The 46,192-nt window shown below is 68.1% G+C and carries 41 protein-coding genes (1 of these 41 only partly in view); 28 read left to right on the top strand and 13 right to left on the bottom strand.

Annotated features, from left to right (window positions below; genetic code table 11):
* Window positions 1-82: the 3' portion of a class 1b ribonucleoside-diphosphate reductase subunit beta gene (nrdF, locus tag ACFWU2_RS14445; protein WP_169619674.1), read on the top strand. It extends 926 nt beyond the left edge of the window; the window shows 82 of its 1,008 coding nt (coding positions 927-1,008); its start codon lies beyond the left edge, outside the window; the stop codon is at window positions 80-82.
* Between the two features lie 81 nt (window positions 83-163).
* On the opposite strand, the gene ACFWU2_RS14450 is transcribed toward nrdF, so the two are convergent.
* Together ACFWU2_RS14450 and ACFWU2_RS14455 are read right to left on the bottom strand one after the other, a co-directional pair.
* Window positions 164-640, bottom strand: a complete 477-nt coding sequence (locus tag ACFWU2_RS14450) for an NUDIX domain-containing protein (protein WP_378607122.1) — start codon at window positions 638-640, stop codon at window positions 164-166.
* Between the two features lie 14 nt (window positions 641-654).
* Entirely contained in the window at window positions 655-1,719 is a 1,065-nt protein-coding gene (locus ACFWU2_RS14455) for an ABC transporter substrate-binding protein (RefSeq protein WP_378607125.1), read from the bottom strand.
* A 287-nt stretch (window positions 1,720-2,006) separates the two neighbouring features.
* Between ACFWU2_RS14455 and ctaD the strand changes: the two genes are divergently transcribed.
* The 3 genes from ctaD (at window position 2,007) to ACFWU2_RS14470 (ending at window position 5,916) form a co-directional block, all read left to right on the top strand.
* On the top strand, window positions 2,007-3,767 hold the full coding sequence (ctaD, locus tag ACFWU2_RS14460; RefSeq protein ID WP_378607128.1) for a cytochrome c oxidase subunit I: 1,761 nt from the start codon (window positions 2,007-2,009) through the stop codon (window positions 3,765-3,767).
* A gap of 144 nt (window positions 3,768-3,911) precedes the next feature.
* Window positions 3,912-5,159 (top strand): phosphoserine phosphatase SerB, encoded by a 1,248-nt coding sequence (gene serB / locus ACFWU2_RS14465; RefSeq protein ID WP_378607132.1) that lies wholly within the window; start codon window positions 3,912-3,914, stop codon window positions 5,157-5,159.
* A complete protein-coding gene (locus ACFWU2_RS14470; protein WP_378607135.1) occupies window positions 5,149-5,916 on the top strand; it encodes a peptidyl-tRNA hydrolase in 768 nt (255 codons plus the stop codon). The genes serB and ACFWU2_RS14470 overlap by 11 nt, the downstream gene beginning before the upstream one ends.
* 30 nt (window positions 5,917-5,946) lie before the next feature.
* On the opposite strand, the gene glgX is transcribed toward ACFWU2_RS14470, so the two are convergent.
* The gene (gene glgX / locus ACFWU2_RS14475) at window positions 5,947-8,148 is read right to left on the bottom strand and encodes a glycogen debranching protein GlgX (RefSeq protein ID WP_378607138.1); all 2,202 of its coding nucleotides are present in this window, start codon (window positions 8,146-8,148) and stop codon (window positions 5,947-5,949) included.
* Window positions 8,149-8,192: 44 nt separating this feature from the next.
* Between glgX and ACFWU2_RS14480 the strand changes: the two genes are divergently transcribed.
* Genes ACFWU2_RS14480 through ACFWU2_RS14500 form a run of 5 tightly spaced genes read left to right on the top strand, consistent with a single transcriptional unit; the run spans window position 8,193 to window position 12,882 of the window.
* Entirely contained in the window at window positions 8,193-9,017 is an 825-nt protein-coding gene (locus tag ACFWU2_RS14480) for an ABC transporter ATP-binding protein (protein ID WP_378607141.1), read from the top strand.
* A 54-nt stretch (window positions 9,018-9,071) separates the two neighbouring features.
* Window positions 9,072-9,905 (top strand): NUDIX hydrolase, encoded by an 834-nt coding sequence (locus tag ACFWU2_RS14485; protein WP_378607144.1) that lies wholly within the window; start codon window positions 9,072-9,074, stop codon window positions 9,903-9,905.
* A 9-nt stretch (window positions 9,906-9,914) separates the two neighbouring features.
* Window positions 9,915-10,694, top strand: a complete 780-nt coding sequence (locus ACFWU2_RS14490; protein ID WP_378607147.1) for an enoyl-CoA hydratase/isomerase family protein — start codon at window positions 9,915-9,917, stop codon at window positions 10,692-10,694.
* A 52-nt stretch (window positions 10,695-10,746) separates the two neighbouring features.
* Window positions 10,747-11,724, top strand: a complete 978-nt coding sequence (locus tag ACFWU2_RS14495; RefSeq protein ID WP_378607150.1) for a class I SAM-dependent methyltransferase — start codon at window positions 10,747-10,749, stop codon at window positions 11,722-11,724.
* Window positions 11,725-12,882: a class I SAM-dependent methyltransferase gene (locus tag ACFWU2_RS14500; protein WP_378607153.1), complete on the top strand. Its 1,158-nt coding sequence runs from the start codon at window positions 11,725-11,727 to the stop codon at window positions 12,880-12,882.
* Here ACFWU2_RS14500 and dapA read toward each other — a convergent pair.
* Window positions 12,879-13,772 (bottom strand): 4-hydroxy-tetrahydrodipicolinate synthase, encoded by an 894-nt coding sequence (gene dapA / locus ACFWU2_RS14505; RefSeq protein ID WP_378607156.1) that lies wholly within the window; start codon window positions 13,770-13,772, stop codon window positions 12,879-12,881. The two genes, ACFWU2_RS14500 and dapA, sit on opposite strands and share 4 nt — an antisense overlap.
* A 70-nt stretch (window positions 13,773-13,842) precedes the next feature.
* On the opposite strand from dapA, the gene ACFWU2_RS14510 reads away from it, so the two are divergent.
* Complete coding sequence (locus ACFWU2_RS14510; protein WP_378607159.1) at window positions 13,843-14,751, top strand: LysR family transcriptional regulator; 909 nt, start codon at window positions 13,843-13,845, stop codon at window positions 14,749-14,751.
* 70 nt (window positions 14,752-14,821) lie between these two features.
* Here ACFWU2_RS14510 and ACFWU2_RS14515 read toward each other — a convergent pair whose 3' ends face one another.
* The gene (locus ACFWU2_RS14515) at window positions 14,822-15,421 is read right to left on the bottom strand and encodes a TetR/AcrR family transcriptional regulator (protein WP_378607162.1); all 600 of its coding nucleotides are present in this window, start codon (window positions 15,419-15,421) and stop codon (window positions 14,822-14,824) included.
* Between the two features lie 63 nt (window positions 15,422-15,484).
* Between ACFWU2_RS14515 and ACFWU2_RS14520 the strand changes: the two genes are divergently transcribed.
* Window positions 15,485-16,390 (top strand): SDR family NAD(P)-dependent oxidoreductase, encoded by a 906-nt coding sequence (locus ACFWU2_RS14520; RefSeq protein WP_378607165.1) that lies wholly within the window; start codon window positions 15,485-15,487, stop codon window positions 16,388-16,390.
* Between the two features lie 32 nt (window positions 16,391-16,422).
* Here ACFWU2_RS14520 and ACFWU2_RS14525 read toward each other — a convergent pair whose 3' ends face one another.
* A complete protein-coding gene (locus ACFWU2_RS14525) occupies window positions 16,423-17,724 on the bottom strand; it encodes a PQQ-binding-like beta-propeller repeat protein (protein ID WP_378607168.1) in 1,302 nt (433 codons plus the stop codon).
* A 94-nt stretch (window positions 17,725-17,818) separates the two neighbouring features.
* Between ACFWU2_RS14525 and ACFWU2_RS14530 the strand changes: the two genes are divergently transcribed.
* The gene (locus ACFWU2_RS14530) at window positions 17,819-18,583 is read left to right on the top strand and encodes an acyltransferase (protein ID WP_378607171.1); all 765 of its coding nucleotides are present in this window, start codon (window positions 17,819-17,821) and stop codon (window positions 18,581-18,583) included.
* A gap of 39 nt (window positions 18,584-18,622) precedes the next feature.
* Window positions 18,623-20,110: an amidase gene (locus ACFWU2_RS14535; RefSeq protein ID WP_378607174.1), complete on the top strand. Its 1,488-nt coding sequence runs from the start codon at window positions 18,623-18,625 to the stop codon at window positions 20,108-20,110.
* Window position 20,111: 1 nt separating this feature from the next.
* On the opposite strand, the gene ACFWU2_RS14540 is transcribed toward ACFWU2_RS14535, so the two are convergent.
* Genes ACFWU2_RS14540 through ACFWU2_RS14550 form a run of 3 tightly spaced genes read right to left on the bottom strand, consistent with a single transcriptional unit; the run spans window position 20,112 to window position 23,685 of the window.
* Window positions 20,112-21,359: a glycosyltransferase family 4 protein gene (locus tag ACFWU2_RS14540; protein WP_378607177.1), complete on the bottom strand. Its 1,248-nt coding sequence runs from the start codon at window positions 21,357-21,359 to the stop codon at window positions 20,112-20,114.
* Window positions 21,359-22,879 carry a 1,4-alpha-glucan branching protein domain-containing protein gene (locus tag ACFWU2_RS14545; protein ID WP_378607302.1) on the bottom strand — a complete coding sequence of 507 codons (1,521 nt, stop codon included), beginning with the start codon at window positions 22,877-22,879 and terminating at the stop codon, window positions 21,359-21,361. Before ACFWU2_RS14545 ends, ACFWU2_RS14540 begins: the two co-directional genes overlap by 1 nt.
* A gap of 26 nt (window positions 22,880-22,905) precedes the next feature.
* Window positions 22,906-23,685, bottom strand: a complete 780-nt coding sequence (locus tag ACFWU2_RS14550) for a class I SAM-dependent methyltransferase (RefSeq protein WP_378607180.1) — start codon at window positions 23,683-23,685, stop codon at window positions 22,906-22,908.
* A gap of 229 nt (window positions 23,686-23,914) precedes the next feature.
* Between ACFWU2_RS14550 and ACFWU2_RS14555 the strand changes: the two genes are divergently transcribed.
* The 8 genes from ACFWU2_RS14555 (at window position 23,915) to ACFWU2_RS14590 (ending at window position 34,383) form a co-directional block, all read left to right on the top strand.
* Window positions 23,915-24,700, top strand: a complete 786-nt coding sequence (locus tag ACFWU2_RS14555) for an electron transfer flavoprotein subunit beta/FixA family protein (RefSeq protein WP_378607183.1) — start codon at window positions 23,915-23,917, stop codon at window positions 24,698-24,700.
* A gap of 48 nt (window positions 24,701-24,748) precedes the next feature.
* Window positions 24,749-25,705 carry an electron transfer flavoprotein subunit alpha/FixB family protein gene (locus ACFWU2_RS14560; RefSeq protein ID WP_378607186.1) on the top strand — a complete coding sequence of 319 codons (957 nt, stop codon included), beginning with the start codon at window positions 24,749-24,751 and terminating at the stop codon, window positions 25,703-25,705.
* Between the two features lie 189 nt (window positions 25,706-25,894).
* On the top strand, window positions 25,895-27,130 hold the full coding sequence (locus ACFWU2_RS14565) for a cysteine desulfurase family protein (RefSeq protein ID WP_378607189.1): 1,236 nt from the start codon (window positions 25,895-25,897) through the stop codon (window positions 27,128-27,130).
* Window positions 27,127-28,221 (top strand): tRNA 2-thiouridine(34) synthase MnmA, encoded by a 1,095-nt coding sequence (gene mnmA, locus ACFWU2_RS14570; protein WP_378607192.1) that lies wholly within the window; start codon window positions 27,127-27,129, stop codon window positions 28,219-28,221. Before ACFWU2_RS14565 ends, mnmA begins: the two co-directional genes overlap by 4 nt.
* The gene (locus ACFWU2_RS14575; protein WP_378607195.1) at window positions 28,218-29,246 is read left to right on the top strand and encodes a methionine synthase; all 1,029 of its coding nucleotides are present in this window, start codon (window positions 28,218-28,220) and stop codon (window positions 29,244-29,246) included. The genes mnmA and ACFWU2_RS14575 overlap by 4 nt, the downstream gene beginning before the upstream one ends.
* An 89-nt stretch (window positions 29,247-29,335) precedes the next feature.
* Window positions 29,336-31,423 carry an NAD-dependent DNA ligase LigA gene (gene ligA, locus ACFWU2_RS14580; RefSeq protein ID WP_378607198.1) on the top strand — a complete coding sequence of 696 codons (2,088 nt, stop codon included), beginning with the start codon at window positions 29,336-29,338 and terminating at the stop codon, window positions 31,421-31,423.
* Window positions 31,424-31,663: 240 nt separating this feature from the next.
* Entirely contained in the window at window positions 31,664-32,395 is a 732-nt protein-coding gene (locus tag ACFWU2_RS14585) for a hypothetical protein (protein ID WP_378607201.1), read from the top strand.
* A 2-nt stretch (window positions 32,396-32,397) separates the two neighbouring features.
* Complete coding sequence (locus ACFWU2_RS14590; protein WP_378607204.1) at window positions 32,398-34,383, top strand: YhgE/Pip family protein; 1,986 nt, start codon at window positions 32,398-32,400, stop codon at window positions 34,381-34,383.
* Window positions 34,384-34,408: 25 nt separating this feature from the next.
* Here the strand turns inward: ACFWU2_RS14590 and ACFWU2_RS14595 are convergent, their stop codons facing one another.
* Complete coding sequence (locus ACFWU2_RS14595) at window positions 34,409-35,059, bottom strand: amino acid-binding protein (protein ID WP_378607207.1); 651 nt, start codon at window positions 35,057-35,059, stop codon at window positions 34,409-34,411.
* Between the two features lie 312 nt (window positions 35,060-35,371).
* Between ACFWU2_RS14595 and gatC the strand changes: the two genes are divergently transcribed.
* Together gatC and gatA are read left to right on the top strand one after the other, a co-directional pair.
* A complete protein-coding gene (gene gatC, locus ACFWU2_RS14600) occupies window positions 35,372-35,671 on the top strand; it encodes an Asp-tRNA(Asn)/Glu-tRNA(Gln) amidotransferase subunit GatC (protein WP_169619649.1) in 300 nt (99 codons plus the stop codon).
* Window positions 35,668-37,143, top strand: a complete 1,476-nt coding sequence (gatA, locus tag ACFWU2_RS14605; protein WP_378607210.1) for an Asp-tRNA(Asn)/Glu-tRNA(Gln) amidotransferase subunit GatA — start codon at window positions 35,668-35,670, stop codon at window positions 37,141-37,143. The genes gatC and gatA overlap by 4 nt, the downstream gene beginning before the upstream one ends.
* A 75-nt stretch (window positions 37,144-37,218) precedes the next feature.
* Here gatA and ACFWU2_RS14610 read toward each other — a convergent pair whose 3' ends face one another.
* Together ACFWU2_RS14610 and ACFWU2_RS14615 are read right to left on the bottom strand one after the other, a co-directional pair.
* Window positions 37,219-38,604 (bottom strand): alpha/beta-hydrolase family protein, encoded by a 1,386-nt coding sequence (locus ACFWU2_RS14610; RefSeq protein WP_378607213.1) that lies wholly within the window; start codon window positions 38,602-38,604, stop codon window positions 37,219-37,221.
* On the bottom strand, window positions 38,601-39,224 hold the full coding sequence (locus ACFWU2_RS14615) for a hypothetical protein (RefSeq protein ID WP_378607216.1): 624 nt from the start codon (window positions 39,222-39,224) through the stop codon (window positions 38,601-38,603). Before ACFWU2_RS14615 ends, ACFWU2_RS14610 begins: the two co-directional genes overlap by 4 nt.
* 235 nt (window positions 39,225-39,459) lie before the next feature.
* On the opposite strand from ACFWU2_RS14615, the gene ACFWU2_RS14620 reads away from it, so the two are divergent.
* The 4 genes from ACFWU2_RS14620 (at window position 39,460) to gatB (ending at window position 43,976) form a co-directional block, all read left to right on the top strand.
* Complete coding sequence (locus tag ACFWU2_RS14620; RefSeq protein ID WP_378607305.1) at window positions 39,460-40,608, top strand: sensor histidine kinase; 1,149 nt, start codon at window positions 39,460-39,462, stop codon at window positions 40,606-40,608.
* Between the two features lie 11 nt (window positions 40,609-40,619).
* On the top strand, window positions 40,620-41,297 hold the full coding sequence (locus ACFWU2_RS14625; RefSeq protein WP_378607219.1) for a response regulator: 678 nt from the start codon (window positions 40,620-40,622) through the stop codon (window positions 41,295-41,297).
* A gap of 68 nt (window positions 41,298-41,365) precedes the next feature.
* On the top strand, window positions 41,366-42,397 hold the full coding sequence (locus tag ACFWU2_RS14630; protein WP_378607222.1) for a 6-phosphofructokinase: 1,032 nt from the start codon (window positions 41,366-41,368) through the stop codon (window positions 42,395-42,397).
* A 67-nt stretch (window positions 42,398-42,464) separates the two neighbouring features.
* Window positions 42,465-43,976 carry an Asp-tRNA(Asn)/Glu-tRNA(Gln) amidotransferase subunit GatB gene (gatB, locus tag ACFWU2_RS14635; RefSeq protein ID WP_378607225.1) on the top strand — a complete coding sequence of 504 codons (1,512 nt, stop codon included), beginning with the start codon at window positions 42,465-42,467 and terminating at the stop codon, window positions 43,974-43,976.
* Window positions 43,977-44,080: 104 nt separating this feature from the next.
* Here the strand turns inward: gatB and ACFWU2_RS14640 are convergent, their stop codons facing one another.
* The gene (locus tag ACFWU2_RS14640) at window positions 44,081-45,229 is read right to left on the bottom strand and encodes a PQQ-dependent sugar dehydrogenase (RefSeq protein ID WP_378607228.1); all 1,149 of its coding nucleotides are present in this window, start codon (window positions 45,227-45,229) and stop codon (window positions 44,081-44,083) included.
* 78 nt (window positions 45,230-45,307) lie between these two features.
* Between ACFWU2_RS14640 and ACFWU2_RS14645 the strand changes: the two genes are divergently transcribed.
* Complete coding sequence (locus ACFWU2_RS14645; RefSeq protein ID WP_378607231.1) at window positions 45,308-46,057, top strand: DoxX family membrane protein; 750 nt, start codon at window positions 45,308-45,310, stop codon at window positions 46,055-46,057.
* Window positions 46,058-46,192 lie beyond the last annotated feature (135 nt).

Below are 46,192 nucleotides of genomic sequence, written 5' to 3' on the forward strand. Positions count from 1 at the left end.
CCACGACTTCTTCTCGGGCTCGGGTAGCTCCTACGTCATCGGCAAGGCCGTCGTCACCGAGGACGACGACTGGGACTTCTGACCGGATCGGTCACCGTTCGTCCCGGCGGCCGGGTGTCACGCACACAGTGCGGCGACACCCGGCCGCCGGGCTTTCGTGGCGTCAGGGGCGGCGGAACCATGCTTCCGTGCGGCCCTCGAGAGCTTTGTGGAGCCGTAGCCGCGAGGTGTCGGTCAGCGGTTCGGGGAGAGCGTCGGGGGAAAACCACCCGACCTCGAGATTCTCGTCGTCGGCCACCCGCGCGCTTCCCCCCACGGCGCGCATGAGAAATGCCACATCGAGATACTGCGCTTCGTCACCGTTCGGATAGACGATCGGAGCGGTGACGTCGACGCTCGTGAGCCGCACGATCTCGGCGTCGATGCCCGTTTCCTCGTGCACTTCCCGGATCGCCGCTGCCGCGGGCTCTTCGCCGGGCTCGAGAATGCCCGAGACGACGGCCCATTTCCCGTTGTCCGCGCGGCGGGTGAGCAGCACCCGATGATCGTCGTCGACGACGATCGCGCTCACTCCGGGCAGCCACAACGGTGCTGTGCCGACCTGGGCGCGGAGACGGAGAACGAAGTCGGGGACCGGCATCGCGTCTTCCTCTTCTATCCGGAGTAACCGTTGAGACCCACGCCGAGGTCCTCGAGAATCGCGCGCGCTGCGACGGGGCCGGGTGTGGACCACACCTCGTCGGCTACGGAGAACAACCGGTTGTCGGTGACCGCGCCGAGGTCGAGCCACGGATCGGTGCGCATGATCTCGGTCCCGCGCTCGAGTCCCTCTCCGCCGTCGAATCGGACGAAGATCACATCGCCGTCCGCTGCCGCCGGATCGTCCGCGGCGAAAGCCTCGGTGGGGCGGTTGTCGACGACCCCGAACCGCTGTGCCGGCGGCCGCGCGGCGCCGAGATCTCCGACGACCTGTCCGGCGAACGACGCCGTGCCCTCTATCTCTCCACCTTCGGCGGTGAACCGCACGATCGACGCCTGAGTCTGGGACGACACCAGTTCGCGTCCGAGAGCAGCAGCCTCGGCGGCGTAGGTGTCGAGTACCGCCTGCGCGGCGGCGTTCCGTCCCAGGGCCTCGCCGACGCGGAGGAACTGCTGCCGCCAGAACACGGGATCGGAACCGACGAGCACGGTGGGAGCCACTGCGGACACGGACCGGTAGACGCTCTCGTCGGCCGCCGACCCCAGGATCAGATCGGGGCGGGCCTGCTCGATCGCCGCGATGTCGGGAGCGCCCTCCGGCCCGACGGTGGGCAACTCGGAGATGCCGGTGCCGAGATACTCCGGCCTCCCGTCGGCGTCGACGGTGGCGCCCACGACACGCTCCCACAAGCCGAGTGCGCACACAGCGTCGAGCGCTGCCTCGTCGAGGACGACGATGCGCTGCGCGTCGGCCGGAACTTCGGTGACCCCGGCGGTGTGGACCATCCGCCGTGTGCCGGTCGGCGGAACGCCCGCATCGAGAGGAGACGGAAGGGCGCACGCGGTGGTGGTGTCACGGTCGATGCCGACCACGGATGCGCCGGCGATGCGGGTGGTCGTGCGCACGATGGTCGAGGCGTCGTCGTCGGCGGGGGTGGAACAACTCGCCAGTACGGTCGACGTCGCGGCAGCGATCGCGAGGGACGCGACGACTGCGCGGGACCGGTGCACAGCTAACACTTCAGACCACTCCTGACGGACGGGCTCGAACCAGGGGACGGCTCAGGCTATCTCGTGTGCCGTACGCCGCCGACAGTGTCCCGCAAGCTCGTTGGGACCCGTTCGTGTGATCCGCAGCACAGGCTCTGTGGTAAGTCTCGGGCTCCATGCCAGGTAGCGTGGCGGCGAATACGACAGCGAGTAGGACCCGGCGGGCGACCGGTTTGCGGAGGGTCTACGATTCGATGAGCGCAAGCCAGAGAACGTTCGCCTCCAGCCCGAGGCCGAGCGCGCATTCAGGAGGATTAGTGACTGCCGTAGCGCCCCAGCCAGTCCCAGAGTTAGCGGTAGCGAGGCCATACCCGCCGCGGCAGGGACCCAAGGGTTCGTTCATCTACAAGATGATCACGACAACAGACCCCAAGATGCTTGGGCTCATGTACCTGGTCACCTCGTTCGCGTACTTCCTCATCGGTGGCCTGATGGCCCTGCTGATGCGTACAGAGCTCGCGGTTCCCGGTCTTCAGTTCTTGTCGAACGAACAGTTCAACCAGCTGTTTACCATGCACGGCACGATCATGCTGCTGATGTATGCGACCCCCGTGGTGTTCGCCTTCGCGAACTACATCCTGCCGTTGCAGATCGGCGCGCCCGACGTGGCGTTCCCGCGTCTGAACGCGTTCAGCTACTGGCTGTACCTGTTCGGCGCGACGATCGTCATGCTCGGCTTCGTCACCCCCGGTGGCGCCGCCGACTTCGGCTGGACCGCGTACACCCCGCTCACCAGTGAGCTGCATTCCCCGGGTGTCGGCGCGGACTTCTGGATCCTCGGTCTCGGTGTCATGGGCCTGGGCACCATCCTCGGCGCGGTCAACTTCATCACCACCGTGGTGTGCATGCGCGCTCCCGGCATGACGATGTTCCGGATGCCCATCTTCACGTGGAACATCCTGATCACCGCCCTGCTGATCCTGCTCGTGTTCCCGCTGCTGACCGCTGCGTTCTTCGGGCTGTTCGTCGACCGTCATCTCGGTGGCCACATCTACGACCCGGCCACCGGCGGTGTGCTCCTCTGGCAGCACCTGTTCTGGTTCTTCGGTCACCCCGAGGTGTACGTCATCGCGCTGCCGTTCTTCGGCATCGTCTCGGAGATCTTCCCGGTCTTCAGCCGCAAGCCGATCTTCGGTTACACCGGCCTGGTCTACGCGACGATCGCCATCGCGGCCCTGTCGATCGCGGTGTGGGCGCACCACATGTACGCCACCGGCGCCGTGCTGCTTCCGTACTTCTCGTTCATGACGTTCCTGATCGCCGTCCCGACAGGCGTGAAGTTCTTCAACTGGATCGGCACGCTGTGGAAGGGGCAACTGACCTTCGAGACACCGATGTTGTTCTCGGTCGGCTTCATCATCACGTTCCTCTTCGGTGGCCTGACCGGTGTCATCCTCGCGAGCCCGCCGCTCGACTTCCACCTGCACGACTCGTACTTCGTTGTGGCGCACTTCCACTACGTGCTCTTCGGCACCATCGTCTTCGCGACGTACGCCGGCATCTACTTCTGGTTCCCGAAGATGACGGGCCGCATGCTCGACGAGGGTCTCGGCAAGTGGCACTTCTGGCTGACCTTCGTGGGCTTCCACACCACCTTCCTGGTGCAGCACTGGCTCGGTAACGAGGGCATGCCGCGTCGCTACGCGGACTACCTGCCGTCGGACGGGTTCACCACGCTCAACACGATTTCGACCGTCGGTGCGTTCGTGCTCGGTGCTTCGACCCTGCCGTTCCTGTGGAACGTGTTCAAGAGCTACCGCTACGGCCAGATCGTCACGGTCGACGACCCGTGGGGCTTCGGTAACTCGCTCGAGTGGGCCACCTCCTGCCCGCCGCCGCGGCACAACTTCACCGAGTTGCCGCGCATCCGGTCGGAGCGTCCCGCGTTCGAGCTGCACTACCCGCACATGGTCGACAAGATGCGCGCCGAGGCGCACGTCGGACCGGGTAGCCACAAGCACAGCGTGAACGTGCTCGAAGGCGCCGACCGTACCCCCGGCGACCTCCCGCGCTCCTGATCGACCCGCTCTACGCACCGAAGCCCCGCCCGTCTCCACGGGCGGGGCTTCGGCCGTTCCGGGCCCGTACCCCGACGCGGAGTCGACCGCTCGGACTGCGACAATGGATGGGCACGTGCTGCGTCCGCACGTGCCTCGACGACAATGATCGGAGACGTTGTGGCGTCTGACAGCACGGTGCTCCTGACCGTGACCGGACCGGACCATCCCGGCGTGACCTCGGAGCTGTTCGCAGTGCTGACGAGGTACGACGTCGACCTGCTCGACGTGGAGCAGGTCGTGATCCGCGGGCAGTTGACGCTCGGCGTCCTCGTGGTCTGCCCCCGCGATGTCGAGGCGTTGCAGGACGAGGTCTCGTCGGCCATGGCCGCCATCGGCATGCGTGCCGAAGTACAGATCGGCGTGGCACCCGGCAGCGGTCACCCGGTGTCCACTCACGCTGTCGTCGTGCTGGGCAGCCCGTTGAGTGCGCGCGCGTTGCGGTCGGTGGGACGCACACTTGCCGAGCAGGGCGCCAACATCGATTCCATCCGCGGGATCGCCGACTATCCCGTCACCGGGCTGGAACTGATGGTCACCGCGCCGGACACCGATTCGGACGCCGACCGCCGTTTGCGCAAGGCCCTCGCGGAACTCGCCGCGGGTATCGACGTGGACATCGCGGTGGAACGCGCCGGTCTCGCCCGTCGCGCGAAGCGGCTGATCGTCTTCGACGTGGACTCGACTCTGGTGCAGGGCGAGGTCATCGAGATGCTCGCCGCGCATGCGGGCGTGGAGGACAAGGTCCGCGAAGTCACCGAAGCCGCGATGCGTGGCGAGATCGATTTCGCGCAGTCGCTCGAACAACGCGTCGCCACACTCGCCGGCCTGCCCGCCAGTGTCATCGACGAAGTCGCCGATCAGATCGAACTCACCCCCGGCGCGCGCACGACCATCCGGACGCTGCGTCGGCTCGGGTTCCGCTGCGGTGTCGTCTCGGGTGGTTTCCGCCAGGTCATCGAGGGCCTCGCTCACGACCTCGAACTCGACTTCGTGCGCGCGAACACTCTCGAGATCGTCGACGGAAGGCTCACGGGCCGCGTTGTCGGCGACATCGTCGACCGTGCCGCAAAGGCGCACGCGCTCCGTGAATTCGCCGCCGAGGCGGGTGTGCCCATCGAGCAGACCGTGGCCGTCGGCGACGGTGCCAACGACATCGACATGCTCGGTGCCGCCGGCCTGGGTATCGCGTTCAACGCGAAGCCCGCGCTGCGCGAGGTCGCCGACACCGCGTTGTCCTACCCGTATCTGGACGCCGTGCTCTTCGTCCTCGGTGTTACGCGGGACGAGGTAGAAGCCGCCGACCGGGTCGACGGAACGTTGCGACGGGTACCGCTCGATCGTGGTGCCTGAACCCCATCCGATCTTCACCGACCCCGGGTTCACGCAGCGGCACGCCGTGCTCGCCCGGGGTTACGGAGACCGGCCCGACCCGGCCGACCCGGCATCGGTGCTGGCGATGCCGATCGTTCTCCACATCCCGAAATCCGATCCGCCCGATCGGAGCGCGCTGCTCGAGGCCGCCGCAATCGCCACCGTCACCCTGTGCTTGGATCCGCGGGTCGGGCCGGGACCGGACGGAGAGCTCGGACCGTGGCAGGAGGCGTTCCTCGCGTGGAACGACGCCCGGATCCGCAAGGTCAGCCGTCGTGCCCGCGGTGCGCAGTGGCGCGCCGCGCAGGAGGTCGACGGAGTCACCGTCGACCACGCCGGTGCCCAGGCGCGGGCACTGGTCCCCGGTCCGGTAGGAGCACTCGACCCGAGGATCTCCCGGCTGCAGATCGGCGGCACCGATGTCCCGCCCGACAGTCCGCCCTCCCCGCCCGCCGGTGTGCCGGTGCTGTGGATCGACGGAACTCTGGGCATGACGGTGGGCAAGGCCGCCGCACAGGTCGGTCACGCCTCGATGCTGCTCGCCGGCGCACTGCCGCTCGAGTCCGCACGGGAGTGGGCGGCCGCGGGTTATCCCTGTGCCGTCCGCGACGCGACTCCCGCGCGATGGCACGAACTGCTCGCGCACGTCGAGAACGGATCTGCCGTCGCGGTGAAGGACGCCGGATTCACCGAAGTCGCGCCCGGTTCGGTCACCGTCGTCGCACTGGCCGGGTGACCGTCTCGACGACGGAGCCGCCGCACCGGGTCATCCCGGCAGGGACCCGTGGTGGTCGGAGCCGGAGTGCGTTGTGTCCGTGGGTGTTTCGTCTTGCATCGAGGTGCGGAACACCAGCACGGTCGGACCGGTCAGCGTAAACGCGGTACCCACCGGGCGGGGGGCATCGTCGACGGGTGCGCCGTCGACCGTGCTGGAGTCGAAGACACACATGATGTCGCCGCGATACCACTCCGGCCCACCCAGAGTCAGGGTCGCGGCGCCCCCCGCGTGCAGGACGAACAGACCGCTGCTGTCGGGTAGCCGTATCCCCGCGCGGGTGGTGGTGCCCAGCCCCGATCCGTCGACCCAGCCTTGGAGGGTGCGGCGGCTCTCGTCGTGCCAGCCCGCGTAGTCGAGTTCGGTGCCGTCGATCCCGAACCACACGAGGTCGGGGTGGCCGCCGGTCCTCGCCCGCCCGTCGAAGAACCGTCGCCGGCGAAGCACAGGCACCACGTTCCGGAGCCGGAGAAGCCCGCGCACGTACGCGAGCCGGTCGAGGTCGGCGCTTTCCCACTCCAACGGCCACGCGTCGCGTACCGGTACGTCCTCCGGAACGCAGTACGCGTTGTTGTTGCCGTGCTGGGTGTGACCGAGTTCGTCACCGGCGAGCAGCATCGGTGTGCCGGTCGAGAGCAGCAGCGTCGCGAGCAGCGCACGGACGTGCCGGTCGCGCGCGGCGACGATCTCGACGTCGTCGCTGGGACCTTCCACGCCGTGATCGACAGATTCGTTGTGGTCGGAACCGTCGCGGCCGTCCTCGCCGTTCGCCTCGTTGTGCTTGTGCCGGTACGACACGAGGTCGGTGAGTGTGAATCCGTCGTGCGCGGTGATGTAGTTGACCGACATCGCAGGCTGCCGCTGTTCCCGCCGGAACAGATCCTCCGAGCCGGTGAGCCTCGAGGCGAGTTCGCGGACACCCGAGTGCCCCGCCCAGAAGCGGCGCGCCGAGTCGCGGTACTTGTCGTTCCATTCGGCCCACTGCACACCGAAGCGACCCAACTGGTAACCGTGCCCGGTCGCGTCCCACGGCTCGGCGATGAGTTTGAGGCCGGTGAGCACCGGGTCGGTGGTGATCGCGGTGAGCAGAGCCCCGCGCGGGTCGAACGCACCACCGCGCGGCCGCGCCAGCGCGCTCGCGAGATCGAACCGGAACCCGTCCACACCCATCTCTTCCGCCCAGTACCGCAGGCTGTCGCACACCATCCGGACGGCGATGGGGGAGGAACCGTCGATCGTGTTGCCGCATCCGGTGAGGTCGATGTCGTGACCGTGGTGGTCGAGCAGGTAGTAACCGGGCGCGTCGAGACCGCGCCACGACAGGTTCGGTCCCGCCACCGACCATTCGCACGTGTGGTTGTAGACGACATCGAGAACGACTTCGAGTCCGGCGCTGTGCAGCGCGCGGACCATCGTGCGGAACTCGGCGATCTCCTCACCCGGTGTCGCGGCGTAGGCGGGGTGCGGAGCGAAGTACGACGCGGTCGAATATCCCCAGTGGTTTCGCATCCCGCGCGCCCGGACCGGGGGTTCGGTGAGAAAAGCCTGGACCGGCAGGAGTTCGACGGTGGTCACGCCGAGTTGCACGAGATGGTCGATCACCGCCGGGTGGCAGAGCCCGAGGTAGGTGCCGCGCAGGTGCGGGGGTACCTGCGGATGGTGCGCGGTGTACGAACCCACGTGCAGTTCGTAGACGACGGTGTTCTCCCACGGTATGCCCGGCCGCTGCGGGGTGTCGGCGCCGGAGGCCGTGACCACCGACAGCGGCGTGTGCCCGAGCGAGTCCACGGTCGACATCGCGTCGAACGGGCCGCCGTCGTAGGCAAGCAGTCTGGCTGCGTCACCCACCTCGCCCGTGATCTGCCGGCCCCACGGATCGAGAAGGATCTTGTGGGGATTGGTGCGCACGCCGTGCCGCGGATCCCACCGCCCGTCCGCGCGATAGCCGTACCGTTGCCCCGCGCCGACGCCGGGGACCACACCGTGCCACACGCCGTAGGTGAAGTCGGGGAGGTCGATCCGCTGTTCGTGCCCGTCCTCTCCGACGAGACACACCTGGACGCGGTCGCTGTGCGGGGCGTGCACGGCGAACCGGGTACCGGAGCCGACAACCGTCGCGCCGAGGGGGAACGGCGACCGGTCGTGCAGAGCGGCGGACGGAGCGGATTCCGAGGAGGGTGACGACACAGGCATGATCCTGCCGCGTGTCGCGCCCGGACGTAAGACAAGATGGACGCGTGGCACAACCTGATCCCGATTTGCTCATCGAATTCGAAGACGTTCTGGTGCGGCGTGGAGGCAACGTCCTCGTCGGACCCGTGACCTGGAAGGTGGAACTCGACGAACGCTGGGTGGTGCTCGGCCCCAACGGCGCAGGCAAGACGACGTTGCTGCGCATCGCGGCGGCCGAGACGTTCCCCACGTCCGGAACGGCACACGTGCTCGGCGAAACATTCGGCCGGACCGACCTGTCCGAACTGCGGACCCGCATCGGCCTGTCGTCGGCGGCGCTCGCGAACCGCGTGCCGTTCGACGAGAAAGTCCTCGATCTGGTGATCTCCGCCGGATATGGCGTACTCGGTCGATGGCGCGAACGCTACGACGACATGGACACCGAGCGCGCGATCGAGATGCTCGAAAGCCTCGGCGCCGAACATCTCGCCGACCGGTCGTACGGAACGTTGTCGGAGGGCGAGCGCAAACGAGTGCTCATCGCCCGCGCGCTCATGACCGATCCCGAACTGCTGCTGCTCGACGAACCCGCGGCCGGCCTGGACCTCGGTGGCCGCGAGGAACTCGTCGCGCGACTGGGCGTGCTGGCCGCCGACCCGGACGCGCCGGCCACTGTCCTCATCACGCACCACGTCGAGGAGATCCCGCCCGGTTTCACCCACGCGTTGCTCCTCAAGGAAGGCGCGGTCGTCGCGCAGGGTCTGCTCGACGACGTCATCACCGGGGAGAACCTCAGCGAAGCGTTCAGCCAGGCCATCACGCTGGAACAGGCGGACGGCCGATTCTTCGCTCGCCGTACCCAGGAGCCGGGACGCCACCGTCGGGGATGAGACGGCGGGCGCGCCCGGCATGGCGTGCGTCACGTGATCCGATAGTTTGAGGCCATGCCCCACGATCGCTCGGTGAGCTCCTTCGACCCTGCCGCGGTGCCGATCCGCGGTGCTTCCACGGTGATGCTGGTCCGCGACTCCGCACGGGGAGTGGAGGTGTTCCTCCAACAGCGCGTGGTCGGCATGGACTTCGCCGGCGGGATGACGGTGTTCCCCGGCGGCGGGGTCGATCCGTCCGATACCGACGCGTCGGTGCGGTGGTCCGGTCCGGACGTCGCCTGGTGGGCGGAGCGGTTCGCCACCGACGAGGCGACAGCGCGCGCGCTGGTGCTGGCGGCCGTGCGGGAAACGTTCGAGGAATGCGGTGTCCTGCTGGCCGGACCGGACCGCGACACGCTCGTCGCGGATACTGCCGTCTACGCCGGTGCGCGCCGCAAGCTCGAGGCCCGTGAGTTGTCCTTCGGCGATTTTCTCGCGCGAGAAGGACTCGTGCTGCGCGCCGACCTGCTGCGCCCCTGGGCCAACTGGATCACGCCCCTGGGGGAGCGCCGCCGGTACGACACCCGATTCTTCATTGCCGCCGCACCCGACGGACAGCGCGCGGACGGGGAGACGAGCGAAGCCGAAGAGGTGCGGTGGCGGACCGCCGCGGAAGAACTCGAGTACTGGCGGTCGGGACGGTGTGTCCTGCTTCCCCCGACCTGGACTCAGTTGACGGACCTGGCGCGATACCGGACGGTCGCGGAGATCATGGCCGCGGAGGTGACCGTCGAACCGGTCCTTCCGGTGATGAGCAAGCGGGACGGCATGATCCACATCTCGTTCGACGGCGAGGACGGCTACTACGCGGTCGGGTCGCATCCGTGGGCCCAGCGCGCCGACCTCTAGGCTCGGTGCATGCCTGAATTCGTGACGCTCGAGGTTTCCGACGGTATCGGCACCATCCGGCTCGACCGGCCGCCGATGAACGCGCTCAACCGCCGGCTCCAGGAGGAGCTTCGGGACACCGCGAGGGAAGCAACCGTGCGGGACGACGTGAAGTCGGTGATCGTGTACGGCGGGGAGAAGGTGTTCGCCGCCGGCGCCGATATCAACGAACTCGCCGAGATCGACTTCGTCCGGATGAGCCGGATCGTGGGTGATCTGCAATCCGCGCTGGGCTCGATCGCCGACATTCCGAAGCCGACCGTCGCCGCGATCACCGGCTACGCGCTCGGTGGTGGCCTCGAACTCGCCCTCGGCGCCGACAGGCGGATCATCGGGGACAACGTGAAGCTGGGCACGCCCGAGATCCTGCTCGGCGTGATCCCCGGTGGTGGCGGCACACAGCGCCTCGCGCGGCTGGTGGGGCCGTCGAAAGCCAAGGACATCGTGTACACCGGCCGATTCGTCGGGGCGGACGAGGCTCTGGCGATGGGTCTCGTCGACGAGGTCGTGGCGCCGGACGACGTGTACGAGGCGGCCCGCCGGTGGGCCGCGCAGTTCACCAAAGCGGCGTCGCGTGCGCTTGCGGCAGCCAAGGCTGCGATCGACCAGGGCCTCGAGACCGATCTCGATACCGGCCTCGCCATCGAACAGCACCTGTTCGCGTCGCTGTTCGCTACGAAGGATCGCACCATCGGCATGGAGTCGTTTCTCGCCGACGGGCCCGGAAAAGCCGATTTCGTCGGCGAATAGTTCGCCCAACCGCAAAATTGTCCCCGACTTACCGATGGGTAGGATCACCGGCATGACTGCAAGCAGGCCCGACGGGGTCGACCCCGCGCCGAACCCGCACGCCACTGCCGAACAGGTCGCGGCAGCGATGGAAGACACCAAGCTCGCTCAGGTGCTCTACCACGACTGGGAAGCCGAGACGTACGACGACAAGTGGTCGATCTCGTACGACGAACGCTGCATCGACTACGCGAAGGGACGGTTCGTCGCCGCTGCCGGAGAGCAGCCCCTGCCCTACGAGCGGGCGCTCGAGTTGGGATGCGGAACCGGCTTCTTCCTGCTCAACCTCATGCAGGGTGGGGTGGCGAAGACCGGTTCGGTCACCGACCTGTCGCCGGGCATGGTCAAGGTGGCGCTGCGCAACGCCGAGCATCTCGGCCTCGACGTCGACGGCCGCGTCGCCGATGCCGAAACCATTCCGTACGAGGACGACACGTTCGACCTCGTCGTCGGTCACGCAGTGCTGCACCACATTCCCGATGTCGAGCAGTCCCTGCGCGAGGTGCTGCGCATCCTCAAGCCGGGTGGCCGTTTCGTGTTCGCCGGTGAGCCGAGCACGGTCGGCAACTTCTACGCGCGCTGGCTCGGGCGGATCACGTGGGAGGCCACGACCACCATCACGAAGCTGCCGTTCCTCAGCGACTGGCGCCGTCCGCAGACCGAACTCGACGAGTCGTCGCGCGCTGCTGCGCTCGAGGCAGTCGTCGACCTGCACACCTTCGACCCGTCCGATCTCGAGAAGATCGCGCGCTCGGCGGGTGCGACCGACGTCAAGGCATCGAGCGAGGAATTCGCCGCCGCACTGCTCGGCTGGCCGGTTCGCACGTTCGAAGCCGCGGTTCCGCCCGAGAAGCTGGGCTGGAACTGGGCCAAGTTCGCCTTCGGTGGCTGGAAGTCGCTCAGCTGGGTCGACGAGAATGTGCTCAAGCACGTCGTCCCGCGCAGCTTCTTCTACAACGTGATGATCACCGGTGTGAAGCCGGGCAAGTAGTTGGGATACGAGTTCACGCTCGACGACGTCCGGTACCTGACCTCGGATACCGGCGCGGCAGCGCTCGCACGTGTCGGCGAGCGTGAACTGTCGACACGTACGCGCCTGGCCGATATCGGCTGGGTGCGTACGCAATTCGGCGACCGGACCGCGGTGCTCGTGGAGACGGTGTTGTTGCGCCGCAAGGCGGACGCGAAGATTCCCGGTGCCGCGCGCTGGATCCTCACCGACGATGCGGTGCAGCAGTCGACGCCCGCGACCGTGGCGGCGCATCGTGCGCGACGGCTTGCCGGCCGCCGGGTCCACGACGTCACCTGCTCGATCGGCGCCGAACTCGCCGAACTCGTCGGTGTCGCGGAGACGGTGGTCGGCAGCGACCTCGACGAAGTGCGCCTCGCCATGGCGGCCCACAACGTCCCCGACGCGTATCTCGTCCGTGCGGACGCGCTGACGCCTGTGACACGCGGCACGACCGTCGTCGCGGACCCTGCGCGTCGCGCCGGTGGCCGCAGGACCCACGACCCGGCGGCGTTGCAACCGCCGTTGCCCGACCTTCTCGGGGTGTATGCCGCACGCGACCTGGCCGTGAAGTGCGCACCCGGTCTGGATTTCGACTCCCTCGACTGGGACGGCGAGGTCGAAGTGGTGTCGCTGGACGGCGGCGTGCGGGAAGCGTGCCTGTACTCCCCGGGACTCACCCACGGCGGTGTTCGACGCCGCGCCTCGGTACTCCGTTCGGACGGAACCGGTTTCGAGGTCACCGACACGATGCCGGACGAGATTCCCGAGCGCGCACCGGGGGAGTGGATCGTCGATCCGGACGGTGCGATCGTGCGTGCGGGACTGGTGCGTCACTACGGTGCCGCGCACGGGTTGTGGCAACTGGATCCGCGCATCGCGTATCTCACGGGCGACACGCTCCCGGACGGGGTGCGGGGGTTCCGCGTCCTGGAGCAGTTCAAGTACACCGAGAAGTCACTGAAGCAGGCGCTGTCCCGCCTCGACTGCGGGATCGCCGAGATCCTGGTGCGCGGACTCGACATCGATCCTGCGGTGTTGCGTCCCCGGCTGAAACTGAAGGGCTCACGCTCGCTGAGTGTCGTGCTCACACGGATAGGCCGTACCCCCGAGGCGTTCGTCTGCGAAGCGTCCCGTTAGTCCGCACGGACCGTGTGGGGCAGCGCCCCGAGAATCGCCGCGGGGCTGCCCGCCGGCAGGAGGGGCAGCCGGACGTTCGGAGTCGAAATCCGGCCCTGGGCGTGGAGCACGGCCTTGATGACGGTGGGGTTCGGCCCCGCGGTCAGCGCGCACGCGGTCTCCACGAGTCGGTTCCCGAGGGTCCTCGCCTGCGACAGGCATCCGCCGTCCCACAACCGGAACAGTTCGACGAACTCGCGCGTGCAGACGTTCGCGGTCGCCAGGATCGCTCCCGCGGCACCCATCGCGAGGAGCGGGGAAACCAGCGCGTCTTCTCCTGCGAGGATCGAGAACGACGCCGGGGCCTCTGCGACCAGTCGCGCGGTGTCGGTGTCCACCGAGCCGACTGCCTGTTTGATGCCGGCAATCTGCGGATGCTGCGACAGTCGCGCGACGGACTCCCAGCCCAGGTGCTGGCCGGTGCGGTACGGAACGTTGTAGAGAATCAGGGGGAGCGGACTGCGTGCGGCGATGTATTCGAAGTGCGCCACCACCCCTGCCTCGGATGGGCGTGTGTAGTACGGGACCACCACCATTGCGGCCGTGGCGTCGCCCTCCGCATGCAGTTCCTCGAGGGTGCGCGCGGTGCCGGCCGTGTCGTTCGAACCCGCGCCGACGACCAGGGGCACGCCGTGCTCGCGGCACACCGTCCCGCAGATCCGCACGACCTCTCGACGTTCCTGAGGGTCGAGGGTGGCCGCCTCCGCGGTTGTTCCCAACGCAACGATGCCGGCCGCGCCTTCTTCGATCACGCCGTGGGCGAGACGTTCGAGGTCGGTGGCGGCGATCTCGCCGGTGTCCGTGAACGGGGTGACGAGGGGGACGAAGACGCCCGACGGATGGAAGGTCATGCGTTCAGTCTTGCCATCGCAATTCACAAGATCCAGTTACTCTTCGTGACGGAACTCGTAAGCTGGATCGATGCTCGACGTTCGCAAGCTGAGGCTTCTCCGTGAACTCGCCCATCGAGGCACGATCGCTGCCGTCGCCGAGGCACTTTCGTACACGCCGTCGGCGGTGTCGCAACAGATCTCGGCGCTCGAACGCGAGGCCGGCCGCCCCCTCCTGGTGCGCACGGGTCGTCGGGTGAGGCTGACCCCGGCGGCGCTCGTCCTCGTCGAGCACACCGAGGCGGTTCTTGCGGAACTGGAACGAGCAGAAACCGCGCTCGCGACGAGTGGGCCAGGGCCGGCGGGGTCGGTTCGCCTGGGGGCCTTTCCGACCGCGCTACGGACGGTTGTGCTCCCCGCCCTGTCGGAACTCCGCCGTGCGGACCAGGGCCCGGAATTGACGGTGACGGAGGTCGATCCCGCCGATGCGCCGGATCTGCTTCGGGGAGGTCACCTCGACATGGCGCTCGTCCACGAATACGACAACGTGCCCTCCTCCGTCGGGTCGGGCATCGAACTCGAACCGCTTCTCGACGAGGTCATCTATCTGGCCGCGTCCGCAGCGCCGGACGCGGAGGGTTTGGCGGTCGTCCGCAGTCACGCCGACAGCCCTTGGATTGTCGGGAATGCCGGCACGTTGTGCCACACCATGGCGTTGCGCACCTGTCGATCCCAAGGCTTCGAACCGCGGGTCACCCATCGGGTCGACGACTTCGCTACGGTCCTGCGACTGGTTGCAGCGGGAGCCGGCGTGGCATTGGTGCCACAGCTCGGGGCGATCGATGTTCCGGCAGGAGTGGTGCTCACCGCGCTTCCGGTCGGGAGGCGAACCCGAATCGCGTACCGCCGGGGCAGTGGGCACCGGCCGGCGCAGGCTGCAGTGAGCGCCGAATTGCGCCGGGCAGCACGAACTTTCGACGATCCCTCGACTGTCGGCTGAGGGTGAACTGCGTCAGCGGAGCACGCCGATGTCGCCGTTGTGTGTCGTCGTGACGGACCTCGCCGCAGGGTCAGCAACCGGGCTGTTCTGCACTCAGCCCCGCCGAGAGGATGCCGACGACGGCGGAAAGTTCCGCGTCGTCGATCGTCTCGTCGATCACGAATATGGTGAAGAAAAGCGCACCGCCGAGCATCCGGTGTGCCGTGGTCACGCTGGGCGTTCGCGTGAGTTCTCCACGTTTCGTCGCGCGGGTGAGGATTACGTCGATCTCGGCGCGTTCGGTTGCTACGAACACGGTCCGTAGTCGCTGCGAGACCTCCGGTGATCTGCTGATCTCGGCAAGAACCTGGGGTGCTACCTCGCGCGCGGTAGGTGAGGACATGTCGGATCGGATTCGTCGGGCGAGGGCGAGTAGATCCCCGCGCAGCGAACCCGTGTCCGGCGGGGGTTCGATGTTCGAGGTGTGCATCGCCGCTGCGAACAGCAGTTCGGCTTTGGACTGGAAGCGTCGGTAGATCGCGGCTTTCGATGTTCCGGCGCGGGTGGCGATCTCGTCCATCGTGACGTGCGCGTACCCGACTTCGGCGAGTAACTCGCGCGAGGCTGATAGGAGCGCCGCATCGATTCCGCTGTTGCGTGGTCGGCCGAGGGCTTGACCGGTCGTCATCATGGTGGAAGTATACGATACCGAAGTATCGAAACTGGAGTCTCGTAACCGTCGAGTGAGGGCGTTGTGAAGATCATTGTGATGACGGGTGGCACGTCCGGCTTCGGTGCCATTGCAGCCCAGCGCATTACAGCGGCGCCGGATACCCGATTGCTGCTCGGTGCCCGCGGCGTCGCGCCGGCCGGAACTGAAGCGCTGCCTCTCGACCTGGCGGTATTGGGTAGTGTGCGGTCCTTTGCGGCGTCGGTGATCGACGTGCTCGGTGATGCCTGGATCGATGCGCTCGTGTTCAACGCGGGAATGCTCAACCGCACCAGCGAGACGCGTACCGTCGACGGATTCGAGGCCACGTTCGCCGTAAACCACCTCGCGCACTACCTGCTGCTGCGTATGTTGCTGGGGCGGCTGGCGCGCGGCGCTGTGGTCATCCTGACAACCAGTGGCGCACACGATCCGGCCGAAGGGGCGGGTCTGCCCACGCCACGGCATGCGGAGGTGTGCATGCTCGCCCACCCCGATCGTGACCCTGACGTGGAAGACCGGCCCGCAGTTGCCGGTCGGCGTGCGTACACGGCGTCGAAGCTGTGCAACGTCCTGACCGTCCGGGCCCTCGCGGCCCTCGCGCAGACCCGCGACCGAGATATCATCGGGATTGCATACTGCCCCGGCCAGACGCCGGGTACCGGGCTCGTCCGCGGCATGCCATTGCACCTGCGAGCCGCGTGGAGGCTGTTCGGCGGACCGCTGGGAGCCGTTGTGCCGCAATTCAACAGCCGTCAGGCTGCGGGACGGGCGCTTGCAGACCTCGCGCTCGGCGTCGTCCGTCCACCCGGTAAGGAGTACTACGCGACGCTGCGCCGCGGAGTGCTCACCTGGCGCGAGCCATCCGATTTGGCTCGCCGCGACGACCTCGCGTCGACCCTCTGGCGCGACAGCGCCGGACTGGTGCAGGTCACGACAGCGCCGATCTGACGTCTATGCGCGACACAGGACGTGTGCTCCGGTCAGCGCAGTACCACCACATCGCCGCCGTGCGTTGTGGTGACGAATTCCCCGTCGGGTCCCACAGCAGTGCCGATCGGGAAACCTGTTGCCTCCGTCAATGTTTCCTCGTCGATGGTCCGGCCGTCCGAGGTGTCGAACACGAGCGCGGCCGGACCGTCGCCACCGTCGATCACCGAATAACCCAGACCGTCCGCAGTCACCGCCGGTACTCCGTGCGCGGTGACGTCGGAGCGTTCCCAGAGCGTCTCGGCGCCGTCGCCGGTGTCGCGCAGGGCGAGCAGCGATCCGCCTGCACCGTCCGCGGCGATCAGCAGCAGTCCGTCGGCGGTCACCGCCGGACCGGTGGCGGGCGCGTGATCGAGGCGTTGGTTCCAGCGAGCGGTGCCCGTCGCCGAATCGAGTGCCCACAGGGTCCCGTCCCCGTCGTGCACGTAGACGACCGTGCCGTCGGCGGAGAGCACCGGACTCGTCACGGCCCCGCCCGGCAGGTCGTCGGTCGACCATTCCTGAACCACCGAGGCGTTGTCGCCGCTCGTGTACCGCATCGCGACGAGCGACGCCCGATCGGCGCCGGGACGCCACAACGTCACGAAGATCCGGTCCGTTGCGAGGTCGACGGCGGGGTTGGTCGCGACAGGGCAATCGGGGGATCCGCCGAAACACGCGGCCAAGCCGTGGTCACTGGCGGGTCGCGGGACGTTCTGGCCGTCGTCGACGGCGGGAATCGGCACGAGGTCGAACAGCGGTGCGACGAGTTGGCCGGTCTGCGGGTTGATGATGTTGATCTGGCCGAAATGCGTGACGACGACCAGTTTTCCGTCGGACGCGAACTGGGCGCTGCGCGGTGTGCCGCTCACCGGGATCCGCCAGCGCCGCTGGCCGTGCTCGTTGAACGAGAACATGCCGCCGTCCTCGCCGACGTAGATGTTCGTGTTGCCGTCGGACACAGGGGTGACGGTCGTCGCTCCCGGAGCGAGTCGCGTGCACCAGCGCTTGCGTCCGTTGTCGATCTGGAAGGAGAAGAGGTTGCATCCCGCCTCCGTCGAGGCGGTGACTGCGATCTGGCCGTTGGCGGCCACCCCGGCGGGAGAGCCCACCTCGCCTCCCAGTGGGCGGGCCCACGCGGCCGAGAGATCGTCGAGACCGTCTGCGGTCGCGGTGCTGCTGTTGCGGGCATCCGAATAACGGCCCGGCCAGCCTCCTTCGGAGAGCACATTGCTGGTACCGCCTCCGCCTGCGCACCCGCTCAGTGCAACCGCCGCCGTCGATGCCAGCACTGCGGCCCGCAGGACACCCCGCATCACCCAACTCCTCCCGGGACGAACGTTTCGAGCCGTCAGCGTATCGGGCCGGTGGTTGTACCCCGCGCAGGAGGCGGACCGTAGGCTGCCCCCTATGACGAGCATGTGGGGCGCACCGCTGCGCACGAGGTGGCGCGGTTCCCGTCGCCGGGATCAGGACCAGGCACGATTCCTGACACTGTCATCTCTGCGATGGGTGCTGGCGAACAAGGCATACACGCCGTGGTACCTGGTCCGGTACTACCGCCTGGCGAAGTTCAAGCTGGCGAATCCGCACGTCGTGCTGCGCGGAATGGTGTTTCTGGGGAAGAACGTCGAGATCCACGCGACGCCCGACCTGGCGCGGCTCGAGATCGGCAAGTGGGTGCATATCGGCGACGGCAACGCCATCCGCTGCCACGAAGGTTCGCTGCGAATCGGTGACAAGGTCGTATTCGGCAAGGACAACGTCGTCAACACCTACCTCGACATCGAGATCGGTGCGTCGACCCTGGTTGCCGACTGGTGCTATATCTGCGATTTCGACCATCGCACGGAGGACATCACCTATCCGATCAAGGACCAGGGCATCATCAAGGGCCCGGTGCGAATCGGGCCGGACACCTGGATCGCCGCCAAGGTGACGGTGTTGCGCAATACCAAGGTGGGTCGCGGCTGTGTGCTCGGCGCACACGCCGTGGTCAAGGGTGAGATCCCGGATTACAGCATTGCCGTCGGCTCGCCGGCGAAGGTCGTGAAGAATCGGAAGCTGTCGTGGGAGACCGCCGCCGCCGAGCGTGCCGCACGGGCCGCAGCGCTCGAGGACATCGCGCGGAAGAAGGCGGGAGAAAAGCCGGTCGACGCACAACCCGGCGTCTGACGACAGTCACAGGAAGATCGGCAGGGGAGGGGCTCGACCGTGGACTTCGACGAATACCGGCGTTACGACGCCGTGGGGCTCGCAGAACTGGTGGCAGGCGGGCAGGTGACGCCGCACGAACTGCTCGAGACAGCGATCGCCAGACTCGACGCCGTCGAGCCGACTCTCAATACGGTCGTCTACCGGCTCGACCGGGAGGCCCGTGTGCGGGCCGGCCACCCGTTGGACGGCGCGTTCGCGGGCGTGCCCTTCCTCGTGAAGGACCTCGGGCAGGACATCGCGGGCATCCCCACCGGCAGCGGGTCCCGCGCGCTCGCCCAATTCCCCGCCGAACGCAACTCGGTGGTCGTCGACCGCTGGCTCGAGGCAGGTCTCGTCGTCTTCGGAAAGACCAACACCCCCGAATTCGGGCTCAAGGGCATCACCGAACCGGAAGCCAACGGTCCCACCCGCAACCCGTGGAACCCGGCGTTGACCCCCGGGGGTTCGTCCGGTGGTTCCGCCGCGGCTGTCGCGGCGGGAGTGGTGCCCGTTGCGGGCGCGAGCGACGGCGGTGGCTCGATCCGGATCCCGGCCGCATGCTGCGGTCTCGTGGGGCTCAAGCCCGGACGCGGAGTCGTGCCGACCGGCCCGCTCGGCAGCGAACCGCTGCACGGGGCGGCAACGAACGGGGCGATCACGCGAAGCATCCGTGACTCCGCGGCTCTCCTGGACGTCATGGCCGGTGCCTATTCGGCGGCGCCCTTCCTGAGTGCGGCTCCACCGCAGTCCTATTCAGCCGCGGCACGCACCACGCCCCGGCGACTGCGGATCGGGTACGCGACCGCGTCCCCACTCGGGACCGGGGTCGACCCCGAGGCGGTCGCCGCGGTCGACGCCACGGTTGCCCTGCTCGACGAACTCGGTCACCACGTCGAGCCCGCGACGACCGGTGTCGACGAGCGGCAACTGGCCACGGACTTCCTCACGATGTGGTTCGCGTCGTTGACAGCGGAGGTCGACGAGGTACGGCAACGCACGGGGTCGGGCCCGGACGGATTCGAATTCGACACCCGAATCCTCGCCGAACTGGGCCGCACCGTGCCCGCGCCGCAGTATCTCGCGGCGCTGGCGCGCTGGGGCGAACACACCACCCGGCTCGCTGCATTCCACGACCGCTACGACCTGCTGCTCACCCCGACCTTGGCCTACCCTCCGGCGAGGATCGGGGAACTGGCTACCCCGCGCTGGATGAGCACCCTCGGGAACGTGCTCATCGCGACGCGAATGGGCAAGGTGGCCCGCTGGACCGGCCTGGTGGACCGGATGATCGACGAGAACCTCGGACGTACGCCGTACACCCAGCTGGCGAACATCACCGGGCGCCCGGCGATCTCGCTGCCGCTGCACTGGACCGCGGACGGCGTACCCCTCGGCGTGCAGTTCGTCGCGCCGCTCGGCGGGGAAGGCCTGCTGCTCGCTCTCGGGGCCGAACTGGAACAGGCTCGCCCGTGGTTCGACCGCGTGCCGGCCCTCGGAGTCGGCTGACTCAGTCCCGGCCGGGAAGCGGGCGCTGCGGGATCACGGGCCGTCCGAGCGGATGCCGTACTCGCCGCTTCGCGCTGATGTAGACCTGGGCCGTCTCCTCGGCGACCTGTCCCCAGTCGAAGTCGTCGGTGAGCCGGGCCCTGGCGGCCCGGGCGCGTTCCTGCGCGGCGGCCGGATCGTCGAGCGTCCTGCGCACCGCCGACGTGAGCGCTGCGACGTCGCCGGGAGGAAACGACAAACCGGTCGAGCCGTCGACGACGGCCTCGCCGAGCCCGCCGGCGGTCGAGGTGACCAACGGTGTTCCCGCAGCGGCAGCTTCGAGCGCGATGATGCCGAACGGTTCGTACCGGCTCGGCAGGACTATGGCGTCGGCGGTGTGCAGTCGATCGAGCAGTTCGGTGTGGTCGAGGTTGCCGAGGAAAGTCACCGAGCGTGCGACACGGTGGACCCGCGCCTGTTCGCGCAACCACTCGGACTGGGTGCCTTCGCCGGCGATCATGAGTGTGGTGCCGGGGTGTAAACGCCGAATCCGCGGGAGGGCGGCGATCGCGTCCTGCACGCCCTTTTCGTACTCGAGCCGTCCCACATAGAGGAGCCGGGCCGGTCCGGATCGGGGTGCGCGTTCGCGGTACGACCACGTCGTGATGTCGATACCGTTGCGGATCACCGCGATTCGCGGCAGATCGGAGCCGTACAGTGCTGTCACTTCGTCGTACATCGACGCCGAACACGTGATGAGCGCGTCGGATTCGTGGGCGAGCCACCACTCGACCGAGTGCACCTGCCGGTTGATTCTGCCCGAGAGCCACCCGCTGTGGCGGCCCGCTTCGGTTGCGTGGAGCGTGGAGACCAGAGGCACGTCGAAGTGCTCGGCAAGGGCGATGGCGGGATGCGCGACCAGCCAGTCGTGTGCGTGCACGACATCGGGTTGCCACCCCTCGCCGATACCGCCGCGGCTCAGGCCGATACCCGCGCGCACCATCGCGTGCCCCATCGCGAGGGTCCAGGCGAGCATGTCCTCGCCGAATACGAAGTGGGGGGCGTCCTCCGCGACCGCGACGACGAGCACGCCCTCTGCGATATGGCTGAGTGTGGGATGCGTCGAGGCATCGGTTCCCGTGGGGCGCCGGGACAGCACCACGACTTCGTTTCCCGCGGCGGCAAGTTCCGTGGCGAGGTGGTGAACGTGCCGACCGAGCCCACCGACGACGACCGGCGGGTACTCCCACGACACGATCAGGATCTTCATCACTTGCCTCCGTGGCGTCCGGGCAGGCGCCGCGCGTCGAGCCCGGGGAAGAGGTTGTCGGCTCGGTTCCAGCCGTCGGCCAACCGTACTGCCGCCGAGTCCCGGCCGGAAGCGACAGCATCGGCGATCTCCCGGAGGGCGTGCGCGTGGGTGTGCGCGCGATCGCGGGCGTAGGCGGCCGCGGTGTCCTTGCTGACCATGAACGCCCAGTCGCTCGAGACGGTGAGCAGTGCTTCGCGCAACATCTGGTCGTGCACGCGGTTGCGCAGGACCGGCGCTCCGGGTGCGTGCCCGCCACGGGCCTTGTCGAGTGTGTCGAGCGTGGTCCGGACCACCTCGTCGTTGAGTTGGACGAGGTCGGAGACCTGGTCGCCTGCCCACACCCGCCAGTCCTTGCCCGATCCCCACGAGGAGTTCGCGAGATCGACGGGACCACCGACGTATCCGCGATCACGGGCGTCGGTGAGCGTGCCCACCTCGATGCCCGCCTCCGGCAGCGCCCGCAGAAGCCGCTCGAGGAACAGCGGACCCTCGAACCACCAGTGCCCGAACAGTTCGGTGTCGAATGCCGCGACGACGAGTGCGTCCCTGCCGATGCGGGCGGACTCGCTCCGGAGGCGGCGCCGGATCGTGTCGACGAAGTCGGCCACGTGGCGGTCGACGGCGAGGGACGCGAGTTCGGGGTCGTAGGGCGCCTTCTCCTCCGAAGGCACCGCGCGCCCGGTCACGCGCGAGGGCTTGAGACCCGTGTCGTGACAGTAGGTGTGGAAGTCGCGGTAGGCGGCGTGCCCGGGGTATCCGGACTTCGGCGACCACACGCGGTACGAGACCTGAAGGTCACGTCCGAAACACACGACGTCCGAGTCGAGCACGGTGCGGCCGAGAGTGGTCTCACCGTGCAGCGCCGGCCCGTCGACCATGAAGTGTTCGACACCGGCTGCCGCGTACCCGATTTCCATCCCCGGCGTGAATCCGCACTCGGGGCCCCAGATGCCACGGGGACGGTGTTGCCAGCGGGCATGCGCGTCGTGCAGGCCTTCGGTGAGGGAGAACTCCCGCATCCGGGGGTCGAGCAGTGGCTGGAACGGGTGGGCGAGTGGACCACCGAGCAGTTCGATCGCGTCCGCGTCGACGAGGTTACGGATCACGGGGGAACCGCCGTGGCGCCATCGGGTTTCGAACATCTCGAGCGCGGCTCCTGCCGCACGGTGTTCTCGTGCCCCGAGCGCCCGGTAGGACTCCTCCGCCATGCCGGCGGCCTCGTGGGCGCGCAGTTGCCAGTTGCCGAGCCAGTGGTGCATTCCGGCAAGGCAGTGCGGATCGTCGAGCTGGGCGGCCAGGACGGGCGTGATCCCGAGTGTGACCATCCGGCTGTGCCCTTCGTGGGCAAGGCGCGCAAGAACGTCGGTGACCGGGAGATACGTTGCGGCCCAGGACTGATAGAGCCATTCCTCACCGACCGGCCACCGGCCGTGATGGGCGAGCCACGGCAGGTGGGAGTGCAGGACGAGGGAGAACATTCCCGGTTCTCCGGTCTTCTTCGTACTCACCGCGCGGGATCCTTTACTGCGACCGCAACCAGATCGAGGCTGCTGTCGATGTTTTCGGGGTCGAGAACGAAGTCGTCGACGGTGATGCCTGCGACGTCCTCGGTGAGCTCCGCCGGCCACGGTTCCCCGGCCAGGGCACGCTCGATCTGCGCGTCGATGAACGAGCCACCGTGCTTGGCGTCGAGCGCGCGGAGCGTCGGGCCGTGGTGCACTCCGGTCATCAGTTCCACCCGGAAACCGGCACTGTCGAGCAGTTCCGAGAGTTCGGCCGCATCGAGTTCACGGGTGTGGAACGGATTGAGCGGGGTGTCGCGCCCGGGCGAGAAGGTGATGCGGTTCGGTGTGCTGATCAACAGCGCGCCGCCCGGGGAAAGGACGCGGTGGCATTCGCGGAGGAACTGTCCCTGGTCCCACAGGTGTTCGATGACCTGGAAGTTCACGACGACGTCGACGGTCTCGTCCGCGAGGGGGAGTTCGGCGAGGTTGCCGTGCCGCATGTCGACGCGTGGGTAGCGGGCGCGGATGTGAGCAACTGCGCTCTCGTCGTAGTCGAGGCCGATGACCCGCGTTGCCACGTCGGCGATCATGTCCGCGCCGTAGCCTTCGCCCGCGCCCGCTTCGAGGACGGTCCGGTCCCGGCATCGGTCGAGCAGTTGCCGGTAGACCACTTCGTGGCGCCGGAACCAGTAGTTCTCCTCGGCGATGCCGGGTACGGTCCGTTCGCCGGTGAGGGGGAGAGTCTGGGCGTCGTCGGCGCGGCTGTTGGTATCGCTCACCGAGCAGACATTAGTGCCACCGCGCTCCGGCTCCGTTCCGGTGGTCCAGATCACAGGTTTGCGTGTCCTTTCGTGCGGCTATGGTGAACCAGGAATCCCGCTAAGTTACCCACGGGTAACTTAGCGTTTGATAATCTATCGCACACGCCGTGCGACAGACACGAGTGCTCGGTTCAGGCAGCGCCTTGCCGACCAAAGGCAGCTACACACAGGAGGTCGACGCAGACCCATGACGAACATCGTCGTTTTGATCAAGCAGGTCCCCGACACGTGGTCCGAGCGCAAGCTCACCGACGGCGACTACACGCTCGACCGTGAAGCCGCCGACGCGGTTCTCGACGAGATCAACGAGCGGGCGGTCGAAGAGGCCCTGCTCATCAAGGAGCGCGACGGCGGCGAGGTGACCGTGCTGACCGCAGGTCCCGACCGCGCGACCGACGCCATCCGCAAGGCGCTGTCGATGGGTGCCGACAAGGCCATCCACCTCAACGATCCCGCGCTGCACGGCTCGGACTCCATCCAGACCGCCTACGCGCTCGCCGCGGCGCTCGGCCAGATCGAGGGCGTCGAGCTCGTCATCGCCGGCAACGAGGCCACCGACGGTCGCGTCGGTGCCGTGCCCGCGATCATCGCCGAGTACCTGGGCCTGCCGCACCTGACGCACCTGCGCAAGCTGACCCTCGCCGACGGCAAGGCCACAGGCGAGCGCGAGACCGACGAGGGCGTCTTCGGCCTCGAGGCACCGCTCCCCGCGATCGTCTCGGTCACCGAGAAGATCAACGAGCCGCGCTTCCCGTCCTTCAAGGGCATCATGGCCGCGAAGAAGAAGGAAGTTCAGACCCTCACCCTGGCGGACATCGGTCTCGATCCCGAGATCTTCGGTGTCGCGAACGCCGCGTCCACCGTCACCGGCGTCACCCCGAAGCCTGCGCGTACTGCCGGTGAGCGTGTCGCCGACGAGGGCGACGGTGGCGACAAGGTCGCTCAGTACCTGGTCGGCCACAAGATCATCTGATCGCGCCCCCGCGACAACACCAGACCTATCTAGGGAGAGAAGCAAGCAATGGCAGAAGTACTCGTGCTCGTCGAGCATGCCGAGGGCGCGCTCAAGAAGATCAGCACCGAACTCATCACCGCCGCTCGCGCGCTGGGTGAGCCTTCGGCAGTCGTGACCGGTCCCGCCGGCACCGCCGACAAGCTCCAGGAGGCGCTCGCCGCCGCCGGTGCTGCGAAGGTCTACGCCGCCGAGTCGGACATCATCGAGGACTACCTCGTGACCCCGAAGGTCGACGTTCTCGCCGCGCTCGTCGAATCCACCAGCCCCGCAGCGGTTCTCACCGCAGCTTCGGTCGAGGGCAAGGAGGTGTCCGGCCGCCTCGCTGCGCGACTGGGCTCCGGCCTCCTCGTCGACGTCGTCGACGTCAAGAGCGACGGTTCCGCCGTCCACTCGATCTTCGGTGGCGCGTTCACCGTCGATGCCAAGGCCAACGGCGACGTTCCGGTCATCTCGGTTCGCCCGGGTGCGATCGAGGCCAAGCCGGAGGCTGCCGCCGCCACGCGCGTCGACGTCGAGGTTCCGGCCCAGGAAGAGAACGCCGTCAAGATCACCTCGCGCGAGCCCGTCGCCGGTGGCGACCGCCCCGAGCTCACCGAGGCGTCGATCGTCGTCTCCGGTGGTCGTGGTGTCGGCTCGGCCGACAAGTTCTCCGTGGTCGAAGAGCTCGCCGATTCGCTCGGCGCAGCGGTCGGCGCATCCCGCGCCGCGGTCGACTCGGGCTACTACCCGGGTCAGTTCCAGGTCGGCCAGACCGGTAAGACGGTCTCGCCGCAGCTGTACATCGCGCTCGGTATCTCCGGAGCGATCCAGCACCGTGCGGGTATGCAGACCTCGAAGACCATCGTCGCGGTCAACAAGGACGAAGAGGCACCGATCTTCGAGATCGCCGACTTCGGCGTCGTGGGCGACCTGTTCAACGTCGCTCCGCAGCTGACCGAGGCTGTCAAGAAGCACAAGGGCTGATTCTCACCCTCCAGCAGAGCGCGGCCCCGTTCCGGAATCCGGAACGGGGCCGCGCTCGCATGTGGGCAGTCCCGGTGGGCGAGATGTCCGACTCGTCCGCACGCCGGAACGTGACCCGTGCCGCATGTGCTCCCGTGGAAGCGGTGAGCGCGACGGGCACCCCGGGCCACCCGCTATCCTGGATCGGTCATGACCTCGCCCGCCACCGGATCCTCCGGTACCTCGAAAACTGTCTATCTCGATCACGCCGCGACCACGCCGATGCTGGCCGCGGCGATCGACGCGATGACCGGCGTCTTCGCGACCACCGGCAATGCCTCGTCCCTGCACGGTTCGGGACGCGCGGCACGCCGCAGGATAGAAGAATCCCGCGAATCGATCGCCGCCGAACTCGGTGCGCGACCCTCCGAAGTGATCTTCGTCTCCGGCGGTACCGAGGGCGACAACCTCGCGGTCAAGGGCATCTACTGGGGCCGGCGCGCTCAGGACCCGCGCCGCCGCCGGATCATCGCGAGCGCCGTGGAACACCACGCTGTGCTCGACGCCGTCGAGTGGCTGGCCGACCACGAGGGTGCCGTCGTGACCTGGCTACCGGTGGACGCGGTCGGACGGGTCGAGCCGGCAGTACTGCGCGAGGCGCTCGCCGCTCATCCGGACGAGGTCGCCCTCGTCACGATCATGTGGGCCAACAACGAAGTCGGCACCGTAATGCCGATCGTCGAACTCGCTGCCGTCGCGGCCGAGTTCGGTGTGCCGATGCACAGCGACGCGGTGCAAGCCGTCGCGCATCTGCCGGTCGATTTCGCGGCGAGTGGACTGTCGGCGCTCACCCTCGCCGCTCACAAGTTCGGCGGCCCCCAGGGCGTGGGCGCGCTCCTGCTCGGACGCCAGGTTCCCTGCGTTCCGCTCGCCCACGGCGGAGGACACGAACGGGACATCCGGTCGGGGACCCAGGACACCGCGTCGATCGTCGGCATGGCCGCTGCGCTACGGGAGGTCACCGGCGACCTTCCGGCCCGGACTGCCGAACTCGCCGTCCTGCGCGATCTTCTGGTCGACGGTGTCGAAGCGGTGATCCCCGATGTGATCCTCAACGGACCCCGCGGCGCAGGGCGGCTTCCCAACAATGCGCACATGACGTTCCCCGGCTGTGAGGGGGATTCGCTGCTGATGCTGCTCGATGCGGCCGGGATCGAATGCTCCACCGGGTCGGCGTGCACGGCAGGTGTGGCGCGGCCCAGCCACGTGCTGGTCGCGATGGGATCCGACCCTTCGACGGCCCGCGGGTCCTTGCGATTTTCCTTGGGTCACACCACGACCCGAGACGATATCGATGTACTGATCGACGTTCTGCCGCGCGTGGTGGAGCGGGCACGTGCCGCCGGTATGGCGAGCGCTGGTGGACGAGGAGGTGACCGGAGATGAGGATTCTTGCGGCTATGAGCGGCGGTGTGGACTCGGCGGTTGCCGCGGCCCGCGCTGTCGATGCCGGACACGACGTGGTGGGGGTGCATCTGGCGTTGTCGTCTGCTCCCGGCACCCTGCGCACCGGTTCGCGTGGTTGTTGCTCGAAGGAGGATGCCGGCGATGCCCGCCGTGCCGCCGACATGCTCGGAATCCCCTTTTACGTATGGGATTTCGCCGACCGCTTCAAAGAAGACGTGATCGACGACTTCGTGGAGGCCTACGCGGCGGGCCAGACTCCCAATCCGTGCCTGCGGTGCAACGAGAAGATCAAGTTCTCCGCGCTGGCCGACCGCGCGGTGGCTCTGGGCTTCGACGCGGTCGCGACCGGCCACTACGCGCGGTTGCAGGACGGGGTGCTGCGACGCGCGGTCGACGCCGACAAGGACCAGTCGTACGTGCTGGCGGTGCTGACCGCGGAACAGTTGTCGCGGGCGATGTTCCCGATCGGCGACACACCCAAGGACCTGATCCGGGCCGAAGCCGCCGAGCGCGGTCTCGCGGTGGCGAACAAGCCGGACAGCCACGACATCTGCTTCATTCCGTCCGGTGATACCCGGGCCTTCCTCGGGGCGCGGATCGGGGTGCGGCCCGGCGCGGTCGTCGACGACGATTCCGGGGAGGTCCTCGCCGAGCACGAGGGCGTCCACGGCTTCACTATCGGTCAGCGCAAGGGACTCGGGATCTCCGGTCCGGGCGCCGACGGCGGTCCGCGGTACGTCACCGCGATCGAACCCGAGACGGGCACCGTCCGGGTCGGCAGCGCCGAACGCCTCAAGGTCGACTTCATCCATGCCGAGCGTGCGGTGTGGACGTCGGGTAGCGCACCCGACGGACCCGTCGAATGCGTCGTGCAGGTCCGGGCGCACGGCGGGATCGCCCCGGCGGTCGCCGAGACGGCCGGTTCGGGCATCGAGATCTCTCTGCGGGAACCGCTCACGGGCGTCGCCGCCGGACAGGCCGCGGTGCTGTACCGGCCGGACCCGGCCGGCGACATCGTCCTGGGCAGCGGCACGATCGCGGTCGCACGGCCCGTAGCAGAGGGAATGTGACGACCGAAGGGTCGGCGCGGGGGATCTGGTCCGGGATCGCCACCGGAGTGGGTTCGTGGCCGGGCACCGACGCGCGCGAAGCGGCGGCAGTGGTGGTCGGCGAACTCGCCGAGCTTCCGCACCTCGTGGAACTTCCGGGCAGGGGTCTGGGTTCGGACACGATCGGGCGGGCGAGCGCGCTGCTCGTCGACCTCCATCTCGACGCATCGACCACCGGTTACCGATTGGTGTCTCGACGCGGCACGATCGCCGCGCGCGCCGAAGATCTGCTCGGACAGGACCTCGACGCGCTCGAGGAAGCGTGGGAGCGCGCCGGTGTGGGGTCGGATCGCACGGTCAAGGTGCAGTCGGCCGGTCCGCTGACACTGGCTGCGCACCTGGAACTCGCCACGGGCCGCCGCGTGCTGCTCGATCGCGGGGCGGTGCGCGAACTGTCCGAGTCGCTGGCGGAGGGACTCGCGCGGCACGCCGCCGAACTGCACCGCAGGCTCGGCGTGCAGGTCGTCGTGCAACTCGACGAACCTGCGCTTCCCGATGTCCTCGCGGGGACATTGGAGGGCAGAACGATCCTCGAGACGGTTCCGGCGTGGCCCGAACCCGAGGCGCTCGACGTCCTGGACACGACGATCCGCGGCATCGGACTGTCCGTCGCGGTGCACTGCTGCGCGGGCAGCCTACCTGCCGACCTGTTGCGCCGCAGCGCCGCCGAAGCCGTCGCGTTCGATCTCACGCGGGTGTCGCGGGCAGATCTGGACGGCATCGGTGAACTGTTCGATTCCGGTACCGCGCTCGTCCTCGGGCTGGTTCCGACGACCGCTCCCAACCCCGTGCCGAGCTGGCGGGAACAGGCGGCACCTGCCGTGGAGCTCTTCGACCGTCTCGGCTTTCCTCGTACCGCGTTGCGGTCGGTGTCCGTGGCGCCGACGTGCGGGCTCGCCTCGGCGGACCCGCAGTGGGCGCGGCAGGCACTGAAGTCGGCGCGCGAGATCTCGGCAGCGCTCTCGGAGGACCCCGAGACGCTCTGACGAAAGGGGTCCGGCCGGCACGTCGGGCCCTGTCCGGTGCGATCGGATCGCTGCGGAGTTGTCGGCGTACTCGACTAGTCTTGTGACCTGTGAGTGAACCGACGGACGCGCCTGCCACCGCTCCTCCCGAGGCGCGCGAGCGCTGGCAGGATCTTGCCGAGCAGGTGCGGGAGCACCAGTTCCGCTACTACGTGCGCGACGCGCCGATCATCTCCGACGGACAGTTCGACGCACTGCTCGGGGAACTCCAGGCGCTCGAGGAGCAGTACACAGAGCTGCGCACCCCGGACTCACCGACCCAGCTCGTCGGCGGCGGGTTCGCCACCGACTTCACCGCCGTCGGCCACCTCGAGCCGATGCTCAGCCTCGACAACGTCTTCGACGAAGACGAGCTGCGGGCATGGCTCGCGCGCGCGGAGACCGAGACCGGAACACACCCGGATTACCTGTGCGAGGTGAAGATCGACGGTGTGGCGCTGAGCCTGGTGTACGAGAACGGCCGCCTCGTGCGCGCCGCGACCCGCGGTGACGGCCGTACCGGTGAAGACGTCACGCTCAACGCGCGCACGATCGACGAGGTACCCGAAAAGCTCACCGCCACCGAGGAATACCCGATCCCGACGCTGCTCGAAGTACGCGGTGAAGTGTTTTTCCGGCTCGAAGACTTCCAGAACCTCAACGCAGGTCTCGTCGCCGCCGGAAAAGCACCGTTCGCCAATCCGAGGAACTCGGCGGCAGGGTCGCTGCGACAGAAGAATCCTGCGGTCACCGCGCAGCGTCGGCTGCGCATGTACTGCCACGGGTACGGCCGCATCGAGGGGTTCTCGCCGCAGTCGCAGTCGCAGGCATACGACGCCTTCGCCGCATGGGGCCTGCCGGTCTCGCCGCACACCCTCCGCGTCCGGGGAGCGGACGCCGTCGTCGAGCGCATGCGGTACTGGGGCGAACACCGGCACGACATCGAGCACGAACTCGACGGCCTGGTCGTGAAGATCGACGACATGGGCCTGCATCGCCGGCTCGGTGCCACCTCGCGTGCCCCGCGCTGGGCGATCGCCTACAAGTACCCGCCCGAGGAAGTGACCACCACACTGCTCGACATCCGGGTGAGTGTCGGACGCACCGGCCGGGTCACGCCGTTCGCGTACATGGAACCGGTAACCGTGGCCGGATCCACCGTCTCGCTCGCGACGCTGCACAACGCGTCGGAAGTGGCGCGTAAGGGCGTGCTCATCGGCGACACCGTGGTGATCCGGAAAGCCGGCGACGTCATCCCCGAGGTCCTCGGACCCGTCGTCGACCTGCGCGACGGCACGGAACGCGAATTCGTGATGCCGAACGTATGCCCCGAGTGCGGGACCCCTCTCGCGCCCGCGAAGGAAGCCGACGTCGACCTGCGTTGCCCGAATTCGCGGAATTGCCCGGCGCAGTTGCGCGAACGGGTGTTCCACGTCGCCGGACGCGGCGCGTTCGACATCGAGGCATTGGGATACGAAGCGGCGACGGCCCTGCTCGAAGCGAACGTCATCTCCGACGAGGGCGATCTGTTCTCGCTGACCGAGGACGACCTCCGGAAGGCGCCGTTCTTCCTCACCTCGAAGGGCGCGCTGTCGAAGAACAGCGAGCGTTTGCTGCAGAACCTGGCCAACGCGAAAGAACAGCCGCTGTGGCGCGTCCTCGTTGCGCTGTCGATCCGGCACGTCGGCCCCACGGCGGCACGCGCTCTGGCGACGGAGTTCGGCAGCCTGGACCGGATCCGGGCGGCGTCCCTCGAGGAACTCGCCGCCGTCGAGGGCGTGGGCCCCACGATCGCCGCCGCCGTGGTCGAGTGGTTCACGGTGGACTGGCACGCCGCCATCGTCGACAAGTGGGCCGCTGCCGGCGTGCGCATGGAGGACGAACGCGACGAGTCGATCGCACGCACACTCGAGGGTCTGTCCATCGTCGTCACCGGCACGCTCGCGGGCTTCTCGCGCGATCAGGCGAAGGAAGCCATCCTGGCGCGAGGCGGCAAGGCTGCCGGTTCGGTATCGAAGAAGACCGCCTTCGTGGTGGTGGGCGACAACCCCGGTACCAAGGCTGACAAGGCGACCGATCTCGGCGTGCCCGTGATAGACGAGGACGGATTCAGAATCCTGCTCGACCAAGGCCCCGACGCCGTGCGCGAGGTGGGGTAACGCTCCGGACGGGCACCCGCTGGGCGGACCGCGCGTTCCCCTCGAGGGTGGCCCGAATCTCCTGACACATCCCGGAAAGCGCCTCTCGGTCGCCGTGAACAACGGCATGATCGAAAGAACGTGCTGTGAATGTGTCCTTCGGTGGTCGTCCTCTCGTGAGTCGGACCGACCCGCGCGACGGCCTCCGAGGCGAAGGCGTTGATGTTCCGACGGTGGAGACGTGGGGTGGAGATGGTCGAAATGCCTGTGACGGACCCCCGAGCGTCGTGGGCGCCGGCTCCGGGAACGCTCGTTTCAGCACGGGGCATCGAACTGGACGGGCCCTGGGGACACGTGTTCGGTCCGCTCGACCTCGATATCGACGAAGGCGGAGTCTGCGTGCTGGCGGCACCGGCCGGGGCGGCACGCACCGCGCTGATGATGGCGTTGTGCGGGCGGATGCGCCTGACCGGCGGTTCGCTCACCGTCCTCGGATACGAGAACAAGCCGAGAAAGGTGTTCGCTCATTCCGCGATCGCGTGCATGAACGAACTCGACGAGGTGCCACCCTCGGTCACCGTGCGCGACCTGGTGACCGAACAGAAGCGGTGGGATTCGCCCTGGTACCGGCTCGTGCCGCGGGTCGACGAACGCGGGGTCGCGGACATGTGCGAGGAGGTTTTCGGCGACGTCGAACTCCCGCACCTGCGCGCCTTCGTCGACGACCTGCCGGAACTTCAGCAGATGCTGCTGCGCATCGCGGTCGCGAACACCCGGCGACCGCCGCTGCTTGTGGTCGGGCGGCTCGACAGGATCGCCGACGACGCCGAGCGCACGGTTCTCCTCGAGAGACTGATCGCACTGGGCGAGACGCAATCGGTGATCACCGCCGACGTGAATCCGATTCCTCCCGGGGTCGCCGTGCGGACCCTGGTGGACATGCACGATCTGCTGGGGCCGGGCGACATCGGCGTCATGACCGAGATGGGGTAGCGATGCTGGCTGCGTTTTCGCTGGGGAGCGACATCACACGGTACTTTCGCGGCACGATGCCGCGCGTCGCGATCGTCACCATCATTCTCATGCCGCTGCTCTACGGCGCGATGTATCTGTGGGCGTTCTGGAATCCGTTCGGTGCGGTCGACAAGATCCCCGCGGCAATCGTCAACAACGACACCGGACGCTCCTCGACCGGCCAACAGGTCGATGCCGGAGATCAAGTCGTCAAATCGCTGCTCGATTCGGGACAGCTGGATCTGACCGAGGTACCTGAGAGCGAGGCCACTGCCGGTCTCGCGAGCGGTAAGTACTACTACACCGTGACCATCCCGGAGAATTTCACCGAGGCGGTCGAATCTCCCAGCGGGGACAATCCCGAGAAGGCGAACCTTGTGTTCACCTTCAACGACGCCAACAACTACCTCGCCAGCATCATCGGGCAGGACGCCTCCGAGCGGGTGCTCAACCAGATCAACGCCACCATCGGCGCCCAGGGGGTCGGACAGATACTCACCGGGCTCGAAAGCGCGGGTTCCGGGCTGAAAAAGGCGGCAGACGGTGCCGGCACACTCGCGAACGGGATCGACACGGCCAAGAGCGGTGCAGACCAGCTCACCTCGGGCTCGCGCGAACTCGCCGACAACCTCGTCACCGCCCGTGACGGATCGGCCCGGTTGGCGACCGGCGCGAACGAACTCGCCACCGCTGTGGACGGCGTCGCCGATCCGTTGCTCGGCTTCCTGAACAGTGGCGCACCGACCGATATCGCCGACCGGGTGACACAACTGAGGCAATCGCTCATCGCGCTGGAAAGCCGGGTGCCCCAGCCGGTGGAGGCCGCGGCGGGGTCGGCGCTGCAATCGGTTGTCGACGTGCTGGGCCAGAGCAACGATCCGCTTGCCCATCAGGCCCTTGCCGTGCTGGGTCCGCTCACAGCGCAGCAGGTGCAGACGGACGCCGAAGCGTTGCGCGCGGAAATCGTGCGCCTGCAGGGCGAAGCCCAAGCCGTCGAATACGAACTGCTCGACCCGAACAGTCCCCTCCAGCGCGGGCTCGCGTTGCTGCAGAGCGGTGATCTGGCGTCGGATGTGGAGCAGTTGCGCAACGGGGTGGACGAATTGAGTTCTGGCGCGGGGACCCTGAACTCAGGGCTGATCGAGCTGACGGACGGAAGTTTCCGTCTCGCCGACGGTGCCGGACAGTTGTCGTCGGGAATGGAGCAGTTGCAGTCGGGCTCGGACGAACTCGCCCAGCAACTGTCACAGGGTGCAGGCGAGGTGCCCAGCTGGACGGACCAGCAGCGCACCGCGACCGCCGACACCCTGGCGTCGCCGGTGGCGTTGAAGCAGGACTACAACAACCTGGCGTCGACGTTCGGAACCGGATTCGCTCCCTTCTTCCTCTCTCTGGCATTGTTCGTCGGCGGCATCATCACGTGGATGCTCTTGACGCCGTTGCAATCGCGGCCGACGGTCGGTGGAGTCGGGTTGTACCGCACCGTCTTCGCGTCGTACTGGCCCGCTCTGCTCGTCGGCATTCTGCAGGCGCTGGTCATGTATGCGGTGGTGCACCTCGGGGTCGGTCTCGATGTCCGGCATGTCGCCGGCACGATCCTGTTCCTGGTGCTCGTCTCGGCGACGTATCTGGCATTGATCCAGGCGTTCAATGCGGTGTTCGGCACCGCGGTCGGACGCGTCGTCACGCTGGCTTTCCTGATGCTGCAACTGGTTTCGGCCGGCGGCATCTATCCGGTTCCCACCACCGCCAAACCGTTCCAGTACATCCATCCCTTCGACCCCATGACCTACACCGTCGAAGGGCTGCGGCAGCTCACGGTCGCCGAACAGGTCGACTCGCGCCTGTGGGTGGCCGTGGCAGTCCTGGTCGGGCTCCTGCTGGTGTCCCTCACCGCAAGCGCCCTGGCGGTGAGACGAAACCGGCGGTACACCATGCAACGGCTGTATCCGCCGGTGGAGGTCTGACACCCGGTTGGATACTGGCCGCAGGCTAAGCGAGAACGGTGCCGATGATGCCCGCGAGATATCCGATCCGCGCGATCTCGGACGGGCGGAACTCCGGTCCGCCGGGCCGGCCCAGCACGAGCACCCGGTCGGGCGCTCCCAGCGGGGCGGCGGCCAGCATCGTGTTCATGTCGCGCCACAGGCCGGGAACCCAGTCCGCCTCGTGGTCGAGCAGAGTCGATTTCGCCAGTGGCATCCACGGAACGTCGGCCAGGTGCGTCTCGGGTGCTCCGGCGCTGCCGGCGATTCGGTAGATGCCGTGTGTCCCGATTCCGAGGACCGTTGCCCACCCGACCCGCAGCACGCGCGGGGCACCGTCGACGAGAACCTGGAGCCGGTCGTCCCGGGCCGCGGCGACGTGATCGATCAACTCGAGTTCCCGGTGGGTGTCCAGAATCCCCGCGTACGGCCGGATGGAATCGACCGTCACACCGTCGAGCGACTCTGCGGCGGTCAGGAGCGTGTCGGGTAGTTTGCCCGGATCGACATCGACCACGAGATCGTCGATCGCGTAGTCCGCGCCGCGTTCGACGACATCGAGCGAGAGGATGTCCGCTCCGACAGAACCGAGAGCCAAGGCGAGCGCGCCGAGGCTACCGGGACGATCGGGTAGCCGGACACGCAAGAGATATGACACGTACGTCCCTTCCCAGAGGATGCCGACGCCCCGTACGTCGGCCCGGGATCGCAACGCACCCCGGCGGGGCACATCTTTCCACCCACTGCACGCCGATTGTGACCGCCCATCACCGAATTCGACGATCCTCACCCGAAAATGCCCGGTCGCGGCCATCCGATTCACAAGAACGCAACAATTCCTTTGTACGAACGAAACAGCCCGGCGACGAACGAGTCGCACGGGGGGTGATCGAACCGACTGCACGACCGCATCGGGCACGCACTACCCTGGACAGGAAGTTCAATTCCCATCGGAAAGGGGCCACCTACGGTGCCTGACATCTCCCGTGACGAGGTCGCGCACCTCGCCCGGTTGTCCCGGCTCGCGCTGACCGACGCCGAACTCGACGAGTTCTCCGGCCAGCTTGATTCGATCCTCAACCATGTCAAGGCGGTGTCGGAGGTGGCCGCGGACGATGTCGCGCCGATGGCGAATCCGAACGCCGTCACCAACGTGACACGGCCGGACGAGGTGATTCCCGGACTGTCGCCCGAGCAGGCGCTGTCGGGTGCACCCCTCGTCGAGGAAGGGCGGTTCTCCGTCCCGCAGATCTTGGGGGAGGGCGAATGAGCACCGATCTCACACGGCTCGACGCCGCGACCCTCGCCGCGCGGATCCACGCCGGTGAACTGTCGTCCGTCGAGGTGACGCAGGCGCACCTGGACCGCATCGGAGCGGTCGACGGCGACTACAACGCATTCCTGCATGTGGCGGGAGAGCAGGCGCTCGACGCTGCGCGCGAGGTCGACCGGGCCGTGGCCGCAGGCGAGACGCCGGCGTCCTCGCTGGCCGGCGTGCCGATCGCGCTGAAGGACGTGTTCACGACCACCGACATGCCGACGACGTGCGGGTCGAAGATCCTCGAGGGCTGGGTGTCGCCGTACGACGCGACGCTGACCACCAAGCTCCGGCAGGCGGGCGTCCCGATCCTCGGCAAGACGAACATGGACGAGTTCGCCATGGGCTCGTCGACCGAGAACTCCGCGTACGGCCCCACCCGCAACCCGTGGGACACCGATCGGATCCCGGGCGGATCGGGTGGCGGCTCCGCAGCCGCGCTCGCGTCCTACCAGGCGCCCCTCGCCATCGGCACGGACACCGGTGGATCCATCCGCCAGCCCGCCGCGGTGACGGCAACGGTCGGCACCAAGCCCACGTACGGCACCGTGTCCCGGTACGGACTGGTGGCGTGCGCATCGTCGCTCGACCAGGGTGGGCCTTGCGGCCGCACAGTCCTCGATACCGCCTTGCTGCACGAGGTGATCGCCGGTTACGACCCGCGCGACTCCACCTCCGTGAACGCCCCGGTGCGCCCGGTGGTGGACGCTGCTCGTCAGGGTGCTTCCGGTGACCTGACCGGTCTGCGGGTCGGTGTCGTCAAGGAACTCCATTCCGACAGCTACAACCCCGGTGTGATCGCCTCGTTCGATGCGGCAGTCGAGACCCTGACGAAGCTCGGCGCCGAGGTGGTCGAGGTCTCGTGCCCGCACTTCGAATACGCGCTCGCGTCCTACTACCTCATCCTCCCGTCCGAGGTGTCGTCCAACCTCGCCCGCTTCGACGCGATGCGGTACGGCATGCGGGTCGACGACGGCACGATGAGCGCCGATCAGGTCATGGCGGCCACCCGCGCCGCGGGCTTCGGTAAAGAAGTCAAGCGCCGCATCATGATCGGTACCTACGCTCTCTCGTCCGGCTACTACGAGGCCTACTACGGCCAGGCTCTGAAGGTGCGTCGTCTCATCGCGCAGGACTTCGACAAGGCGTACGAGCAGGTCGACGTGCTGGTCTCCCCGACGAGCCCGTTCACTCCGTGGAAGCTGGGCGAGAAGGTCGACGATCCGCTCGCGATGTACCTGTCCGATCTGTGCACGCTGCCGACGAACCTCGCCGGTCACTGCGCGATGTCGGTGCCGTCGGGCTTGTCCGCGGACGACGGGCTTCCGGTCGGCCTGCAGATCATGGCTCCGGCGATGGCAGACGAGCGCCTCTACCGCGTGGGTGCGGCATACGAGGCTGCCCGGGGCCCGATCGTGGCCTGAGCGTCCCCCCGTCACCCTCGACGACCCGCAGGTCTCCCTCCCGGAGCCTGCGGGTCGTTCTGTGTCGCCTCCCGATCACGGAGTGCACTGCGCCTGATCCTGTCCGTACCGGTGACCGTGACCGGGCGCAGCGTCGAGGGAGGTGAGCAGGTCCACGGTCGTCTGCGCAAAGGTGACCACCGGTAACCAGGGCGGGACGGGGGCGTCGACCCGCGCATGCGACAGGTCCGGGGGCGACCAGAGCAGCGAAGGCTGCCACCACACCACCGGATCCGAACTGTTCGCCAGGACGGTTCCTCCCGGAAGGCGCATCCCGGCGGGCGGACCCGACAGCACCGTGTCGCACGACCCCGGTTCGGCATCCGGGAACGCGGCTGCAGCACCGGACGCGCCGAGACTCTGCCCGTACACGTGCACCTCGGGGCGGTGGGACGCCGGCATTTCGTCGACGTGGGCGCGGACGGCAGCGGTCAGTACGCGGGCCGATTCGGCGGCTGCGTCGCGATCGGTGAGGAAGGTCATCCAGCTCGGTGCGTCCGAGTACTGCTGAGCGACGATCGCGACGTCGGTTCCCCAGCGGGCTTCGAAGCCCTCGACCGCGTGCGCGTCCACCCACCCCGATCCGGTGGGTACCGCGAGCACGAGATGCGCGCGGTCGAATCCGCCGGCACGCTCCAGTTCCCGGACGGCCAGTGTCGCTCGCTCCGGGACGTCCGGGGCGGAGTCCAGACCCACGTAGGTGCGGACAGCGGATCCGGCGGAGGCGAGGGACACGAAACGCTGCCCCTCACGCCCGAGCGTGTCCCAGTCGACGAGGGAGTCCTTCGACCCCGCGACTCCCGCAGTGGACGGAAGAGGTGACAGGGAAGTGGGATCCGGGTCGCCGGGGGCAGGGGAGAGCAGTGCCGATCCGACAGCGAACCATGTTGCGAGACAAGCCGTACCGATCGCCGCCGTAATTCTGCGGCCTCTCGGGTTCCGAAGGATCATGCGTACCGCCCGTCCCGAGAAGACGAGCAGCGCGGCGACGATCGACGCCGTGACGAACACGTCGAGCCAATAGCTCGGCCCGATCTGTGCCTGCCCCATCGCCTCTCGCAGCGCGTTCTGCCAGTGGTGCGCGCCGGTCCCGGCGATGACGACGGACGCGGCGGCGACGGCGGCGGCAAGGTAGCGCACCTCGGCCTCGCCGGATGCGCGTGCCGGGCGCGGGGTGCGCATTCGCCGGATACCCGCCCGGACCGCCAGTGCCAGCGCGACCACCAGTCCGCACACCAGACCTTGCGTCGACGACGTGCGGGGAAGCAGCGACGGAGCGAGTGAAACCCAGAGTGCGACAGCGATTGTGACACTGGTGCCGATCGTCGGTCCCGATGAGGCCAGGACGGATCGGACGCGCCGGGCGGTGCCCGGGTGCGACGGCGGGGGTCCGGCAGCGTGGTCGCGAGTGAGGATGCTCATCGGCGGGCCGCCCTTCGCACTGCCCACGCGCCCCAGACGGCCGGAATCGCGCCGAGACCCGCCACCATCAGGAGCGAAGCGGGGGATTCCGAGACCGGGATGCGGTAGCCCTGGCGCCAGGAATTGAGACGCACGAAGGTCGTGGCGAGATGAGCCGCGGGCAGACAGGACGAATCGCCTTGGGAGGACTCGGATTCACACGCGGCACGCAGGTGACGTGCGAGCATCGCATCCAGCTCGCGGCGTGCGTCGGGACCCAGTTCCTGTCCGCTGTCCCGGGCGAAACGCAACATGTCGTATCCGAGATCGTGAACGCGGCACGCGGTGTCGAACGAGTCGGGGAGCGGGACCGGTGACGAGCAGTCACCGTCCGGGTCCACGAGGACCTCTGCGGACGTGAACCCCGGCTCGGTGGCCGGGGAATAACCCATCGCGGCGGCGAAGTCCGGTGGAAACGCCGCCATCGCACCGGCGGTGTCATCGGTCGCGAGAGCGTGGACAGTCGTGGCGGGGGCCGTGATATCGGCGGCGGCGGTCTCGACAGCGGTCGCCTCGAACGCACGCGGCGCTCCGGCCGATGGGGATGAATCGCCGACGGCAGGGGAGGGTGTCGCGCCCACGCACAAAGCCGCTCCTGCGCTCAAAAGGAGGACGGCCGCACCCCGGCGGACCAGCGATCGCGATGTCATGGCGGTGACGCTAGGAACAGAACACACCCGCACGGATCACGCGACGGAGCGGTCCGGCACGAGCAACCCATATCGGAGGACCGCCCGGATCTCACTCTCAGGTATGAGGACAGGCGAGGTGCGGAAAACCTAGCGTGAACGTGTGAAGAAGCCGGCATCTTCGGGAATGCAGTCCACGGCGCGGTACGTCCGCCGGCACTGGGCAGCGATCTGTGTGGTCGCGGTGACGCTCATCCTGTACGCCGTCGCCTGGCCCACCCTGCACCTGACCCACGAGGTATCGCCGCCGGTGATGCCGCTGGTGTCTGCGGCAGCGGTGTTCCCGATGTTGCTCGTCTGGGTCCGGCCCGTTCTCGGCTGGGCTCTCACCGCGGCGACGGCGCTCGTCGTCCCGGTCTTCTTCGACCGCGTCGACGGGTTCGACTACCCGTGGCAGGTCGTGCACATCATCGTGATGCTCGTCCTGGTCGCAGCCGTGAGCGTCCGTGAAGACATCCGCGTCGTCCTCGCGGTGTGGCTCGCGACGGTACTGCTCTTCTTCGGATTCGTGCCGGGCAACGACGGCTGGGGGTGGGCCATCGGGATCACCGCCGTCGTCGCGTTCGGGTTGCTCGTGCGCTGGCTCGTGATCTCCCGTCGGCAACTCGCACACGAAGAGGAGGTCAGCGAACTCGAGCGTGCACGGCGCGCGATCCTCGAGGAGAAGGCGCACATCGCGCGCGACCTGCACGACATCGTCGCCCACCACATGTCCATGATCGTCGTGCAGGCGCAGAGCGCGCCCTATCGGCTCCCCACGATGACCGACGAGGTGCGCGCCGAATTCGACACGATCGGTACCGCCGCTCGCGAAGCGCTCAACGATGTCCGCGGCCTCCTCGGTGTGCTCCGCAGCGACGGGCAACTGCCCGAGAGTGCGCCGCAACCCGGCCTGGACCGGATTGCCGATCTGTTCGAGGCATCACGGCGTGCCGGGATCCGGCTCGACGCCCGGACGACGGGAGTGCCGGCGGGCGTGACGGACGCCGTGGGGCTGACGATGTATCGCATCCTGCAGGAATCTCTCACCAACAGCGCACGGCACGCGTCCGGCGCGGACGTAGCGACCTGCCTCGACTGGGGGAACGGAACCGTGACGATCTCGGTGACCAACGGCCCCGGAGAACCGGGTGCGCCGGCACCGGACCACGGCGGTGGCACCGGCATCCGCGGGATGGCCGAACGTGCTGCGGCCGTCGGGGGAAACCTTGTCGCCCACCCCCGATCCGACGGGGGATTCGAGGTGCGGGCAGTGCTTCCGACGCTCGCGGCCTAGGCTGGCGGCCGATGATCGAGTTCGAGAGACCCGTCACCGTATTCATCGCCGATGACCAGGCGATGGTGCGACAAGGCTTCGGCGCGTTGCTTGCGGCGCAGCCCGACATCAGTGTTCTCGGCGACGCGCCCGATGGGCGGGCCGCCGTCACCGAGGTGGCGCGGCTGCGACCGGATGTCGTCCTCATGGATGTGCGGATGCCCGAGATGAACGGACTGGATGCGGCCCGGCTCATCCTGTCCGACACCCGCGAACCTCGTTCCCGCGTGCTCATGCTCACCACGTTCGATCTCGACGACTACGTGTACGAGGCGCTGGGGATGGGGGCGAGCGGGTTCCTGCTCAAGGACGCACCGGCCGACGAGTTGGTCCGTGCCGTGCGCGTCGTGGCGAAGGGAGAGGCACTGCTGGCGCCGACCGTGACGCGCCGGCTGATCGCCGACGTGACTCGGCGTCGCCCCTCGCGGCGTGGGCGCGACGACACACTCGGCGTCCTGACCCCTCGTGAACTCGAAGTCCTCGAACTGATCGCGCACGGGCTGTCGAACACCGAGATCGCCGAGCGCTTGTTCGTCGCCGAGCAAACGGTCAAAACTCACGTCGGGAAGGTTCTCGGCAAGCTTCACCTGCGCGACCGTGCGCAGGCCGTGGTGATCGCCTACGAATCGGGACTCGTGACCCCGGGTTAGGGCTGCCCTGCCGCGCCGCAACGGGCAGGATGGCAGGGCGGAACGAAGTCCATTCGACGGAGGTATGCATGACGACGATCGGGATTCTTACGAGCGGCGGGGACTGCCCGGGACTCAACGCGGTCATCCGCGGCGCGGTCCTGAAAGGCACGGAAGTCCACGGCCAGGAGTTCGTCGGTTTCCTCGACGGCTGGCGGGGACTCGTCGAAGGCGACGCGATTCCGTTGGATCGCAGCAGAGTTCGTGGTCTGGCCCAGCAGGGCGGCACGATTCTGGGTACCAGCCGGTTCGGCCCCTATCAGGGCCCGCAGGGCGGTGCGCAGAATATTCAGGCGACTCTCGACCGGCTCGGGGTGGACGCGGTCGTCGCCATCGGGGGCGAGGGGACGGCGGCGGCGTCGAAACGTCTGTTCGAGGACGGGATCAAGATCGTCGGTGTTCCCAAGACGATCGACAACGACCTCAGTCACACCGATTACACCTTCGGCTTCGATACCGCCGTGGAGATTGCCACGGTGGCGATCGACCGGCTCCGTACGACGGGCAATTCTCACAAACGGTGCATGGTCCTCGAGGTGATGGGCCGGCACGCAGGATGGATTGCGCTGCATTCGGGTACGGCCGGTGGCGCCCACGCCATCCTGATCCCGGAGCACCCCGAGAGCCTCGATCAGATCTGTGAATGGGTGCTCAGCGTCCGCAACCGCGGACGTGCCCCGATGGTGGTCGTCGCGGAGGGCTTCAAGTTCCCGGACATGGACGAGGCGTATTCGACCAAGGGACTCGACGGGTTCGATCGCCCCCGGCTCGGCGGTATCGGCGAGGTCCTCGCACCCCTGATCGAGGAACGCACCGGCATCGAAACCCGCGCCACCGTGCTCGGACACATCCAGCGCGGTGGTGTTCCGACCGCGTTCGACCGGGTGCTCGCAACCCGCCTCGGTATGGCGGTGACCGATCTCGTCGCCGACGAGGAATGGGGACACATGGTCGCGCTGCACGGCACCGAGATCGCCCGGGTCGGGTTCGACGAATCGCTTGCCGACCCCAAGTTCGTGCCCGAGTCGCGCTATCAGGAAATGCGCGTTCTCTTCGGCTGAGGCTGCGCGGGGTGGCCGGGTACGAGCCCGCGCCACCCCGTTCGGGGGGCGGTCTAAAATCAGGTGCATGACTGCCTCTGTGTCTGCCGACCTGCTCGCCTACGACGACGTGCTCGCGAAGTTCGAGCCCGTGATGGGCATGGAGGTGCACGTCGAATTGCACACCGCCACCAAGATGTTCTGCGGGTGCCCGACGGGGTTCGGCGCCGAGCCCAACACCCAGGTGTGCCCCGTGTGCCTCGGTCTCCCGGGCGCACTGCCGGTGGTGAACCAGGCGGCGGTCGAGTCGGCCATCCGGATCGGTCTCGCCCTGAACTGCGCGATCACCCCGTGGGGCCGGTTCGCGCGCAAGAACTACTTCTACCCGGATCAGCCGAAGAACTACCAGATCTCGCAGTACGACGAGCCCATCGCCACCGACGGCTACCTCGACGTGGTGCTCGACGACGGCAGCACCTGGCGCGTGGACATCGAACGCGCGCACATGGAGGAGGACACCGGCAAGTCGCTGCATGTGGGTGGTGCCACCGGCCGGATCCACGGCGCGAGCCACTCGCTGCTCGACTACAACCGTGCGGGAGTGCCTCTCGTCGAGATCGTCACCAAGCCGATCGTCGGTGCCGGGGAACGCGCGCCCGAGGTCGCACGCGCCTACGTGACCGCCCTGCGTGACCTGCTCCGCGCGCTCGACGTGTCGGATGTGCGCATGGACCAGGGATCGATGCGGTGCGACGCGAACATTTCGCTCATGCCGATCGGCGCGAAGGAGTTCGGTACTCGTACCGAGACGAAGAACGTCAACTCGCTCAAGTCGGTCGAGGTGGCCGTGCGTTACGAGATGCGCCGCCAGGCCGCAGTGCTCCTCTCCGGCGGTGAGGTGATCCAGGAAACCCGGCATTTCCAGGAGGCCGACGGCACCACATCCCCGGGTCGCCGCAAGGAAACCGCGGAGGACTACCGGTACTTCCCGGAGCCGGACCTCGAACCGGTCGCGCCCGACGCCGCTTGGGTCGAAGAATTGCGCGGCACCCTTCCGGAGCTGCCGTGGTTGCGTCGTGCCCGTATCCAGGCCGAATGGGGTGTCTCGGACGAGGTGATGCGCGACCTGGTCAACGCCGGCGCGCTCGACCTGGTCATCGCCACCACCGAGGCGGGTGCGCCCGCCGACGCCGCGCGATCCTGGTGGGTGTCGTACCTGACGCAGCAGGCCAACACGCGCGGGGTCGAACTGGTCGATCTTCCGATCAGTCCGAAGCAGGTCGCGCAGGTCGTCGCACTCATCGACAGCGGCAAGCTCAACAACAAGGTCGCGCGCCAGGTCGTCGATCACGTGCTCGCAGGTGAAGGCGATCCCGAGCAGATTCTCGAGGCACATCCCGAACTCGTCGTGGTGCGTGACGACAGCAAGCTGCAGGCTGCCGTCGACGAGGCGCTCGCGGCGAACCCGGATATCGCCGAGAAGATCCGCTCCGGCAAGGTCCAGGCCGCGGGCAAGATCGTCGGCGACGTCATGAAGGCGACACGCGGACAGGCCGACCCCGCCCGCGTCAAGGAACTCGTTATCGCTGCCTGTAGCTGACGTCCTGGTGAACACCACCGCGGCCGAGCCCGTTCCGGGCCGGCCGCGGTGGTGTCTGCACGAACGTTCTCCGGACCGCACCCCTGCCCGGGCCCGGCCGGACCTCAGTCGAAGCCGCCGCCGCCCGCGGGGAACTGGATGCGCACGACGCGGTCGTCGTTCGGTCCGGGTTCACCGCCGGACTTGTTGACCGTCGAGATCCAGAGCAGACCGTCCGGGGACGCCGCCGCCCCGCGCAGCAGGCCGTAGCGATCCTGAACGGTGAGGACCGGCGCGGCGGTGACCGCACCCGATCCCGGATCGATCGCGACCACCGCGACCGCTTTCCCTCCGGTGAGCGCTACCGCGATACCGTCCGGCGACGCGGCGCATCCCGCCACACCGGGCCGCTCGGGCCATGTCCATGCCGGGCCCGAACCGACCGAGCCGTCCGCGCCGATGCGCTGGAGACGATCTTCGAGTTCGGTCCGGTCCGTCACCCACAGGTTGCCGCCCGGGTCGCGGCACACGTCACCGGCCGTGCCGATGCCCGAGAGCACCGCTGTGGGCACCGGAGCGGCACCCGGCGCGGGGAGCGGGAATTCGAGCAGTTTCCCGGCCAGTGAAGCGGGATCTGTTGCCGCGGAGCTGTTTCCCGCATTTCCGGTGAGGACGACCATCTCCGTGGGGGATATGAATTCGATGGCGCCACCGTTGCCCGTCGCGCCGCGGGGTATGCCGGTCAGCACATCCTTCGGGGTGTCGCCGGCCGCGATTCGCACGACCCGGTTGTCGGTGGGGGTGGTGATGTAGGCGTAGAGCAACCGGTCTTCGTCGAAGGTGGGGGACAGCGCCACATCGAGCAGGCCGCCGTCACCCGAAGCGTCGACGGGGACGGTGGCGATCTCCACGGGCTCGGTGTCGGGCGCGACCTGAAGGATTCGTCCGGTCCGCCGTTCCGTCACCAGTGCGGCACCACCGCCGGGCAGGGTCACCAGTCCGCCGGTCGTGTCGAGACAGGTCGCGACCACTGCCGGATCGGGGTCTTCACACGGTCCCGGGGGCACGGCGGAGGCATTCGGCGTCGTCGTGGTCGTCGTCGGGTCCTGCGGCCCGAAACCCGGGCCGGAATCGAAGGTCGGTTCGGGGGTGAACGGTGTCGATGCCGCATCGTCGAACCTCGCGCAGGACGAGAGCGCGAGAACCCCGACGGCCAGTGCCACCGCCGCCGTGCGAACACCGCGCGAACCTGTCGACTGCCTGCCCCACGTCATAACGCAAACGTTACCGGCACGCCGCGTGTCGCCTCCCGATGCCGGGTGCTCGGGCGCCCGGAGTCCTACCCTGGTGGCGTGACCGACAAGGAAACCGGCGGATCGCCGGAAACAGGATCGAGTCCTTTCGACGAGCCGACGCTCCAGATGCGGCGCACACGTGCATCCCGGCTGGAATCCGAGGACGACCTCGACCTCGACGGATCGTCGTTCGGTAGTGGGGCCCACGCGGCGCCGACCGAGCAGATGTACCGGCCCGGCACCGCCGGTGGCTACGTGGCGGATCCCGCGTCCACGACCGTCGAGCAGCGTCCGGTCAAGGCTCGACGCGGCACCCTCGACCTCGGGTTGCTGATTCTGCGACTCGCGGTCGGTGGAACCCTGATCGCCCACGGCCTGCAGAAACTGGTCGGGTTGTGGGGCGGGCCCGGACTCGACGGTTTCGAGGAACTGCTGCGCGAGGCCGGATATCAGCAGCCCCGGGTGCTTGCGATCGTCGGCGCGGTCGGCGAGACGGCGGCCGGTGCGCTACTCGTGCTCGGCCTGCTGACACCCCTTGCCGCCGCGGCAGTGGTCGCGATCATGATCAACGCCGTGTTGTTCAAGCACGACCTCGAGCCGGGCTTGCAGTACTTCGCATCCGACAGCTCCGGCTTCGAGTACGAGGTTCTCCTCGCCGCAGCGGCGGTGGCACTCACGCTCACCGGCCCCGGCCGGATCGCGGCCGACGGCCCGCGCAAGTGGGCGACACGTCCCTTCCTCGGATCCTTCGTCGCGTTGCTGCTCGGCGTCGCGGCGGGTGTCTGCCTGTGGCTGTTCGGCCGCTGAGACCACAGAAACGGGCGGGGGCCGCACACATGTGTGCGGCCCCCCCCCCCGGCCTGGATGGTGGGGGGGGTTAAGGGCCCCGTGGAACCCCCCCCCCTTTGGACCCAGGGGGCCGCGCCGGGGGACCCACCCGCC

The sequence above is a fragment of the Rhodococcus sp. NPDC058639 genome (assembly GCF_042717545.1).
Taxonomy (GTDB): domain Bacteria; phylum Actinomycetota; class Actinomycetes; order Mycobacteriales; family Mycobacteriaceae; genus Rhodococcus.

Bases quoted from the DNA above. Each gene is read 5' to 3' on its own strand.
- ACFWU2_RS14450 (WP_378607122.1), bottom strand. From the start codon at position 640: ATGCCGGTCCCCGACTTCGTTCTCCGTCTCCGCGCCCAGGTCGGCACA.
- serB (WP_378607132.1), top strand. From the start codon at position 3,912: ATGATCGGAGACGTTGTGGCGTCTGACAGCACGGTGCTCCTGACCGTG.
- glgX (WP_378607138.1), bottom strand. From the start codon at position 8,148: ATGCCTGTGTCGTCACCCTCCTCGGAATCCGCTCCGTCCGCCGCTCTG.
- ACFWU2_RS14485 (WP_378607144.1), top strand. From the start codon at position 9,072: ATGCCCCACGATCGCTCGGTGAGCTCCTTCGACCCTGCCGCGGTGCCG.
- ACFWU2_RS14490 (WP_378607147.1), top strand. From the start codon at position 9,915: ATGCCTGAATTCGTGACGCTCGAGGTTTCCGACGGTATCGGCACCATC.
- ACFWU2_RS14495 (WP_378607150.1), top strand. From the start codon at position 10,747: ATGACTGCAAGCAGGCCCGACGGGGTCGACCCCGCGCCGAACCCGCAC.
- dapA (WP_378607156.1), bottom strand. From the start codon at position 13,772: ATGACCTTCCATCCGTCGGGCGTCTTCGTCCCCCTCGTCACCCCGTTC.
- ACFWU2_RS14510 (WP_378607159.1), top strand. From the start codon at position 13,843: ATGCTCGACGTTCGCAAGCTGAGGCTTCTCCGTGAACTCGCCCATCGA.
- ACFWU2_RS14515 (WP_378607162.1), bottom strand. From the start codon at position 15,421: ATGATGACGACCGGTCAAGCCCTCGGCCGACCACGCAACAGCGGAATC.
- ACFWU2_RS14525 (WP_378607168.1), bottom strand. From the start codon at position 17,724: ATGCGGGGTGTCCTGCGGGCCGCAGTGCTGGCATCGACGGCGGCGGTT.
- ACFWU2_RS14530 (WP_378607171.1), top strand. From the start codon at position 17,819: ATGACGAGCATGTGGGGCGCACCGCTGCGCACGAGGTGGCGCGGTTCC.
- ACFWU2_RS14540 (WP_378607177.1), bottom strand. From the start codon at position 21,359: ATGAAGATCCTGATCGTGTCGTGGGAGTACCCGCCGGTCGTCGTCGGT.
- ACFWU2_RS14545 (WP_378607302.1), bottom strand. From the start codon at position 22,879: ATGTTCTCCCTCGTCCTGCACTCCCACCTGCCGTGGCTCGCCCATCAC.
- ACFWU2_RS14555 (WP_378607183.1), top strand. From the start codon at position 23,915: ATGACGAACATCGTCGTTTTGATCAAGCAGGTCCCCGACACGTGGTCC.
- ACFWU2_RS14560 (WP_378607186.1), top strand. From the start codon at position 24,749: ATGGCAGAAGTACTCGTGCTCGTCGAGCATGCCGAGGGCGCGCTCAAG.
- ACFWU2_RS14565 (WP_378607189.1), top strand. From the start codon at position 25,895: ATGACCTCGCCCGCCACCGGATCCTCCGGTACCTCGAAAACTGTCTAT.
- mnmA (WP_378607192.1), top strand. From the start codon at position 27,127: ATGAGGATTCTTGCGGCTATGAGCGGCGGTGTGGACTCGGCGGTTGCC.
- ACFWU2_RS14585 (WP_378607201.1), top strand. From the start codon at position 31,664: ATGCCTGTGACGGACCCCCGAGCGTCGTGGGCGCCGGCTCCGGGAACG.
- ACFWU2_RS14590 (WP_378607204.1), top strand. From the start codon at position 32,398: ATGCTGGCTGCGTTTTCGCTGGGGAGCGACATCACACGGTACTTTCGC.
- gatA (WP_378607210.1), top strand. From the start codon at position 35,668: ATGAGCACCGATCTCACACGGCTCGACGCCGCGACCCTCGCCGCGCGG.
- ACFWU2_RS14610 (WP_378607213.1), bottom strand. From the start codon at position 38,604: ATGAGCATCCTCACTCGCGACCACGCTGCCGGACCCCCGCCGTCGCAC.
- ACFWU2_RS14620 (WP_378607305.1), top strand. From the start codon at position 39,460: ATGCAGTCCACGGCGCGGTACGTCCGCCGGCACTGGGCAGCGATCTGT.
- ACFWU2_RS14625 (WP_378607219.1), top strand. From the start codon at position 40,620: ATGATCGAGTTCGAGAGACCCGTCACCGTATTCATCGCCGATGACCAG.
- ACFWU2_RS14630 (WP_378607222.1), top strand. From the start codon at position 41,366: ATGACGACGATCGGGATTCTTACGAGCGGCGGGGACTGCCCGGGACTC.
- gatB (WP_378607225.1), top strand. From the start codon at position 42,465: ATGACTGCCTCTGTGTCTGCCGACCTGCTCGCCTACGACGACGTGCTC.
- ACFWU2_RS14640 (WP_378607228.1), bottom strand. From the start codon at position 45,229: ATGACGTGGGGCAGGCAGTCGACAGGTTCGCGCGGTGTTCGCACGGCG.